At 41.0% G+C, this 57671-nt stretch carries 53 protein-coding genes, 1 tRNA gene and 1 other RNA gene (2 of these 55 cut by a window edge); 25 read left to right on the forward strand and 30 right to left on the reverse strand.

The features are described from left to right. Positions 1 to 2637 carry the 3' portion of a tetratricopeptide repeat protein gene (locus FJX03_06400; GenBank protein ID MBM3633314.1) on the forward strand. 675 nt of this gene lie to the left of the window's left edge, so the window shows 2637 of its 3312 coding nt (coding positions 676-3312); its start codon lies beyond the left edge, outside the window; the stop codon is at positions 2635 to 2637. A gap of 14 nt (positions 2638 to 2651) precedes the next feature. On the opposite strand, the gene FJX03_06405 is transcribed toward FJX03_06400, so the two are convergent. The 13 genes from FJX03_06405 to FJX03_06465 all read right to left on the reverse strand — a co-directional run bounded on the left by FJX03_06405 (position 2652) and on the right by FJX03_06465 (position 13644). Continuing rightward, positions 2652 to 3635: a hypothetical protein gene (locus FJX03_06405; GenBank protein ID MBM3633315.1), complete on the reverse strand. Its 984-nt coding sequence runs from the start codon at positions 3633 to 3635 to the stop codon at positions 2652 to 2654. Between the two features lie 176 nt (positions 3636 to 3811). After that, positions 3812 to 4753 (reverse strand): protein translocase subunit SecF, encoded by a 942-nt coding sequence (secF, locus tag FJX03_06410; GenBank protein ID MBM3633316.1) that lies wholly within the window; start codon positions 4751 to 4753, stop codon positions 3812 to 3814. Positions 4754 to 4768: 15 nt separating this feature from the next. Next, complete coding sequence (gene secD, locus FJX03_06415; GenBank protein ID MBM3633317.1) at positions 4769 to 6376, reverse strand: protein translocase subunit SecD; 1608 nt, start codon at positions 6374 to 6376, stop codon at positions 4769 to 4771. Positions 6377 to 6380: 4 nt separating this feature from the next. Next, positions 6381 to 6791: a preprotein translocase subunit YajC gene (yajC, locus tag FJX03_06420; GenBank protein ID MBM3633318.1), complete on the reverse strand. Its 411-nt coding sequence runs from the start codon at positions 6789 to 6791 to the stop codon at positions 6381 to 6383. A 41-nt stretch (positions 6792 to 6832) separates the two neighbouring features. Beyond that, a complete protein-coding gene (locus FJX03_06425) occupies positions 6833 to 7807 on the reverse strand; it encodes a M23 family metallopeptidase (protein MBM3633319.1) in 975 nt (324 codons plus the stop codon). Beyond that, positions 7804 to 8562, reverse strand: a complete 759-nt coding sequence (surE, locus tag FJX03_06430; protein MBM3633320.1) for a 5'/3'-nucleotidase SurE — start codon at positions 8560 to 8562, stop codon at positions 7804 to 7806. The genes FJX03_06425 and surE overlap by 4 nt, the downstream gene beginning before the upstream one ends. Positions 8563 to 8564: 2 nt before the next feature. Beyond that, positions 8565 to 9863, reverse strand: coding sequence for a serine--tRNA ligase (gene serS / locus FJX03_06435; protein MBM3633321.1), 1299 nt, complete (start codon positions 9861 to 9863; stop codon positions 8565 to 8567). Between the two features lie 35 nt (positions 9864 to 9898). Beyond that, a complete protein-coding gene (gene tatC / locus FJX03_06440; GenBank protein MBM3633322.1) occupies positions 9899 to 10660 on the reverse strand; it encodes a twin-arginine translocase subunit TatC in 762 nt (253 codons plus the stop codon). Next, positions 10657 to 10920 (reverse strand): hypothetical protein, encoded by a 264-nt coding sequence (locus FJX03_06445; GenBank protein MBM3633323.1) that lies wholly within the window; start codon positions 10918 to 10920, stop codon positions 10657 to 10659. The genes tatC and FJX03_06445 overlap by 4 nt, the downstream gene beginning before the upstream one ends. Before the next feature lie 12 nt (positions 10921 to 10932). Then, positions 10933 to 11130, reverse strand: coding sequence for a twin-arginine translocase TatA/TatE family subunit (locus FJX03_06450; protein ID MBM3633324.1), 198 nt, complete (start codon positions 11128 to 11130; stop codon positions 10933 to 10935). A gap of 197 nt (positions 11131 to 11327) precedes the next feature. After that, positions 11328 to 11864, reverse strand: coding sequence for a hypothetical protein (locus tag FJX03_06455; GenBank protein ID MBM3633325.1), 537 nt, complete (start codon positions 11862 to 11864; stop codon positions 11328 to 11330). A 13-nt stretch (positions 11865 to 11877) separates the two neighbouring features. After that, a complete protein-coding gene (locus FJX03_06460; protein MBM3633326.1) occupies positions 11878 to 12972 on the reverse strand; it encodes a murein transglycosylase in 1095 nt (364 codons plus the stop codon). Positions 12973 to 12975: 3 nt separating this feature from the next. Next, the gene (locus tag FJX03_06465) at positions 12976 to 13644 is read right to left on the reverse strand and encodes a Tim44 domain-containing protein (GenBank protein ID MBM3633327.1); all 669 of its coding nucleotides are present in this window, start codon (positions 13642 to 13644) and stop codon (positions 12976 to 12978) included. 149 nt (positions 13645 to 13793) lie between these two features. On the opposite strand from FJX03_06465, the gene secB reads away from it, so the two are divergent. Next, the gene (gene secB, locus FJX03_06470; GenBank protein ID MBM3633328.1) at positions 13794 to 14303 is read left to right on the forward strand and encodes a protein-export chaperone SecB; all 510 of its coding nucleotides are present in this window, start codon (positions 13794 to 13796) and stop codon (positions 14301 to 14303) included. Between the two features lie 87 nt (positions 14304 to 14390). Here the strand turns inward: secB and FJX03_06475 are convergent, their stop codons facing one another. Then, positions 14391 to 15938 carry a hypothetical protein gene (locus FJX03_06475; protein MBM3633329.1) on the reverse strand — a complete coding sequence of 516 codons (1548 nt, stop codon included), beginning with the start codon at positions 15936 to 15938 and terminating at the stop codon, positions 14391 to 14393. Between the two features lie 657 nt (positions 15939 to 16595). On the opposite strand from FJX03_06475, the gene FJX03_06480 reads away from it, so the two are divergent. Continuing rightward, positions 16596 to 18116, forward strand: coding sequence for a hypothetical protein (locus FJX03_06480; GenBank protein ID MBM3633330.1), 1521 nt, complete (start codon positions 16596 to 16598; stop codon positions 18114 to 18116). Here FJX03_06480 and FJX03_06485 read toward each other — a convergent pair. The 5 genes from FJX03_06485 to FJX03_06505 form a co-directional block, all read right to left on the reverse strand. Further along, positions 18109 to 18726: an SMI1/KNR4 family protein gene (locus FJX03_06485; protein MBM3633331.1), complete on the reverse strand. Its 618-nt coding sequence runs from the start codon at positions 18724 to 18726 to the stop codon at positions 18109 to 18111. The two genes, FJX03_06480 and FJX03_06485, sit on opposite strands and share 8 nt — an antisense overlap. A 65-nt stretch (positions 18727 to 18791) precedes the next feature. Continuing rightward, complete coding sequence (locus FJX03_06490; GenBank protein ID MBM3633332.1) at positions 18792 to 21905, reverse strand: efflux RND transporter permease subunit; 3114 nt, start codon at positions 21903 to 21905, stop codon at positions 18792 to 18794. Further along, positions 21902 to 22993 (reverse strand): efflux RND transporter periplasmic adaptor subunit, encoded by a 1092-nt coding sequence (locus tag FJX03_06495; GenBank protein ID MBM3633333.1) that lies wholly within the window; start codon positions 22991 to 22993, stop codon positions 21902 to 21904. The genes FJX03_06490 and FJX03_06495 overlap by 4 nt, the downstream gene beginning before the upstream one ends. Positions 22994 to 23328: 335 nt before the next feature. Beyond that, positions 23329 to 23841 carry a hypothetical protein gene (locus tag FJX03_06500; GenBank protein MBM3633334.1) on the reverse strand — a complete coding sequence of 171 codons (513 nt, stop codon included), beginning with the start codon at positions 23839 to 23841 and terminating at the stop codon, positions 23329 to 23331. A gap of 14 nt (positions 23842 to 23855) precedes the next feature. Then, a complete protein-coding gene (locus FJX03_06505) occupies positions 23856 to 25574 on the reverse strand; it encodes a hypothetical protein (GenBank protein MBM3633335.1) in 1719 nt (572 codons plus the stop codon). A 302-nt stretch (positions 25575 to 25876) separates the two neighbouring features. On the opposite strand from FJX03_06505, the gene FJX03_06510 reads away from it, so the two are divergent. Then, complete coding sequence (locus tag FJX03_06510) at positions 25877 to 26587, forward strand: hypothetical protein (protein MBM3633336.1); 711 nt, start codon at positions 25877 to 25879, stop codon at positions 26585 to 26587. A 71-nt stretch (positions 26588 to 26658) separates the two neighbouring features. On the opposite strand, the gene hslU is transcribed toward FJX03_06510, so the two are convergent. Then, positions 26659 to 27969 carry an ATP-dependent protease ATPase subunit HslU gene (gene hslU / locus FJX03_06515; protein ID MBM3633337.1) on the reverse strand — a complete coding sequence of 437 codons (1311 nt, stop codon included), beginning with the start codon at positions 27967 to 27969 and terminating at the stop codon, positions 26659 to 26661. Positions 27970 to 27973: 4 nt separating this feature from the next. After that, a complete protein-coding gene (gene hslV / locus FJX03_06520; GenBank protein ID MBM3633338.1) occupies positions 27974 to 28540 on the reverse strand; it encodes an ATP-dependent protease subunit HslV in 567 nt (188 codons plus the stop codon). A 102-nt stretch (positions 28541 to 28642) separates the two neighbouring features. Between hslV and FJX03_06525 the strand changes: the two genes are divergently transcribed. Further along, on the forward strand, positions 28643 to 28996 hold the full coding sequence (locus FJX03_06525) for a histidine triad nucleotide-binding protein (GenBank protein MBM3633339.1): 354 nt from the start codon (positions 28643 to 28645) through the stop codon (positions 28994 to 28996). A 77-nt stretch (positions 28997 to 29073) separates the two neighbouring features. Here the strand turns inward: FJX03_06525 and FJX03_06530 are convergent, their stop codons facing one another. Further along, positions 29074 to 31155, reverse strand: a complete 2082-nt coding sequence (locus FJX03_06530; GenBank protein MBM3633340.1) for a sodium-translocating pyrophosphatase — start codon at positions 31153 to 31155, stop codon at positions 29074 to 29076. 240 nt (positions 31156 to 31395) lie between these two features. On the opposite strand from FJX03_06530, the gene FJX03_06535 reads away from it, so the two are divergent. The 4 genes from FJX03_06535 to FJX03_06550 are packed head-to-tail and all read left to right on the forward strand — an operon-like array spanning position 31396 to position 34459. Further along, complete coding sequence (locus FJX03_06535; GenBank protein MBM3633341.1) at positions 31396 to 32145, forward strand: YebC/PmpR family DNA-binding transcriptional regulator; 750 nt, start codon at positions 31396 to 31398, stop codon at positions 32143 to 32145. 1 nt (position 32146) lies between these two features. Further along, on the forward strand, positions 32147 to 32656 hold the full coding sequence (gene ruvC / locus FJX03_06540; GenBank protein ID MBM3633342.1) for a crossover junction endodeoxyribonuclease RuvC: 510 nt from the start codon (positions 32147 to 32149) through the stop codon (positions 32654 to 32656). Positions 32657 to 32707: 51 nt separating this feature from the next. Continuing rightward, on the forward strand, positions 32708 to 33748 hold the full coding sequence (locus FJX03_06545) for a Glu/Leu/Phe/Val dehydrogenase (protein ID MBM3633343.1): 1041 nt from the start codon (positions 32708 to 32710) through the stop codon (positions 33746 to 33748). A gap of 45 nt (positions 33749 to 33793) precedes the next feature. Further along, the gene (locus tag FJX03_06550; GenBank protein ID MBM3633344.1) at positions 33794 to 34459 is read left to right on the forward strand and encodes an NAAT family transporter; all 666 of its coding nucleotides are present in this window, start codon (positions 33794 to 33796) and stop codon (positions 34457 to 34459) included. A 68-nt stretch (positions 34460 to 34527) separates the two neighbouring features. On the opposite strand, the gene pnp is transcribed toward FJX03_06550, so the two are convergent. The 4 genes from pnp to rodA form a co-directional block, all read right to left on the reverse strand. Then, positions 34528 to 36630: a polyribonucleotide nucleotidyltransferase gene (gene pnp / locus FJX03_06555; protein ID MBM3633345.1), complete on the reverse strand. Its 2103-nt coding sequence runs from the start codon at positions 36628 to 36630 to the stop codon at positions 34528 to 34530. Positions 36631 to 36778: 148 nt separating this feature from the next. After that, on the reverse strand, positions 36779 to 37048 hold the full coding sequence (rpsO, locus tag FJX03_06560) for a 30S ribosomal protein S15 (GenBank protein MBM3633346.1): 270 nt from the start codon (positions 37046 to 37048) through the stop codon (positions 36779 to 36781). 141 nt (positions 37049 to 37189) lie between these two features. Then, the gene (gene truB, locus FJX03_06565) at positions 37190 to 38104 is read right to left on the reverse strand and encodes a tRNA pseudouridine(55) synthase TruB (GenBank protein MBM3633347.1); all 915 of its coding nucleotides are present in this window, start codon (positions 38102 to 38104) and stop codon (positions 37190 to 37192) included. After that, entirely contained in the window at positions 38101 to 39240 is a 1140-nt protein-coding gene (rodA, locus tag FJX03_06570; protein MBM3633348.1) for a rod shape-determining protein RodA, read from the reverse strand. Before rodA ends, truB begins: the two co-directional genes overlap by 4 nt. Positions 39241 to 39479: 239 nt before the next feature. Between rodA and tssB the strand changes: the two genes are divergently transcribed. The 5 genes from tssB (at position 39480) to tssE (ending at position 43629) form a co-directional block, all read left to right on the forward strand. Continuing rightward, positions 39480 to 40007: a type VI secretion system contractile sheath small subunit gene (gene tssB / locus FJX03_06575; protein ID MBM3633349.1), complete on the forward strand. Its 528-nt coding sequence runs from the start codon at positions 39480 to 39482 to the stop codon at positions 40005 to 40007. Positions 40008 to 40023: 16 nt separating this feature from the next. Then, positions 40024 to 41493 carry a type VI secretion system contractile sheath large subunit gene (gene tssC / locus FJX03_06580; protein MBM3633350.1) on the forward strand — a complete coding sequence of 490 codons (1470 nt, stop codon included), beginning with the start codon at positions 40024 to 40026 and terminating at the stop codon, positions 41491 to 41493. Between the two features lie 35 nt (positions 41494 to 41528). Continuing rightward, positions 41529 to 42128: a hypothetical protein gene (locus FJX03_06585; GenBank protein ID MBM3633351.1), complete on the forward strand. Its 600-nt coding sequence runs from the start codon at positions 41529 to 41531 to the stop codon at positions 42126 to 42128. A gap of 318 nt (positions 42129 to 42446) precedes the next feature. Then, positions 42447 to 43046 carry a hypothetical protein gene (locus FJX03_06590; protein MBM3633352.1) on the forward strand — a complete coding sequence of 200 codons (600 nt, stop codon included), beginning with the start codon at positions 42447 to 42449 and terminating at the stop codon, positions 43044 to 43046. 82 nt (positions 43047 to 43128) lie between these two features. Then, positions 43129 to 43629 (forward strand): type VI secretion system baseplate subunit TssE, encoded by a 501-nt coding sequence (gene tssE, locus FJX03_06595; GenBank protein MBM3633353.1) that lies wholly within the window; start codon positions 43129 to 43131, stop codon positions 43627 to 43629. A 33-nt stretch (positions 43630 to 43662) separates the two neighbouring features. Here tssE and nrdR read toward each other — a convergent pair whose 3' ends face one another. From nrdR to FJX03_06610, 3 genes are all read right to left on the reverse strand, one after another. After that, complete coding sequence (gene nrdR / locus FJX03_06600; GenBank protein MBM3633354.1) at positions 43663 to 44112, reverse strand: transcriptional repressor NrdR; 450 nt, start codon at positions 44110 to 44112, stop codon at positions 43663 to 43665. A 4-nt stretch (positions 44113 to 44116) separates the two neighbouring features. Beyond that, the gene (locus FJX03_06605) at positions 44117 to 45379 is read right to left on the reverse strand and encodes a serine hydroxymethyltransferase (GenBank protein MBM3633355.1); all 1263 of its coding nucleotides are present in this window, start codon (positions 45377 to 45379) and stop codon (positions 44117 to 44119) included. 108 nt (positions 45380 to 45487) lie between these two features. Beyond that, positions 45488 to 46276 carry a uracil-DNA glycosylase gene (locus FJX03_06610; protein ID MBM3633356.1) on the reverse strand — a complete coding sequence of 263 codons (789 nt, stop codon included), beginning with the start codon at positions 46274 to 46276 and terminating at the stop codon, positions 45488 to 45490. 63 nt (positions 46277 to 46339) lie between these two features. Here FJX03_06610 and FJX03_06615 point away from each other — a divergent pair, with 63 nt between their 5' ends. The 3 genes from FJX03_06615 (at position 46340) to FJX03_06625 (ending at position 49575) form a co-directional block, all read left to right on the forward strand. Further along, positions 46340 to 47935, forward strand: a complete 1596-nt coding sequence (locus FJX03_06615) for an electron transfer flavoprotein-ubiquinone oxidoreductase (protein MBM3633357.1) — start codon at positions 46340 to 46342, stop codon at positions 47933 to 47935. Positions 47936 to 47975: 40 nt separating this feature from the next. Then, complete coding sequence (locus tag FJX03_06620) at positions 47976 to 48872, forward strand: 4-(cytidine 5'-diphospho)-2-C-methyl-D-erythritol kinase (protein ID MBM3633358.1); 897 nt, start codon at positions 47976 to 47978, stop codon at positions 48870 to 48872. A 121-nt stretch (positions 48873 to 48993) separates the two neighbouring features. Continuing rightward, the gene (locus FJX03_06625; protein ID MBM3633359.1) at positions 48994 to 49575 is read left to right on the forward strand and encodes a lysozyme; all 582 of its coding nucleotides are present in this window, start codon (positions 48994 to 48996) and stop codon (positions 49573 to 49575) included. A gap of 83 nt (positions 49576 to 49658) precedes the next feature. Here the strand turns inward: FJX03_06625 and rnpB are convergent. Next, positions 49659 to 50061, reverse strand: an RNA gene (gene rnpB, locus FJX03_06630) — RNase P RNA component class A. A gap of 134 nt (positions 50062 to 50195) precedes the next feature. Between rnpB and FJX03_06635 the strand changes: the two genes are divergently transcribed. The 8 genes from FJX03_06635 to FJX03_06670 all read left to right on the forward strand — a co-directional run. After that, positions 50196 to 51188: an asparaginase gene (locus FJX03_06635; protein MBM3633360.1), complete on the forward strand. Its 993-nt coding sequence runs from the start codon at positions 50196 to 50198 to the stop codon at positions 51186 to 51188. 15 nt (positions 51189 to 51203) lie between these two features. Further along, positions 51204 to 51632, forward strand: coding sequence for a hypothetical protein (locus tag FJX03_06640; protein ID MBM3633361.1), 429 nt, complete (start codon positions 51204 to 51206; stop codon positions 51630 to 51632). A 55-nt stretch (positions 51633 to 51687) separates the two neighbouring features. Then, the gene (locus FJX03_06645) at positions 51688 to 52656 is read left to right on the forward strand and encodes a flippase-like domain-containing protein (protein ID MBM3633362.1); all 969 of its coding nucleotides are present in this window, start codon (positions 51688 to 51690) and stop codon (positions 52654 to 52656) included. A gap of 102 nt (positions 52657 to 52758) precedes the next feature. Next, positions 52759 to 53562, forward strand: a complete 804-nt coding sequence (locus FJX03_06650) for an RMD1 family protein (protein MBM3633363.1) — start codon at positions 52759 to 52761, stop codon at positions 53560 to 53562. Between the two features lie 184 nt (positions 53563 to 53746). After that, a tRNA-Lys gene (locus FJX03_06655) sits at positions 53747 to 53822 on the forward strand. A 332-nt stretch (positions 53823 to 54154) separates the two neighbouring features. Further along, positions 54155 to 54997 (forward strand): hypothetical protein, encoded by an 843-nt coding sequence (locus FJX03_06660; GenBank protein MBM3633364.1) that lies wholly within the window; start codon positions 54155 to 54157, stop codon positions 54995 to 54997. A gap of 197 nt (positions 54998 to 55194) precedes the next feature. Next, positions 55195 to 55437, forward strand: a complete 243-nt coding sequence (locus tag FJX03_06665; GenBank protein MBM3633365.1) for a helix-turn-helix domain-containing protein — start codon at positions 55195 to 55197, stop codon at positions 55435 to 55437. Continuing rightward, on the forward strand, positions 55434 to 57671 hold the 5' portion of the coding sequence (locus FJX03_06670) for a DUF3987 domain-containing protein (protein MBM3633366.1). It continues 237 nt past the right edge of the window; only the first 2238 of its 2475 coding nucleotides appear in the window; it begins with the start codon at positions 55434 to 55436; its stop codon lies off the right edge, out of view. The genes FJX03_06665 and FJX03_06670 overlap by 4 nt, the downstream gene beginning before the upstream one ends.

Raw genomic sequence — 57671 nt, forward strand, 5'->3', positions numbered from 1 at the left:
CTGAAAACAAAATCAATATTCTTTGAGTCCCGAAATACGTACTACTTGTACTTTTTCAATTTACTTAAAAAACTTATTTCCCAAGTTGATCTCTCCCTCATTGTTTCAAAGTTTGACTGTAGGCAGGAATTACACTCAGAAATTGCTGAAAAAGAGACGATAATCAAAGATAACTCTTTCAAAAGTCAGCGTTCCTTTCTTTCAATCGCAAAAAAAGAAATTACAAAGTTAATATCAATCTCGACAATAGTGCTGGTCTCTTTGGGCGTGGGATTATATGTCACCAACTACGACATAGGGATTGGGCTGGCAAAAGCAGAAAGCAAAATCAACCGCTCCATTCGTTCAGATCTGATAGTGCCTTCAGAAAATACATATTTGGCTCGCCCGCAAATCATGAAAAAAATTGAAGAAGGTCTTAAAGGTAATGATGGCATACAAGTTGTTGCTATTGTGGGCATTGGTGGTGCTGGTAAGTCAACAATTGCTCGACGGTTTGCGCTTCAGCAAAAAAATAAAGTTGTTTGGGAAATTAGCGCATCTACCAGAGAAAGCTTAATGGCGTCTTTTGAGAGTCTTGCTTATACTTTATGTACATCAGAGCAAGAACGTAAGGTACTCCAAGCCCTACAGAATATAAAAAATAACGTTGAGAAGGATGAAAAAATCATCTCCTTTGTTAAAGAGAAATTGAAGGCATCTTCAAATTGGTTTCTCATTTATGATAATGTAGAAAGATTTACCGATATTCAAAAATTTTTCCCGTATGATAGCAATGTTTGGGGCAATGGAAAAATTATTGTTACCACCAGTAATGGCAATACAAAAAACAATAATTTAATCAATAACTTCATCTATATTGGCGAGTTATCCCCCAAAGAAAAACTTAACTTATTTATTAAGATTATGTGTACGGAAAAAAACCAAAAATTTACCCCCGCTCAAGAGGAAGAAGCTAACAAGTTTTTAAATGAAATTCCTCCCTTTCCTTTGGATGTCTCCATTGCAGGATACTACTTAAAATCGACAAACATTTCTTATGAAAAGTATTTGAAAAGATTGAACGAAGATAATAAGGATTTTCAAAATATTCAAGCGGATGTGGTTAAAGAAGCGAGTGGCTATACCAAAACACGCAATAATATAATTACATTGTCTGCCATCCAACTTATAGATACTCATAAGGATTTTCGAGATCTTTTGGTATATAGTAGTTTGCTTGATTATAGGAACATTCCTAATGCCCTGCTTTCAACGTTGAAAGGTGATACAGTCGTTGACAACTTTATTTACAATCTAAAAAAATACTCTTTGATTACAACTGAATCTTTTGATAATTCCCATTCAACCTTTTCCTTACACAAAAATGCGCAAGAAATAATTTTAGCGTACCTATCAAAATCACTAGAATTAACACCGCAAAGTTCTCTCATACAGACCATAAGTAATAATTTGGAAACCTATATGGTCAAAGCAATTGATAAAGAAGACTTTTCCAGAATGAAGCTTCTTGTGCCGCATTGTGAGGCTTTTTTGAATCGGGACGATTTGCTAAATCCGGAGACTAAAAGTTCAATTGGAGGTGCTTTAGGATGCATATACTATTATTTACGGCACAACGTCAAAGCCAAAAAGCTGTTGGAAAGAAACCTTGAAAATCTCACTCAGATTTATGGTGAGAATCATGAAAAAAAGGCTCTTCTTTTAATTTATTTAGGAAATTTCTATCGTTCAGTGGGTGACTATAGTAAAGCCAAAGCTTTGCTAACACAAAGTCTTGATATTTATTCTAAACATCCTAATTATCTTCGCAGTGCACGCGTTTTAGGATATTTAGGCTCAGTTTATCGCGATTTGGGGGATTATAAAGTTTCGAAGGATCTCTTGGAACAGAGTTTAAATATTTATAAAAAGCATGCTCCTGAAGAAATTGGGCATGCTTGGATTCTTGCTAAGCTGGGAAGTGTTTATACTATTCTTGGCGATTATGAAAAAGCAAAGGTATTATTGGAAGATAGCTTGAATATTTACAAAATACAGTCGGATGACTACGTCGGGGTTTCTTGGGTTTTGGGTTATTTAGGAAATTTGTATGTGTTGCTGGGAGATTATGAAAAAGCTGAAAGTCTTTTAAAACAAAGTCAATTAATTTATCGAAAATATTTTGCTGAGGATCATGTCTTTGTAGGGGCGGATTTAGCTTCCTTGGGGAAAGTTTACATTCAAACAGGCGATTACCAAAAAGCCAAAAAGCTCTTGAAAAAAAGTCTAGCCATTTTCGAAATGAATTTTGGTAAAAAGCATGTAGATACGGCTCACGTTATGCGCCTTTTAGGAGAGGCCTACTGTTTGGAAGGGGATATGGATGTTGCTGAAGATTGGCTAAACAAAGCGTTACTCATATACCAGCAAAGAGACTATCCCGAAGGATACATATGTTTGGAAAATTTAGCTGATCTTTATTTGAAAAAAGCAAACCAAGCCAACAGTGAGTCTGATCATAAACAAGAACAAATTTTTAAAAATCAGAGCGTCGAGTATTTAAATCAAGCCTTGAGAATTGTCAAAAATTCTTTTCAGGAAAATTCACCTCACATACAACGTATCAATACGAAATTGAAAACGTTGACCACTTAGTTAAACTTTTCCGGTCATAATTTTCGCGAATATAAAAAGGATCGAGATTTCATAAAAAGAACCGGGCGACCACCAGAATTGAAATAATCACCAGAAAGCGCCTTTTTTTGTGTGCAAAACTTTCCCATAATTTTTGGGTAGTAAAGTAATCTTAGGGTGAAATTTCCCATATTTTCCCATAGTTTGAATTTGTGGGTTGTGTACCAATTCCTACAGTAATTCAGGACAGAATCGTGTTTGTTGTGGCTTTCACACGTTAAAATCATTTCGAGAATGTAAAACGGCGTTAAAGCAATGTAATCTGCCCAAACAGTCAAGGCCCCCCAAAATAAGCATCGCAAAATCGATAAGTTTGTATCTCGCTGCAAGAGAGTGATTGGCAATCCAAAAGATATTAAGGGGCGGCGATAGGGATACAAAAAATATATAAAGAAAAAAATACTTGCTCCTGAGGCTACATAATGGCTCCAAAATGGTGATATAATACCTAATGCTAATATACTGCCGACGTCCGTTACAAGGCATATTGTCGCAATTGTTTTCAGATAAGCGGGTGTGCTGAATCCAAATATATGAAGAATTCCATAGAACATGAAAATGGAAATTGTTGAAAAACTGAGGCTGAAGAGCCAGCTTACAGAATATTCAAGGTCTAGACATAAGTGGGCAACGATTGCGAGCTCAGCAAAATACACGGCATAGCAAACAATGGTAAAGAGGTTAGTATTGATCCACAATTTTGAAGACGTATTTGGTTTGGGAATCATGCTCACAATTGTGCTGAAGTATAATAATCCTGTGAAAGAGAACAGCTGATCGCATAAGTCATTGATGTCTAGGAATAAGCACCCGAGCCAGGTGCCCAACAGGGGGAAAACAAACCACCCACTGACTGTTTCAAGATGGGGAAACAACGGCACTAACCACCGAAAACTTAGGCATATACCCGGCGTTTTCATGGGATCTTGCGCTAAAACTTGTAAAAGAATTTGGTTCATTAGCCAACTCTTTTGCGTTGCAACTCACCCTCATTCTATTACATATTAAATTCTGTTTGTATACATAAATATGTGGCTGAAAAAAAAGGAATATTTTGGGTTACTTCCTTCCCACTATTATTGCCTTTCTTTTCTTTTGGTATCGCTTTAAAACAATCAATTGAACGGTCAAAAGTTTAATTTGCGCGGACAATAGAGTCTTGTAAAGAAACGTCTTCCCCTCGCTTTAAGTGTAGATAAAGAAGAAGAGGCGCTGCTAAGCAAATAGAAGAGAATGATCCAATGATAATTCCGATAATGATGGGTAGGGTAAAAGTTGAAATGACCTTGCCGCCCCAAAAATATAGGGCTAAAAGGGCAAGCAGTGTGGTGGAAGCTGTCAGAAGGGTACGAGTAAGAGTCTCGTTAAGACTTTTATTGACGAGTTCTCCCAAATTCATCTTTTTGTATTTACGGATATTTTCTCTAATACGATCAAAAATGACGATGGTATCATTGATTGAGTAGCCGGCCGTAATCAATATGGCGATAACAGCATTCTCATTAAATTCTAAAGGAAAGACTGAGAAAAGGCCTAAAATAGCGATACAGTCGTGCATTAATGCCATGATTGCACAAGCTGCAAATTGCCATTCAAACCGCACAGCAATATAAAGGAGCATAGCAAGGAGAGCAAAACCAATGGCATATAAAGCATTTCGGATGAGTTCACCTCCAACTTTGGGACCAATGGTTTCTACACGTCGATAATCAACCCCCGCACCCAGTACACTTTTTATTTTTCCTAAGGTTTCTGCTTGAACAGTAGAATCTTCCTTGCCCTTTTCATCATGCCTTTCTAAACGAATGAGTAAGGTATTATCTTTCCCAAAGTCTTGCAAGGAAACTTCGCCCAATCCCAGTTTCTCAATTTTTGTTCGTAGCTCAGGAACATTTGGTTTTTCAGGCAGACGGACTTCAAGAATATACCCACCGCGAAAATCGATGCCATAATTGAGTCCCTTAAAACCAAAGCTTAAGACGGATATGATAATAACGGCCAAAGAGAGTGTGAAGGTAACGTAACGAAATCCAACAAAGTCTATCTTTGTATTATATGGTATGAGACGAATTGACATAGTAGTAAGGCCTCTTTAAATGGGCAGTGAAGTGACAGTTCCGCGTCGACGCAGCCAAGTCACGATAATAAGACGAGTAAGGGACAGAGACGTGAAAAGCGAGATCACGATTCCCAAAGCCAAAGTCACGGCAAATCCACGGATAGGTCCTGTTCCAAATTCAAATAGAACAGCCGCCCCAATAAGTGTGGTGAGATTTGAGTCTACAATGGTTGTTATCGCGCGTGTATATCCAGCTTCAACGGCGGCAACAGGACGCAACCCATTGCGTAGCTCTTCTTTAATACGTTCATAAATGAGTACGTTTGCATCAACTGCCATACCAATGGTGAGGGCGATACCTGCAATTCCTGGCAGAGTTAATGTCGCTTGTAATAAGGACAGTGCTGCAAACAAGAAGATTAAGTTAAACCCTAAGGCAATATCAGCGTACAAACCAAATAGGGAGTAATTGGCAATCATAAAGATCGCAACAAAAATGAAGGCTAATACTGTTGCCAATTGACCGTCTCGAATCGAGTCTGCTCCCATACTTGGACCAACGGTACGCTCCTCAATAACATTTAAGGGGGCAGGCAGAGCGCCTGCTCTTAAAAGTAGAGACAGTTCGTGAGTTTCTTGTGTGGTAAAGTTTCCGCTGATAATGCCTTCGCCATTGGGAATCAGGCTACGGAACACGGGAGCACTAATGACCTTGTCATCCAGTACTATAGCGAACCGTCTGCCGATATTGTTGCCTGATAGGTCTGCAAATTTTCGGGCTCCTATCGCATTAAATTTTAAACTAACAGCAGGCGTTCCCCCATCACGTTCAAAAGTAGCTTGAGCATCGATTAAATTATCTCCACTGATACCGACTTGCTTTTTTATCACGATGAAACTTGCTCTCGCCGACTTATCTTCTAGTTTTAATATTTCTGATCCTGGGGACACATTGGCTCTCGGTTGGCCGCTGGGTGATATATCTATAGGACCAGCTTCCTCATCAACCATGCGGAATGTCATCTTGGCTGTACGCCCAATCAAACGCTTTACTTCAGCAGGATCTTCAACGCCGGGAAGTTGAACTATGATGCGGTCATTTCCCTGGCGTTGTAGCAAGGGTTCTTTCGTGCCGGTTTCGTCTATGCGTCGGCGGACAACTTCAATCGATTGTTCTACAACAGCTTTGTTGCGCTGTTGAATTGATTCTGGAGAGAGTGTGAGAGATCCTTGCCCATCGGGCGTAATAACAATAGTGGCTTGGGGATCAAGTTTTTTAAGAAGTTTAAGGACCTTATCTTGTTGAGTAGGGTCGCCTTTTACATCTCGTAACGAGAATACAACACTCGATTGTGGCAAATTTATGGCAAGCCCCGCATAGCCTATTTTCTCTTTTCGCAAAGTGGCCCGAACTTCGTCAAGGGTATTAAGCAGTTGCTCTTTCAAAACAGATTTAAGGTCAACTTCTAATTGAAGATGCGAACCGCCTCGCAACTCTAATCCAAGGTTGATAGTTTTTTGGAAAACTTCGGGAAGTTTTTGAAAAAGAGTTGGCGGTAATATATTTGGGAGAGCAAACAAAAACCCTACCAAACAAACCGAAAGAATAGAAAAAATCTTCCATCGGGAGATATATATCATGCTTTTACTTTCCTGTAGCTCGATTAGCAGGAGCTTTGCGTGTCATTTTCGACTTTGTGGTACTTGTTCTTTTGACAATGGCATTGTTAAAGTTATCTTTAGACGATATGGAATCAATAGATTCGTTAAGGTTTATGGGGTCTGTTTTCGCCAAAACTTCTGTAATATGTCCTTTGACATGTCGAACGCGAATATCATCCGCTATTTCGAGTTGCACTTCTTTATCACTGACAATTTTAGAAACGGTCCCAATTAAACCCCCACTTGTGACCACTCGGTCGCCACGACGCAAGTTAGCAATCATGTTTTGGTGCATTTTCACCTTTTGTTGTTGAGGGCGCAGCATGATAAAGTATACAACAACAATCATAGCCGCAAAAGGCAATATGCCCATCATATCAAAGCTAGTTCCCATAACGTATTTCTCCTAAAAAATTTGAACATATTATTACACTATTAACCTAAGAAGTTATTGGGATCAACAATTTTGGTCCCTTCACGCATTTGAAAATAAAGTTGAGGATTAGCAGCCTTGCCGGATTGGCCAACGGTTCCTATCTTTTGACCGGCAGATACGACATCGCCTTTGCGAACAATGATTTTTTCCAAGTGAGCATAAACGGTCATTTTTCCATCATTATGTTTAACAAGGACGACGTTTCCGTAACCTCGCAAATGGTTTCCAACACTACCGACAACACCATTATTTGCGGCAACAACAGGTGATCCTTTTGGAGCGGCAATTGTAATTCCATCATGTTGAGGCACGCCTCCTTTTCCAGACTTACTATAATTTTTTATAATATTTCCCTTGGCAGGTTGAATGTATTTGCCAGCTGCAGGAGGGGGTTTTGGCATGCTGGAGGGTTGGTCAACATTGCGATGCTTCCCACGCCCCTCAGCTTCGTCAATTTTGTCTTCATCATATTTTTGGTTTTGTTGAGAGTCTTGATTTTCATCTGATCGGAGGCTCTCTCCCTCATCATCCACTTCAGGATTTTCTCTACCATCAGAAGATATTTCGCCAGAATTTAAAGCCTGGCTAGCAAGACCAGTTACAGGGGCTAATTGTTTAACTTGAACGCCATCTTCTTCTGGAATATGACCGACTTCTTCAGAAATGGGACCATCTGAATCATCTACAAATTCTTCAGTGGATCTTCTGGCTTTATGAGGGCGTACAAGCAAACGCTGCCCTTTAACGATTCGGTAAGGAGATTCTAAACCATTTGTGCGAATAAGTTCGCGTTTATCCATTCCATATTTTTTGGCAATAGAGGCAATGCTATCCCCTTTCTTAACCACATGGTATGGGCTGGCAGATTTATCATAATGAACAGAAGCAGGAGGGCCATTACGTGAGGTACATCCACTTAAAATACCTAAGGCTAAAATGACAAGAGCCACGAGAGTTGTTTTTTGCTTTTTCATGATTGTGTAAACACCCTTTCTAACTGTTTCATTGTTTCCCGATGCGTAAAATCTAAAGAAAGCGGGGTTACAGAAATCAAACCATTTGAATTCGCCTTGAGGTCTGTTCCCTCATCTCCACTTCCATCATAGTGAATAGCACCAATCCAGTAATACTGTCGACCCCGGGGATCAACATGCTCTTCCAAATTTCCGACAAGGCGTCGTTGACCCTGCTTGGTTATCGCAATTCCTTTGACGGAAGAGGCAATAAGATCTGGGAAATTAATATTTACAAAGATATTGTCTTGAAATTTAATTTTAAGCAAGCGTCGGATAATATCTGGCGCGTAGTGTTCTGCCGTCGCCCATTTTGTTGGATGTGCGTGAGACGTCACAATGCTTAACGCTATGGCAGGAATTCCTAAAAGTGCTGCTTCCATAGCAGCAGCGACTGTTCCTGAATACGTAATATCTTCGGCCATATTGCTACCATGGTTAATTCCAGATAGCACAAGAGTGGGCGGATGATCTTTTAAAATATGCTTTTTAGCAATCATTACACAATCTGTGGGTGTTCCACTAATGGCAAACCGCCGCGGGGATATCTCTCGGATGCGTAGTGGGTCTCGCAAAGTTAAAGAGTGACTGGCACCGCTTTGATCGAGTTCGGGAGCGACGATCCACACATCATCTGAGAGTTCACGCGCAATCTTTTCTAGAGTCTTTAATCCGGGAGCATGAATACCATCATCATTGCTTAACAAAATACGCATAATTAAATTTGCCCTTCTTTTTCTATGACTTCTATGCCATGCATATAAGACTTTAGGGCATTTGGAATACGAATACTTCCATCGGGTTGTTGATAATTTTCCATGATGGCGACAAGGGTCCGACCTACGGCTAATCCTGAGCCATTAAGGGTGTGGACAAATTGTAAAGTTGGTTTCTGATCGGTAGTCGTTGCTTGAGGACGATATCGGCTATTCAGGCGGCGTGCCTGGAAATCGCTACAGCGAGAGCAGCTTGAAATCTCTCGATAAGTATTTTGACTGGGAAGCCAGACATTTAAGTCATAGGTTTTTTCGGCTTGAAAGCCTAAATCACCGGCGCAAAGTTCCACAACTTGATAAGGGAGTTCAAGGCGTTGCAGAATAGTTTCTGCAGCGGAAGTCATGCGTTCATGTTCGGCGACAGCCTGTTCAGGTGTGGTAATGCTTACCAATTCTACTTTGCCAAATTGATGCTGACGAATCATGCCACGAGTGTCTTTCCCGGCTGCGCCAGCTTCTGCGCGGAAACAAGGCGTATAGGCTGTAAAGCGCAAAGGTAGGGAATCTTCTGAGAGTGTTTCTTCCGCAACAAGGCTCGTCAAGGCGACTTCTGCGGTGGGGATGAGCCATAGACCATGGGTTGTCTCAAACATATCTTCGCGAGATTTGGGAAGTTGGCTAGTTCCGTAAACTGTTTTTTCAAGAACCATAAGGGGGGGATAGACTTCTCGATAGCCGAATTCGCTTGTGTGAATGTCTATCATAAAGGCGCTTAGGGCACGCTCTAACCGTGCCAAATGGCTATATAGGACAACAAATCGGGAACCAGAAATTTTTGTTGCTCGCTCAAAATCCATCAATCCCAACATTTCTCCAAGATCAAAATGAGATTTGGGGGTAAAGTCGAAGCTTGGTATGGTTCCAACGGTTCGAATAACTTTATTTTCAGATTCGTCTTTTCCGTCAGGCACGTCTTGTGCAGGTAAATTAGGGAGAGTTTCAAGGAGATTTCGGAGATTCTGTTCGTAGGATTCGACCTCTTTTTCCCATCGAGTGATTTCTGTTTTTAGGCGGTCTGATTCGGCAGATAATAGGGCTGTATCTTGCCCTTTACTTTTGGCTTCCCCAAACTTTTTGGCAAGAGTATTACGATTTGTTTGGCAAGTTTGAAGTTCTGTTAGGGCAGCGCGATGGTGCGTATCTAGATTCAAAATCTCTTCAGCAATAAGCGGCTTTCCTCGGCGTTGGAGGGCGTGGTCCAGTAATTCTGGCTGTGTGCGTATTAATTTTAGATCTAGCATACCTAATTATAACTCTTTATAAATTATCAGCAACCTTACGGATGCTTAAGCTCAACCCACTTTACCATGAGAATTGATAAACCATACAGGATAATGAGCGGGATGGCTAATCCTACCATGCTCAACATATCGGGGGGCGTGATGAGAGCAGCAACAATGAAAATTCCAACGACCGCAAAACGCCATTTGGTTATAAGGCCTTGCGAAGTCACCATACCCACATTTGCCAATAATGTCAATAAAACAGGCAATTCAAAGCTAATACCAAAGGCAAAAATAAGACGCATAACAAATGATAGGTATTCATTGACTTTCGCTTCGAGTTCAATGGGAAGTTGACCCGTAGATCCTGGTGTCTCAAAACTTAAGAAAAAAGTGTATGCAGCCGGAAAAATGACATAATAAGCAAAAGCAGCACCAATCAAGAAAAGCAAAGGAGTTGCTAAAAGTAAGGGGACGAAGACTTTACGCTCTTTGCGATAGAGGCCGGGCGCAATAAACATCCAAACTTGTGAAGCGACCACAGGGAATGACAAAAATGCAGCCGAAAATGCGGCTACTTTGATATAGGTAAGAAAGGCTTCTGTCAGGCCTGTATAGATCAATCGACGATGGCCTTTTTCCTGTAATAAAGTTGCAAGCGGTTGGACGAGAAATTGAAAAATTTGCTCGGAGTATGCATAACAAAAAGCAAAAGCGACGAAAAACCCTATAGAAGCGTAAATTAGTCGTTGCCGCAATTCTAAAAGGTGTTCAATGAGGGGCTGGGGATTATCAGAAATGACGTCTTGATTCATGACTTTTTATTCTCAAGAGAAGCTGAATCTTTTTCTTTCGGATCATTATTTTGAACGATTGGTTGCGAAGTCATGGGGGTGGGGGCATCATCATGATGGATATGCAGTTCCAGTTGATCAGAGAGACTTTTTCCAAAAGCTCGAGCTTTACCAATCCAGCGACCAATATTTCTTAAAACAGCTGGTAGCTCTTTCGGCCCAATTAAAATTAGGGCAATTAAGGCAATAAATAAAAATTCAGACCATGCAATATCAATCATGTTTTATCACATTTATGCACTATGGTCTTTATCACGGAAACTGTTTGTGTGTGAATCGATGATATCCGTCTCCTCACCATCTTTCATTCCATTTTTAAACGCTTTGACACCCTTAGCAATATCCCCCATCACTCGGGGTAGTTTGCCCGCTCCAAATATAACCAAAACTATTCCGAATAACAAAGCCATATGCCCCAAACTCATTCCCATGGAATTCTCCTTAAACTCAAGTTATTGGATTTTTATCTATTAAGTATACACTGTCTTCATTATTTAAAGAATAAATGCCAAAATTTCAACTACTAAAGACTATTAGCGGCAAAGAGAGACAATTTTTCACCCTTAAAATTGTGGATATAATAATCGTTTTATGTCTTTGTTTGCTCTTTTATCTTGATTGTTGGCCTTTATTTGAGCCGCTTTAATCTCACGTACAATGCCCCGTTCCCTCCATCTTGTGTTGTGGCCGTTGTATAGGCGGATATAACAGTGTGCAAAACTGGGTCTTCAAGCCATTGGGGGACTTGATCTCGTAAAGTCTTTTTAAGAAGGGGGAGACCTGACTCATCGTGCTCTTGATTTTGTCGACCTTTGCCAGTGATAACCAAAACCCAAAGATCGCGTCTTTTCTGGCAAGCTATCAAAAATTTAGCTAATTTCAGGCGGGCTTGCTCAAGGGTGAGTCCATGAAGGTCAATACGAGCATCAATCTTGACGTTTCGGACGCGTTGGATGCGATGGGAAAGGGGAGATAAATGTTCTCGATGTGTACGCGAGGTTTGCGAAAATGCTAAGGGTTCTGGTTTTTTACGAAGAGGGAGGTAAGGGGTGACGGGAGCAGGAGCTTTACGTTTTTTATTTTTGGGTAAGGGATGAATCTTTTGGGAAATTCGATCCCATAAGGATTTTTCCTCTTCTGTAAGATCTCTCTTTTTTCGACTCATCGTTATTATGCCTTCATTTGGGCAACAACAAATAGTATTCTCCGTGAGATTTCATACGGCCAGCACAATCATCTGCAGTGGGGCCAGATCCCCAAAATAAATCTCCTCGAATGCTTCCTTTGATGGCCCCACCGGTATCTTGAGCAACTACGAGGGATTGAATGCGAGGTGTTCCTGAGTTGGGATGGTCGATGTTAATCCACAAAGGAGTACCAAGAGAAATATGTTCTTTGTCAATCGCCAGACTTCGCAAAGGTGTCAGAGGAACACCATGGCTGCCAATAGGACCTTCCCCATGGCGTATCTTGAAGAATACATAAGATTTATTGAGCGACATAATTGATTCCGCTTGGCGAGGATGTTGGCGCAACCATTTACGAATCGATTGACGTGAAACATCCCCAGGGGAAAGAACTCCTTTTTGAATGAGGGCCTTTCCGATAACATAATAGGCACACCCATTTTGACCTGCATATCCCAGGCGCATAAGGCTACCATCTTCAAGGCGGACGCGTCCAGAGCCTTGTATTTGAAGAAAGAAGGCATCAATGGGGTCATCCACCCATACCAATTCTAATCCTTTGCCTTTAAGGGCGCCGGCGACAATTCGGCTGCGGGGAACACCCTTATAGCGCACTTTAGAGCCCGGAAGACGATAAAGGGGGGTTTGATAGCGCCCATGACGATGCTTTGAACCTCGCAGTTCGGGTTCGTCATATCCTGTAAATAATCCTGTTGTTCCTTCGGCAGATGAGGCTTGGTAGGGCTTAAGATAATGTTGAATGACACGGCGAATTTCGGCCTCCGTTTGAGGAGTTTTTGTTACAATCTGTGTACAAAAATGACGCCAGTCGCCGACTTGCCCGCCGCCACACCGGCGTGTAGCCATTGGTTTTGATGGGTCTTTCTTTAATAGTGTTTCACAAGATCGCTTGAGCGCCGGCACAGCTTTTAAGATTTTATCTTTGTCCCAGCCGGGCAAGTCTTTATAAGATACGGGTATTAATTCGAGAGGAGACGAGACAGCAGTGGGTTGTGTTTGGCATCCCCCTAAAAGAATGGAAAGGGCAAAAAGAAAACTTGAGCACAAGCTTCGCACTTGAGCCATGTCCTAATTACCTTCTATTCGTGTGGCAACCAAAACCCAATTAGGATTTTCTGACCCAATAGGTCGGCTGAAGGTCCAAATATCATTCATATTTAAGCTTAAGTGGGCAGGATTATCCAAAATTTTGCCTTCGGCATCTTTTGTGACGGTAACTTGTTCACTGACAAATTTGAGCGTAATTTGCTGTTGTTTTCCTTTGATTTCAATATTCAATACCTCAGGATCTTTCATGCCAACAATTTTTGTTTCAACGGTATGTTCTGCTTCTTCTCTATCTTTTAAAGCACTTGAGAAAGATTTAAAAACCGCTGGACTGAGAAGGGGCTTTAATGTTGTCCTATCTCCCTTGGCAAAGGCTTCCACAATCATCTCAAATGCTGTAACAGCTCCATTTAAAAAGGACTCTAGGTCAAAAGAAGGATCTACAGTTCGAATTTTCTTTAATTCGTCGTCGTTGACCATATTTTGCGCCGCCGACTCTATAGAATCTTCAAGAGGCGTTGATTTTTTTTGAGATCGTACCGGCAAAGCAATAATATTGCTGGGATCACTTCCCGCTTGAGGAGGCGGTGCCTCAAACCCTGTACGTTTACCTAATATGGACCAAAGGCGAAAAACCATATAGCCGGTTAAAAAAGCAAAAAAAAGTATTTCCATCATTCGTATTGCCATATCTCCCTTAAAGCTTTTGCTGCATTTTAGCAATTATATCCATCGTCAAGACTTTTGTAACTTCTTATATGCTATTCTAGTCTAGACGAGGTTGTCATCAAATTGCTACAACTTGAAGATAATACAATATTATGAAGGAGGAAACATAAATGTCTACTGAATCTCAAGGGGAAAATGCACCGGCAATGACTTTGCCCATTACTATTCACGCTCAATATATTAAAGATTTATCTTTTGAAAATCCGAGTCCAATCGCTTCTTTTACAAATGAAAATAATGCTCAACCGAATATATCAGTGGGCATCCAAGCAAAAGCGGATAATTTGGGCGGACGTAACTTTGAAGTTATCTTAGAAATTCGTATTGATGCTACAAGAGATAAGGCTCCTCTCTTCGTAACGGAATTAACGTATGCTGGAATCATTACTTTAGGAGATTCTGTGTCAGAAGATGCAGCAGGCCCCCTTTTGATGATTGATTCGCCACGGTTATTATTCCCTTTTGCCCGCAACATTTTAGCTGACGTAACCCGCGATGGAGGATTTCCACCCTTAATGTTGGCTCCGGTTGATTTTGCAGCTCTTTATGAGCAGCAAAAAACGCAAGCTGCTCAAGAAACAAAACCAGTAAAAAATGGCAAAGATGATTCAAAAAAATAGTTTTATTAGGAAAATTAAAAAAGAGGGGCAAACGCCCCTCTTTTTTATTTGCATTGATTGCTATTTTTTATTTTCAATTTTAATTTATTACATTTTGTCTTTTGGTTTTGTTTGTTGAGACATTATGGCTTTCTTCGTGGCAGACCGTTTAGATACCTTTTTAACTCGAGGAGAAGAAGTATGGATCGATCCTTCTTCGCTGACTAGGGACGATAGGTCGTCTTTTTCATTGACACGGTAACGCTTTCTTAGCGTCTGGGGTTGGGCACTCTTTTTTGGAGATAAGGTAATATCTCGCGATGCCGGTTTGGTTAAGCGAGATTTTATTCTTTTAACCCTACCAGAAGATTCCTCACTTCCAAGCTCGCTATCCTCCGCAGCATTACTCTTTTTGTGAAGGGGATGAGACTTCCTTGGGCGTTTGGCGGGAGGGGTATTTTCCTTAAATTTATTGGAGAAATTAATGGCTTTAGGACTTTCCAAGGGTGGTGTTGGGGCAGGTGCAGAGCCATAATCACTGTCATCATCATTTGAGGTATGAGTAGAACTGCGAACGTCAGCTTCATCATCATCGGGAGTTCCAAAGTCAAGGACACGCGTTATACTTGCAACATCTTTTCGAGCAGCAAGAATTTCAGCGTCAGGCTGGGCAAGAAGAGTTCCAATTCCAGCAAGTTTTAAAGTATCCGTAAACGCATGATGATCTTCCCCTTGATGCGCATGCGGGATGGCGCTGCTAGTGTAAGCTTGCGCGGCATCTATTCCGATAGAGGCGGCCCCGAATTTATCATCAATACCATGTTTTTTGGCAATTTCCTTTTGACTAAACTTTTGTCCCGTAAAAATAGATTTACGAGTCTTGGGTTTAGGGGATCCAAGTCCTTGACTCTTGGCAAGTTGACGCTTTTCCTCTTTTCTTATTTCCTTATTTTCTTTGGCGTCTCGGTTCGCTTTGCGCCGTTTTGCTTCTTCTTTGCGAACTTCCCGCCGGGTTTTTGAAATAGTCGTAACTTTTTTATGAGGAGTGGAAGTAACTTTTACGCCCTGGCTACGTGCATAATCATGCTTAACCATGGTAAGTGCATCTACATAAGTAATTTCATAGAGAGTTCCATAGGGCGGTTGATAACTAAAATGCTCTTTAAGTTTTCGGGCATCAAAAGGTCCATAAGTCACAAGAGTTGCCCCTTTAATGAAATCATATATATCAGGTGCTGCTTGAGAAAATGTTGGTTGTAGCTTTGGATTTATGGGGTCAATTTTTTTAACATGTGGATGAGTAACCTTCGTCTCAGGGTTGAAATAATAGTGAAGTACTTTTCCCGTCGCTTCTCCTTTTTGCGTTTCTATGAATGTGGCTTCCGTGATAGGCCCTCCAATTTTAGGATCAGCTTCTAAATCGCAAAAAATAACCCGTCGTCCATCAAAGAACCATTCTCGATGGGCTTGCAGCCAACTATGAAAAAGGCGAGGCTTTAGCTTGCTTAAGGGAGATGAGTTCGGACTTAAAGGTTGCAAATATCGAGCTTGTGGTGTTTGCGGTTGGGCGGGGGACATCACATCAACACCCATAACATGAGATATTAAGAGTGAGCACACAATAGCTTGTGTGCAAAGTTTTTTAACCTTGTGCATTTTTTTATTCCTATTTTAACGCAATTTTTAATTATTATTTTTTTGTAATTTTTTAAATTACTTTTTCTTTGATTACACTTGGTATTGCATTCAATATTTTATAAGTCAAATTTTTTTATTTTAAATTTATTAAAGTAAATTTATTGAATTTTTTGAGTTAAAAAATTAAGAATATGTTTGTTATTTTTAATCAAAATTCAATTGTTTTTACTGAATTTTTTTGAATAAATTATCAAAATTTTATAGGCAGTTATGGATATTTATGGATCATTTTTAATTTTTTTGTGATAATATGATATTATTCTTTAAAAATTGTAAAATTTTGGGAATAAAAAGCTAGTTAATTTATCTTTTTTAATATTAAAAATTGAAAAATTTATAAATAAAATTTTTTTGAAAAAAATTATTAAATAAAGCTAATTGTTAAACAAAATAAAATATAATTATTTGTATTTTATCATTTTAATAAACAACTAATTGATTTTGGCTAGGTGCAAAATTTTCTATTTCATACAAAAAAAGCATTTTAATATAAAAACAAAAAATAAAATTTAATTTAAATATAATTTATCCGAATAAAATACTTGAAATGTATGAATGGAGTGTATACATATGTATTGCGAATCATTAACCCAGAATAGAAAATAATGTAATTTTATGAATACTTATATTAAAAACAAAATTATTAAATATTTATTATTAATCGCTGTTTCCATTGTTATGGGGCAACACTTAGAAGCCTGTGAAGGTTTTGACACTAGTAAGGGTGTTAGAGATGTAGGGTGTAAGTCGTCTACACCAAAAATAATCAAAAGAACTCGAACCGTAAATACTGACATCGATGATCAAAATGAAGAATGGGGTCCCCTGACTTCTGCTTCAGTAGAAGATTCTAAAACGAAAAAACCAAAAAAAAATTTAACAACAGATCGTGTATTAGGACCCGAGAATCCAAGTCTTCAAAATATTAATAATTCTCGCACCAATGGTAGGGAAGTTTCGCTATCTGCTAATAGAGAGTTTCCCCATGAATTTTCAGAACAAACTCTTCAAGCTTTGACACAAATGGGGTTAAGTGAAAAAGATCAAGTTTTGGCAGCTATATTAAATAGTAGCCTATATAAGGAAATGCGAGACGATAAAGGCGCTATTAATTTTAGCGTATTATCTCCAGCAAAAATAAGTGCTTTTGAAAGACTCGGAGGCGCACTCCCCCAACTGGAAGATGCCGTTCAAAAATTGAAAGAGAGTCGACCATCTCCTATTCGTAATCCAGAATTTTCAAAAGCTTCCCTTTACAGTCCTGTAGCAAGCATTGTTCTTTCTCGTCAGATGGTTAAGGATGCCAAATCGAAGGGCACTGTGCGTAGATTGGGTTTTACAGCCCATACAGAGCCGAAGGCTGAAATAACTCCCCAAGAACGTTTAGAACAAAATCGTGCAGAAAACGAAAAATTTTTAAAATTGGAATTAGCTCGTGGCAAAACAAAAGAATGTTTAGAAGCTGAAGTAAAACGGGAAATTGATATTTTTAAAAAATATTTGTCATATATTGAGAGGCGGAAAAAACAATTGGGGGGAGATGACTCTTTTTTAGAGGAGGATGAAGATACAAATAGTGAAACAAATGCGATAAGTATTGCACGAGGTCTGTTTGACAATAATGACGACGACGATCTTAATCCAGTAGAAACTGACGAACCTGAGTTGAGTTTAGATACCAGCGTGTCAAGGCAAACTCCTACAGGAAAAATTACAAAATTAGAGCTTGAAACTAAATTTTTAGAATTTACGGCTGATCAGCTAACTCATCTCCATGTAAATGGATATGATCTCTATTTTTCAAAAGACATGATTGATCTTGAGCGTGTTGAAAAAGGTGGTTATACCAATGAAATGCTGATGAAAGAATTAGGTAAGACACCCATAGGCCCAGACGGAAAACCTATGAATTATCATCATTTAACTCACTATGATTATTTGACCCATAAAACGAAATCAATCATTATATTGCTCACAGGAACTCATCACAAAGAATATTCCCAGTTTTGGCATTTTAGCCGTAAAACTTATAGACTTCCTAAAAATAGTTTAAAACGGGAACTTTTTAACCCTGCGCGGGAAAACTTTAACAAAGCAATTGTGGCGCTTTTGGCTTCCGACACCTCTTCTAATTAATCTTAAAGGTATTGACAAGCCACTGTAAAAAGTTTGGGTAAATATTGGGTTCTATTTTAAGCCCCCTATGGGAATTTGAGAAATAACCTATTTTATGGGCACCCTCACTTAGGTCATGCTTTTCTATACAAACAAAAGCGCCATTAATTTCGCAAAACGGAATCCATTCCGCAGAGATACCTTGAGTTTTTCCATCTTCAATAAAGGCAAGTAAACTACTGTTGTAAGTTCCATCATTGTTTTCATTATGGGCTGTGGGCAGTGTATCAATATTTCCAAAAATTAAGTTTCCCAATTTTAAGTGGTATAATTTAAGAGCTTGGGGAAGAGTAGATCCGAGGGTTTTTTCAAGCTGGTCAAGATCATTTGCAGAAGGGGGGTTTGCATATTCCTTATGTATAAGGAAACGACACTTCACTTTAATTGTCTCAAAAGCACTAAGCAATTCCGCTTCATTGTTTGCATTCTGTTCTGTTGAATGAACCAGGGAGAGAAGAGAAAAATTAAAAATTAATATCAGAAGAAAACGTGAAAATTTCATTCGAATCTTATCCTTGAGAAAATATATTATTATTATAAAAAACATGAAATGATGCTGATGGTCCTCCATACTTATTTTTATGTCAAGGGGGGTTAATATTTTTTTTACAATATCAACTAAATCTTAAACAAAATTTATTTTCGGATGCGGCGTATGGCCCGCCACATGAGAGCAGCCGGTGTTACCAAGAGAGTGAGGCTTGAGGCAAATAAAACGCCGTAGACAATACAAACAGATAAGAGGCGCCACCATTGAGTAGAGGGTGCTCCTTGGGTAATTTCAAAATTGACGAAGTCTATATTAATGCCAAGCATTAAGGGTAGTAGACCAAGAATGGTGGCAAGCTTTGTCAAAATAACGGGACGGACCCGTTGAATACATGTTCGAATAATGACCTCGCGATACTGGGCTAAGGTGGGGTTTTTAATTTGGGCGATCAATAAATCATAGGTATCTATGAGAAGGATATTATTGGAAACGATAATGCCAGCAAGGGCAATGACCCCAATACCGCCCATCACAATGCCAAAGGCCATATCGTGTACCAGAAGGCCAATAAATATGCCGACACTGGACAATACAACGGCACTTAAAACGAGTCCCATGCTAAAGAAGCTATTAAATTGAGTGATAAGGATAATAGCAATGATGAAGATGGCAACCACAAAAGCTTGCATCAAAAAAATCATCGATTCTTGTCGGTCTTTTTCTTCTCCCTTGAACTTAAGGGCGACGGAAGGATCAAGTTTTAAATTGGGGATAGCTGTTCGTATTTTTTCAATTTGATCGGCGACTAAGAAGCCGGGCACAATATCTGCCTTTAAGCTCAAAACTTGACGACCATCAACACGATCAAGTTTACTGACACGTTGTTGGGGGCTGCGGGTCACAAAGTTGCTGATAGGCATCAATCCAGCTGATGTTTGAATTTTTAAGGTATCCAACTCATCCAATAGGCGATATTCCGGATAATAGCGTACAACAACATCGACTTCATCCCGTGCATCCTCAGGACGGAAAGTGGCAACTGTAATGCCGTTCGTAATGAGTTTTATAGCATTGCCCACTTGGCGTATATTGGCATTAAATTTTGCGGCTTGAGCGCGATCAATGGTTAGCTGCCATTCAATCCCCGGAATAGGCAGGTTATCAGATATATTCATAATACCTGGCATTTCTTGCATATGTTTTCGCAATAAGAGAAGAGATGGCTTCAGATGTTCGGCAATAGGACCGCTGATCTCGATATCAATAGGTTTCTGGGCGGGGGGACCATCTTTTTGTTTTTGGACTTCGACCCGAATTCCAGGAATATCTTTTGTATTTTGAGCAATTTTTTCAAGTATTTTGTCAGCGGGAAGTCTCTTTCTCCAGTCAATAAATTCAATAGTAATTGTGCCGATAACATCTTCTGCAACCTCGGCTCCATTACTACTGCCCCCAACCATGGAGCCTGTCCGAACATAAACGGATTTTAATTCCTTCATGGGTAAAATTTTTGCCTCAACAAGTCGAACCAGGTCGTCTTTATCTGTTATGGATAAATTGCCGCGTCCTTGAATTTGAATAGCCGCAATTTCCGGTTCAATGTTCGGGAAAAACTCAACCCCACGTCCCCAATATGAATGGGCAACTTTCACGAGGATTAAAATGCAAATGGCACCGCCAATTGTCCGTTTGGGATGATCCAGGGCAATTTTTAAAACTTTTAAATACTTAGCCATAAGACTTGAAAGATTATCAAAACTATCCGTGTGGTTTTGATGGAGATTATTGGGGGGTACTTTTAAAAATTGACCAATGGCGGGAATAAAAATTAAGGCCATCAAAATAGAGGCACTTAAGACGGCAATTAAGGTAATGGGCATAAATTTCATAAATTGTCCGGGCACACCGGGCCAGAAGAGAAGAGGCATGAAAACAGCTATAATCGTAACGATCGATGTAATTACAGGCCAAGTCATTCTTTGAGCGGCATGGAGATAAGCTTCTCGGGGAGGCATGCCTTCGGCAATTTTGAGATCCGCATATTCAACAACAATAATGGCACCATCAACAAGCATTCCTACAGCAAAAATAAGGCTGAATAGGACCACAATGTTAACCGTTAAGCCCATAAGAGAAATGATCATGATGCCCATTAAGAAGGAACCGGGAACAGCCACACCAACCAGGAGAGCCGATCGCCAGCCCAAACTCATGACAATAATTCCCATGACCAAAATAATAGCTAGAATGATGCTATTTTGAAGGTCATTTAACATATCGCGAATTTTGTGAGATTGGTCGTTAGCATAGGAGATGGTCACATGATCAGGCCATTTTTTTTGTTCTTTTGCGACAATTTTCTTCACATCTTCGATGGTTTGAAGAAGATTTTCCCCTGTTCGTTTTGAAATTTCTAAAGATACGGCTGATTTTCCCATATCCCGAACAATGGTTTCCCGGTCTTTGAAGGTGCGTTTGACTTCGGCTACATCTTCCAAACGAATGACAGCATCTTCATTTGTAGCAATGGGAAGTTGCTGGATATCTTGAATATTTTCTAAAATGCCTGGAACTTTAATGGCGAAGCGGCCCTTAGTCATTTCAATGTTGCCGGCAGGAATTAATTGATTGTTGAGCGTAAAGTTTTGGATCACTTGGTCAAAGGCTAACCCATAGCCTTCAACCTGGGTTGGATCTATGAGAATTTCAACGGCTTCTTTCTGGTCACCCATAATTTCAGCTTTGCGAACACTGGGCAATCCGCCTTCAATGGCGTCTCTTAAATCACGGGCCATGCGAAACAATGTTCGTTGAGGAATTTGTCCCGAGAGTTTTACAATGAGAACAGGAAACAGGCTGAGATTAATTTCATTAATGAGGGGCTCTTTTGTTTCTTGCGGTAACTTTGGTTTTGCCAAATCCACACGATCTCGCACATCGTAGCGGGCTTTGTCGGAGTTAAATCCGGCTGCAAACTCAAGGATTATGTTCCCCCCACCTTCATAGGCGGTAGACCTCATGTCCTTAACGCCTTCAATATTATGAAGTTCTTGTTCAAGGGGACGAAGGAGCAAACGTTCAGCATCTTGAGGGGATATGCCTTCATGAATAAGGGAAACGTAAATGATGGGTATTTTAACGTCTGGGGTTGATTCTTTAGGAATTTGATAATAAGCAATCATTCCCCACAAAGTGAAGAGTGCTAATAAAGAAAGTACTGTGCGTGCGCGAGATAACGCGGCAGCGATCAGAGCATTCATGATGTTTTTTCCGGTATTTTAAGCGGTTCTCGATTGGCAGTAACTTCTTGACCATCTAGAACAAAGTCTGCCCCTGTAGTGATTAAGGCGATTTGATCAGGTAAGCCTGTAACAAGCAGACCATCTGGTTTGGCCTCAACAACTTGAATGGGATAAAAAACAACTTTCTTGTTTTCAACAGTTTTCACTCCGACTGTGCCATCATCTTGCAGGCTTATCGTAGCGGGTGAGATAGTATATCCAATTGTTTTGTGCGTTGGAAAATTAATGCGAGCCGTAAGACCGGCTGGAATAATCATTTCTGGGTTGTCGGTCTGCATTTCCACGCGATAGGTGCGGGTTTTTGGGTCAGCTGCTTTGGCAATATAAATAACGCGTGCGGATAGCTTTTTTTCATCCAGAGAGGGAAGAGTCACTTCCGTTTCTCCACCAACTTTAATCCGAGAAATATCTTTTTCCGAAATATCGCAAATGATATTTAACGGATTGAGTTCGATAACGGTTGCAAGTTTGTCCCCACTATTAACAACATCCCCAATTTCCACAAAAGTATCTTCAAGTATACCGTTGAACGGTGCCTTTATTCGTGTGTCAGCTATTTCTTGAACAATATTTGCCAGGGCACTTTTTGCACTTTCATATTCAGCGGTGCTGGCGGCAAGAGCATTATGAGATGCAACCGCTTTTGCTTCTAATTTTGTGTTTGCTTTAAATTCTAGCGTCCGTTGATGAAGTTTTGCGCGAGCTTCTTCTAAACGAGCGGGTCGATCTTCAGGGTCCAAGAGAAGGATGTCTTGATTAGAATTAACTTTTTGCCCTTTGAGGGCAAAAAGAGATTGTACACGTCCCCCCGTTTTTGCTTTGAGGATAACCTGACGAGCTTCTGCTGTGTGACCATTCAAATGAATGCTTGTAATGACTGGTTTTGCTGTCATATCCGTTATGGTTACTTTGGGGAGACTTGCAATAATTGGTTTGGGCGGCTTTTCAAAAAAACTCATCCGCACAAAAAACAGAATTGCCAAAATTCCAAAAATAACTATGAAGGGGTTTCGTTTCGTATATTGGCGAAATTGTAAGAGGTTCACCTTAATCTATCCTTTAAGAATGAAGAGATCATATTCTTGAAAACAAGAGACAAATCAAAAATTAATATTTTTGTTCATAATGTCGTATCTTTTAGAATAATTGATCATAAATTGGGGCGGCACCTAGGTCAAGAGCTAACTCTGAGAGTTGACGACAACTTCTTACAGGGGGGGTAAACGTTAGAAACTCTGATTTCTGATTGAGAGCTTACTTAGGTGATATCAAGGATAAATTACAACAATATCTACACCTCAAATAATTAATCGTTCTTTAAAAGCCTCGCCAATCTAATGACTTCTAAATGTTATTAAATTCTCGCCCCTAACAAGTAGAGTTAGTGTGCTCCTACTGAATCCTTATCAGAATTAGATAACGGCTCTTTATCAAAATTCAAAAAAGCTAAAACATTTTTTCGACGAACTTCTGCGGAAATGTTTGGTGCTTTAGTTCGCTTTTGACGAGAATAATAAAAATCTTGAACATAGTCGCTTGTTTTTAGAAATAACATGTGTATGGCGCTTTGTTCTAGGGGAGTGCCTTTGTCATATATATTTTTACATAAAGAAGCAAAAGTTAAAAAATCACCACTATCCTGTAAGGCTTGAGTTCTTTCACTCATTAGTGCATTAAACTCGACTGGTGACTTATACATTTCTCTAACAGTCGTCTCATCATAGATAAAAGTTAAAGTTCCTCGAATCATTTCTTCTGAAACAGCTTGCCTGTTATATATTTTACCAGCTATATTACTCGCTTTAGAATCAAGGTCACCTTGATCACATCCCAGTAATTGAGAGGTTGCTGATGTATATAGAACAAATAGTATTATAAAAAATTTATTAAGCATCTTTGCCTCCTCATTTAATACTTAGCCACTGCTAAAGTCAAACCAAGAGAAAAATCTTGCAAGTCTCTCGGTTTTCCAAAATCTCTTAGATATCTAAATAATGATAACGCTTGGGTTTTAAAATCTTTTTTAGGGTTCGTAAGAAAATTACCCAGAATGTCGGTACTTAATCCAGCTCTCTTAAGAAAGGGGGGTTGTACATTTCTTATGCCCCGAAACTCAACTATAGCCTCTCCAAATTTGGGTACAAAACCGTCTTTTAATGCTCCCATAGAATTCTCCAAGTCTAAAAACCAGGGTGGGGATAAAGCATCATACTTTGTAGGCTGGTTTGTAACGCCTGGCTTTTCTAGAGATATATTATACCTTTTTTCAGGTTTTTCAACTGAATTAATGGCAGATCTGCAATATGCCGCGCTTAACTGGGCAACGGGTTGATTATTATCTGTCATAACTTCTGCTCTAAAATTTCTGAGCATGGTAGTGCTCATTACACCTTGAGAAAGTAATAAATTAAGTGTGGGCGCATTGGCATTAGCAAATTCTGTGGTAAATAGGGGTAAAAAATCTATCAGAGATGTTACAAGTCCTGTTTCAGTATGAAAATGCTGCTCTGCATAGTTTGCCTTTGGGAAATTTGCAATGTCTTCCATAAAGCTCGAGTTATTACTCATAACCCCCATGAATGCATTGGTGTAATGTATTTTTAATTTCAGATTTTCAAACATTGCAGAAAAAGGTCGACGAGACATGAGATTTACTTTTAACTTTGGATCGACTTGATAATTATCTTGTAAATGATTCAAAGTCTCTTTAAGCAATTTGTCATCAGAATCCGCTTTTCCAGCCATTCCAGCAAGTGTGTGTGCGTGCAAAAAGACTAAGCCGCTTAGCTTTTTTTCGGAATAGCCTCGTACTATTGAAAAAAATTGTTCATAATCTCCATCTTCTTGAGCAGAACGTAGAGTGTCAAGACAAGGTAGACTTCCACAAAATGAGAACATATAACGAGGATCATTAAACCCAAATAGCATAAAAGACAATGGAATGGTATATTCTAACGGGTGTTGAATGGTGGCTTGAGGGGTAAATGCTGGCACCCAACCTGGTGAACACTCTAAATTTTTATTTCTTATTAAATCATATGCGGGCAAATAAATTATTGAAAAGCCATGTTTTTCTAATAAAGGTGTCATATCTTGCGCCCATTTATTAAAACTGATAGAACGCTGTTCTAACAACATACTTTCAAGAACATTAAATGATAATAATATACTGTCCATACATTTTTCTAAATCCGTCTCTTCAGAATCTGCAAAAGGGACAGTGACAAATTCAATATCACTTGTATCAATGACAAGATGCCATAATCGTTTCTTTGTCATTCGGTCTTCAATATAGAAAAAAGGCTTTTTTTGAAAAGTATTATTTGCTAACGCCCATTTGCAAAGTCCCTTAATTTCCTGAAATTCAAATCCCAGTTGAAAGGGCATTCTTCTAGCTTGATCATCAAAAAAATTGATGGCTTCAGATGGATATGTGGCAGTAATATTTGGCATACTACTTTTCGATTTTTCGGCATCATCATCAATTTCTTCAATTCTTGGCGTTGAGGAAGAAGTTGACGCTTTGGTAATGGCCTCTTTTTCTGCGGTCCAGCCATCGTAAGGTAATGAAGCCAGAAATAGTATATGCAAGACGAAGATACGCATGCCGCTAAGCTTTAAACTCATTTAATTTTCCTAAGTGATTTGTATAATATTATTTTTTATTTTTGGAAATAGAACATGCATAATATAATTTTAATAATTAATAAAGTCAATAAATTTTAAATATAAGATATCATATTTATCTCCTTTAAAGGTGGTTTAAATTAGAACAGATAGGTGAATTAAATAGGTAAGATTAACTATTTATTAGTATTAATAATAATATAATCTTCATCAAAGACTTTTATTGATGCATAATTATATTGTTTTAATAGTTTTGTCTTTTGATATATTTAATTGTTAATTTAATTATAAAGGAGTAAATTATGAAATTTAGTCAATTTAAATTTTTAGCCATGGCTATGAGCTGTATGGTTATAGCATTTTGTTCGGGTACTTACTCAGCGGATGATAAAATTGAGCGGAAGGAATCTAGTCAAATTACAGCTCTACGTACATCACATCTAACAGGCGAAAAAGCATCAATCAATGATTCTCTTGTATCTCAAGACGGTGCAAAGCCTGCCACATATTCCACTTATTTAGGAAATGCATATTATGCCGGAAAAGTGGTAGCGAGCAGCTTATATAATCTGATTGACTTTTCGGTAAATAATCCTGGAAAGGCCCTCACCATTGCTTTAGCAGCTTCAACACCTTTTGCGGCAGCTAACACAAATCTTCAGGTAGAATCTATATGCTCTTTGTGGAATCAAAATAATTGTGATAAATGTGCCTGCTATTGTAGCACATTTAATTTACGGGAAGGCATGGGCCTAAACGGTGTACCATATGATGCTTCCCCTCAAATGGGCAATGTATATAATTGGTTTGTAGTTGAACCCATCGGTTTTTTTCCTGGCTCAGGTGCTTGTGAGACTGCATGTAGCGAGCGAAATAATGTTATAAAAGGTTGTTATGAGTTTAAAGAATGTACGCAATTCAAGAAAACGGATCAATATAAGGAATTCCGTGCGCAAATAGATTGCAAAAAAAACACAAATTCTCACCACAAGACTGATGTAAAATCTGACTAATCGTTAATTTTCTGAACATACCACGGGGAAGACCCCCCGTGGTATGTTAATTAAGACTATAAGATAGTAAGCTATAAAATAAATTTTGACAAATCTGGGTTGCTGGCGAGGTCAGACACTTTATCACGCACTTCTTTTTGAGAAATTTTAATGGTCTTTCCTGCCATTTCTGGGGCGGTAAAGCTAATGTCTTCCATCAATTTTTCAAGAATCGTATGCAGACGACGGGCGCCTATATTTTCGACAGATTGATTCACATCAGCGGCGAGCGTCGCAATTTCATTTATCGCATCTTCCGTAAACTTTAAAGTAACAGACTCTGTCGTCATCATGGCCATTGATTGACGGATGAGGTTCGCTTCGGGTTCAGTTAAAATTCGAATAAAGTCGTCCTTGGTTAAAGCTTTGAGTTCAACGCGAATGGGTAAGCGACCCTGAAGTTCGGGAAGCAAATCAGACGGTTTGGCTAAATGAAACGCGCCAGAGGTGATAAATAAAATATGATCCGTCTTTATGGTGCCGTGTTTGGTTGAGACGCTGGTGCCTTCTATAAGTGGTAAAAGATCTCGTTGGACGCCTTCACGGCTTACATCTGCCCCGTGATGGTCTTGGCGAGCACATATTTTGTCAATTTCATCTATAAAAACTATGCCATTTTGTTCAACCATATCAATGGCTTCGCGTACGACTTTGTCCGAATCGAGGAGTTTGTCGCTTTCTTCTTGAATCAAGACTGTATAAGCTTCCTCAACGGTCATCTTACGGGCTTTGGTGCGACTTCCAAAAGCTTTACCCAGCATATCGCCCAAATTCATCATTCCCATTTGGGCGCCTGGCATACCCGGCACATCAATGGTTGGCATATTTAAATTGCTATTATCTGCAACTTGGAGTTCGATTTCCTTTTGGTCAAGTTCTCCTTCATGGAGAAGGTGACGAAATTTTTGTCGAGTTTCTGGCGTAGCACTTGTTCCCACCAGGGCATCAAGCACCCGTTCTTCCGCATGCAATTCTGCCTTTCCCTTAACTTCGGCGCGCAAACGCTCTCGTGTCATTTGAATCGCAATTTCAATAAGGTCTCGGATGATTTGTTCAACATCACGTCCCACATACCCAATTTCTGTAAACTTCGTGGCTTCCACTTTAATGAAAGGGGCTTGAGCCAGTTTTGCCAAACGACGAGCAATTTCGGTCTTGCCCACGCCTGTTGGACCGATCATAAGAATATTTTTAGGTAAAACTTCTTCTTTTAGTTCTTTGGGCAGCTGTTGGCGACGCCAGCGATTTCTTAGAGCAATGGCTACGGCTCGCTTTGCATCATCTTGCCCGACAATAAAGCGGTCCAATTCACTTGTAATTTCTCGAGGTGTTAAGGAAGTCATCGCTTTACAGGCTTTCTAATAAAATATTTTTATTTGTATATATACAAATGTCGGCAGCAATTTCAATGGATCTGCGAGCAATTTCCTCAGCATCAAGATCTTTAACACTGATGAGTGCCCGGGCAGCGGCTAAGGCAAATGATCCACCGGAACCTATGCCGATGAGACCGTCTTCGGGTTCTAGGACATCACCATTACCGGTTAGCACTAAGGATACAGAGGCATCGGCGACAGCCATCATGGCTTCAAGGCGGCGCAAATAACGATCTGTCCGCCAATCTTTTGCCATTTCAACGCAAGCACGTGCCAGTTGACTAGGATATTTCTCGAGTTTAGCCTCAAGGCGTTCGAAAAGAGCAAATGCATCTGCAGTTGCGCCGGCAAAACCGGCAATGACTTTGTTATCACCAATGCGACGAACTTTTCGAGCCTGAGATTTGATGATTGTGGCCCCCAAAGTAACTTGACCATCGCCAGCAATGACAACTTTCCCCTCTTTTCTGACACATACAATAGTTGTGCCATGCCATGAATCAGCATTGGTATTTGTAGAAATTAGTGAAGTTTTCATGATGTAACTCACATTGTAAAAATATAATTTATCATGTTACACGAAAAGTTCTCAAAGGCGCAAGAATTTGCTACGATGAATTTATTAACTATGGAGAGACAGATGGCTTATGATCGGAATAATATTTTTGCAAAAATTTTGAGGGGAGAGATCCCGAGTGAGCGTGTTTATGAAGATGAATTTGTTTTAGCGATCAAAGACATTAATCCCAAGGCTCCTGTTCACGTATTGATTCTTCCCAAAGGCCCCTATACGTCTTTACTCGACTTTTCTATTCGAGCTTCGACGGAAGAAATTTCTATATTTTTTCAAACAGTTGCTAAAATTGCGGAACTTCTGGGTCTTCAAGATCAAGGCTTTCGCGTTGTTTCTAATACAGGAGATCATGGAGGACAAGAAGTTCAACATTTTCATATTCACCTTTTGGGTGGGGCTGTTTTAGGAAAACTAGGCTGATAAATTTTGAAAATTTGGCTTGTATAAAAAAAGCCGCTGTCCCTTATGAGGGCAGCGGCTTTTTAAGTCTATTGTCTCTAGTGTGCTAGAATAGCCAACAATAAAAGAGACACGATATTAATAATCTTGATCATAGGGTTTATGGCAGGACCCGCTGTATCCTTGTAAGGATCGCCAACAGTGTCACCTGTAATGGCGGCCATATGGGCATCAGATCCCTTGCCCCCGTGATTTCCATCTTCAATATATTTCTTAGCATTATCCCAAGCTCCTCCTCCAGAGGTCATAGAAATGGCTAGGAACAAGCCCGTAATGATGGTTCCAATAAGCATAGCTCCCAATGCGGAAAAAGCTGAGGTTTGTCCGGCTATCGCATTAATAACGAAGTACAAAATTACGGGTGCTAACACAGGCAACAGTGAGGGGACAATCATTTCCCTGATAGCAGCTTTAGTTAACATATCAACTGCTGCACTGTAGTCCGGTTTGGCTTTGCCTTGCATAATACCTTTAATTTCTGCAAATTGACGACGCACTTCCACAACAACAGCAGCACCTGCGCGGCCAACAGCCTTCATGCCCATGGCGCCAAAGAGAAAGGGAAGCAATCCACCAATGAATAAGCCGACCAAAACATAAGGATCTTGAAGACTAAATTGAACATTTAGATGTTGAAAGTAATGTTTCAAATCTTCGGTATAAGCCGCAAACAAAACTAAGGAAGCTAAACCAGCAGAACCGATTGCATATCCTTTCGTGACTGCTTTTGTCGTATTGCCAACAGCATCCAGAGCATCCGTGACTTTGCGAACAGTTTTTGGCAAATTCGCCATCTCCGCAATTCCACCTGCATTATCGGTGACAGGACCATAAGCATCAAGGGCAACAACCATTCCGGCAAGGGCCAGCATAGTTGTAGCGGCAATCGCAATTCCAAAAAGACCTGCATTCATGTGAGCGGCAATAATACCCCCACAAATGACCAATACGGGTAATGCTGTTGATTCCATGGAAACGGCAAGACCTTGAATAATGTTCGTTGCATGACCGGTTGTAGATGCTTGGGCCACACTGCGGACAGGGCGGTAGTCAGTAGAGGTATAAAACTCAGTAATCCAGACTAACAAACCTGTTACACTTAATCCTGTCAAAGCACAATAAAGAAGGTTCATCGGCGTAAAGGACAAACCATCTGCCGTTAAAGGTTGATACAAACTGCTAAAAGTTTGTGTAGTAATGGCAACAATGAGACCACCAGAAATAATTGTTGCAGCAATGAATCCTTTATAGAGGGCATTCATGATGTTATTAGATCTGCCCAATCGAACAAAAAACGTACCGGCGATTGAGGCGAGAATACAAACGCCACTAATCAGCAAGGGGTATATCATGAGTGTTTTTTGGTCAGCGCCTGTAAAGAAAATGGCGGCGAGGAGCATGGAAGCCACAATTGTTACGGCGTAGGTTTCGAACAAGTCTGCAGCCATACCAGCACAGTCTCCAACGTTGTCACCAACGTTATCAGCAATAACCGCGGGGTTTCGAGGATCATCTTCGGGAATACCAGCCTCAATTTTCCCAACCAAATCTGCACCAACGTCTGCGCCTTTGGTAAAAATCCCACCCCCCAAACGAGCGAAAATAGATATAAGAGATGCGCCAAAGCTCAATGCAACGAGAGATTCAAGGAGTAAGCGTTGACTAATATTGATGGAGAGCAAGTAATAGTAATACAAAGAAACGCCCAAAAGTCCGAGACCAACCACCAACATTCCGGTAATTGCTCCAGATTTAAAAGCTATGTTAAGTGCGGGAGCTAAACCTGTACGAGCAGCTTCTGCGGTGCGGACGTTGGCTCTCACAGAAACATTCATACCAATATAGCCAGCAAGTCCGGATAGAACAGCGCCAATAAGAAAACCTACAGCGACAAGGGGCGCTAATAGGTAAGCCAACAAGGCTGCAATAATAATTCCTACCATAGCTATCGTGCTGTATTGCCGGTTTAGATAGGCCTTGGCACCTTCTTGAATGGCATTTGATATTTCTTGCATTTCTTTGGTGCCAGCGCTGGCTGCAAATACACTTCGTGCTGCCAACAGGGCATAAATTAATGCCAAAGCGGCACAGCTAAAAATAAGGGGAAAAGCATTTTCCATGGTCTTAAATTATCCTTCTCTTCAATTCGTTTTGCTAGAGGGTAATGTCCTCAATTGCCAGCAGAATGCCAGATATCGCTTTCTTGTGCAACTGTCTCGATTAAGGGAGCGGAAAAAAGGGGGAGGAGAATAAAGACCGATGTTTGTCAAGTTCCCTATTATAACAAATCACTTGCGAAAGTTAAGCATCATCTGTCAAAAATAGAAGGTAAGGATTTGTCAAAATAAGGAAGTATGCATATGGCTGGTCACTCTCAGTTTAAAAATATTATGTATCGCAAAGGCGCTCAAGATGCAAAGCGAGCCAAAATGTTCGCCAAAATTGCTCGAGAAATTTTTGTTTCTGTACGGGGAGGGTTAGCAGATCCAAGCTCAAACCCACGCTTGCGAGCAGCCCTCTCGACAGCCCGTGCAGCGAATATGCCCAAAGATAATATTGACCGTGCCATTAAAAAAGCCTTGGGAGGTGATGATAATTCCCACTATGAAGAAGTCAGATATGAAGGTTTTGGTCCCGGTGGTACAGCCCTTATTGTCGAAGGATTGACCGACAATCGCAATCGCACAGTGTCTGATGTTCGAACCGCTTTTACAAAATACGGGGGCAGTCTGGGGGAAAATGGGAGTGTCAGTTTTATGTTTGAGCGTATTGGCTTGGTGCGATATCCGCTTTCTGTGGGAAGCTATGATAATGTGTTTGAAGCTGTCATTGAAGCAGGAGCTGAAAATTTAGAGACCGAAGATAATGCCTTTGAAATTACTTCAACTGTGGAGTCTTTTGGAATGGTTCGGGATTATTTGGTGCAAAAATATGGTGATCCGTTGGAAGCCAAAGTCATTTGGCGCCCCACAACGATGGCGTCATGTGATGAAGATGCGGCTCAATCCTTGCTTAAACTCATCGATGTTTTAGAAGATAATGATGATGTTCAAAATGTTTATTCTAATGGCGAAATGAGCGAAGACGTTTTGAAAAAGTTGTCAGCTTAAGATGACGAAAGCGGTACGCATTTTGGGTCTGGATCCCGGATTGCGCAATACTGGATGGGGAATTATAGACAGTTTGGGGAACCGGTTAACGCACGTAGCTCATGGGGTTGTTCATTCTGATGCTAAAGATGATCTCGCCCACCGTTTATCTCAACTCTATCAGGCTCTTTTAAAAGTGATTGAGCTTTATCATCCCCATGAAGCTGCTGTTGAAGAAACTTTTGTCAATAAAAACCCTAGTTCAACCCTAAAACTGGGAATGGCTCGTGGTATTGTTTTATTAGCCCCAGCGCAGGCAGGATTGGTTGTGGGAGAATACGCTGCTAACCGGGTCAAAAAATCCATCGTGGGCGTGGGCCATGCGGATAAAAATCAAGTCGCCCTTATGGTTAAAAGATTGCTGCCATCGTGTGGTCATGTAACTGCCGATGCCGCTGACGCATTGGCTGTTGCTATTTGTCATGCTCATTATCGGGGTTCGTCATTTCTTTCCGCTTTCATAAAATCTTAACAAGCTCTCTGTATCCTTAAAATACTATTTGAAAAAAATTAAGGATAGAGAATGTCAGTTTTTGATGCCCATGATTTTGATGGTCACGAGCAAGTCACGTTTTGTTATGACGAAGCTTCGGGTTTAAAAGCCATAATTGCCATACATAACACGAATCTCGGGCCAGCTCTGGGCGGGTGCCGTTACTGGGCATATGCTTCAGAAGAAGAGGCTATCAAAGATGTTTTGCGATTATCGAGAGGAATGACTTATAAAGCCGCGCTTGCCAACCTTAAATTGGGAGGGGGAAAAGCCGTTATTATTGGAGATCCGAAGACAGAGAAAACACCGGAAAAATTACGGGCATTTGGTCGGTTTGTTGAGCGACTTGGAGGACTATATATTACGGCGGAGGATGTGGGAACTTCTCCCAAAGATATGAGCATTATCGCTGAAAACACACGGTTTGTTGTCGGTAGAGATGATAAAGAAGGCGGAAGTGGTGATCCATCTATCATGACAGCTCTGGGTGTTTTTGCCGGAATTCAAGCTTGCGCTTTTTACAAGTTGGGCAAAGAGGATTTGGCGGGCGTTCGTGTGGGTGTGGAGGGTCTGGGGCATGTGGGTATTGACTTGGTAAGAAGACTAGCCGAGGCAGGTGCTCATTTGGTCGTTACAGACATTAATAAAGTTCTCGTTCATAAAGCAATACATGAGTATGGCGCAAAAGCAGTCAAACCTGATGACATATTTGGTGCTGATGTTGATGTTTTCGTTCCTTGTGCTTTAGGGGGAATTTTAAATGATCAAACAATCCCTCAACTTAAGTGTAGAATTGTTGCTGGATCCGCAAATAATCAATTGGCAGAGCCATACCATGCAAAAGCTCTTGAAGAGCGTGGCATTCTTTATGCTCCTGATTATTTAATCAATGCAGGCGGGCTAATCAACGTGACCTATGAAGGTCCAAATTATAATGCTGACACCGTTAAGGACCATGTCGAAGGTATCTATTATACATTGTTAGAAATTTTTGAAACAGCAAAAGCGTATAATATGACAACGAGTGATGCCAGTGATCGCTTAGCACGTGATATTTTCAATAAAAAGTAATCTTGTATTACACACAAAGAGTGCTTAGATTTTAAAAGTAACTCAATGGTGCTTTTTTGTGAGATCACCCCTATGTCCCAATTCCTATGGCAAGCTTTCGTTACGTTATTTGTTATTATTGATCCCTTTGCCGTTGTTCCTATGTTTGTCGCTTTAACAAGGAATGAGTCTGCAATCAGCAAACGTCGAACGGCTTCAAAATCCACCATAATTGCCACTATTTTACTTCTCTCCTTTGCTTTTGTGGGCGATAAGCTATTGGATGCTATGAGTATTTCAGAGCCAGCTTTTCGCATCGCAGGGGGGTTTTTGTTGTTACTCGCAGCCATTGATATGGTTGTTGCGCGGACTTCCGGTATACGGTCAACGACGGGAGATGAAGCGGAAGAAGCGGCTCATCGCGACGATATTTCGGTTTTTCCTTTGGCTATACCTCTGATCGCGGGGCCAGGGGCATTAACCTCAATTGTTGTTTTAATGCGTCAAGCTGAAGTCATCGGATTTAAAGCTGAAATGGGGGTTGTCTTCATTTTAATGGGGGTATTATTGTTTACTTACTTTAGTCTACTGGTTGGTGACAAGGTGATGAAAATTCTTGGAGTGACAGGGACCAATGTCTTAACAAGAGTCTTTGGTATTATCTTAGCGGCTCTGGCTGTTCAAAATATCATTAATGGGATAACCATGGTGGTGAAAGATATGCTGGTATAACTATTCAAGGCCTTACTTTGCAAAAGGCCAACTTCCCCCGTGAGAGGGAGAAGTTGGTTCTAGATTTCTTAAGCCTCAGGGGCGCCTTCTTCTTGGGGAATTGATTTCATCGTCAGCTTAACTTTGCCTCGATCATCAAATCCCAGTACCTTAACGCGAACAGTATCCCCCTCTTTGACAATGTCGCTAACTTTTGCGACACGTTCTGGAGAGAGTTCACTAATATGGACCAAACCATCCCGGTTACCCATAAAATTAACGAAAGCCCCGAAATCCATGATCTTCACAACTTTACCGGTATAAATTTCACCAACTTCCGGATCACAAGCAATGCCTTTAATTGTTGCCAATGCTGCATCAATGGCTTTGGCGTCGACTGCAGAAATACTAACGGTGCCATCATCTTCAATGTCAATTTTTGCGCCAGTCGTTTCACAAATCTCACGAATGATTTTACCGCCAGGGCCAATAATGTCTCGAATCTTATCTTTAGGAATTGTAATTGTAACCATGCGAGGGGCATGGTCGCTTACAGATTCACGTGAAGATTCAATTTCTTTGCTCATTTCTTTGAGGATATGAAGACGACCGTCACGGGCTTGATTAAGAGCCACATGCATGATCTCCATGGTAATACTCGTGATTTTAATATCCATCTGAAGAGCTGTTATACCATTTGTTGTCCCGGCAACTTTGAAGTCCATATCGCCGAGATGGTCTTCATCACCCAAGATATCAGAGAGGACTGCAAATTTTTCACCCTCTTTAATAAGTCCCATAGCAATTCCAGCTACAGGGCGTGTGAGAGGAACACCTGCATCCATCATAGATAAGGATGTGCCACAAACGGTGGCCATAGATGAAGAACCATTAGATTCTGTAATTTCAGAAACGGTTCGAATGGTGTAGGGGAATTGTTCTTTTGAAGGGAGTAAAGGGCGAATAGCTCTCCATGCCAGTTTCCCGTGACCTATTTCCCGTCGTCCGGGAGAGGACATGCGGCCAACTTCACCAACCGAGAAGGGGGGGAAATTGTAATGAAGAAGGAAACGTTCCCGATATTCGCCTTCAAGGGCGTCAATGATTTGTTCGTCTTGCCCTGTTCCTAAAGTTGTAACAACAAGGGCTTGAGTTTCCCCTCGTGTAAATAAGGCGCTTCCGTGCGTGCGGGGTAACATACCTGTTTCACAAACGATGGGACGAATTGTACTTAAATCCCGACCATCCACGCGTATCTTATCATCCAAAATCATGGTGCGCAAAATATCGGCTTCTAATGCTTTCAATCCATGACTTAAAGCGGTCTCGTTTTCAATTTCAGGAAGAAGTTTTTCCTTAGTTACTGCCTTACTCGCCGCAATGGCAGTATATCGTTCTTGTTTTGTGGTAATGGCATAAGCTTTACGTAAATCTTTTTCAGCGGTTTTTTTAACTTTCGTGTAAATAGCTTGTGCATCATAAGGAAGAAGAGGTAATTCCCAATTTTCTTTGCCAGCATCTTTCTTGAGTTTTGTAATGGCATCAATGATGGGTTGAAAAGCTTTGTGGCCAAATTCAACCGCACCAAGCATAATATCCTCAGATAATTCTTGTGCCTCAGATTCAACCATCAACACGCCACTTTTTGTTCCAGCAAGAACGAGGTCCAATTGACTATTCATCAATTGAGAAGGAGTGGGATTGAGAATGTACTGGCCATCAGAATAGCCAACACGTGCCGCACCGACAGGTCCTTGAAAAGGAACGCCCGAAATGGCAAGAGCGGCGGAAGCGCCTACTAATGCAACGATGTCAGGATCGTTTTCTAAGTCATGACTTAATACGGTACAAATAACTTGAACTTCATTTCGAAAACCTTCAGGGAAGAGAGGGCGAATTGGCCGATCAATTAAACGAGAAGTGAGAACTTCTTTCTCCGAAGGTCGAGCTTCTCTTTTAAAGAATCCGCCCGGAATACGACCCACAGCATAAACTTTTTCTTGGTAATGGACGGTTAGGGGAAAAAAATCTACGGAAGGGTTGGGCTCTTTTTGTGCCACAACTGTACATAAAACAGTTGTTTCTCCATAAGTTGCCAATACAGAACCGCTAGCTTGACGCGCGACTTTGCCGGTTTCAAGGATGAGAGTGCGGTCAGCCCACTTAACTTCTTGGCGTGAAATTTTAAACATATTTGACATTAATATACCTTTTCATTTTGGGAAAATATTATTTCTATGAAGAGCAAAGCCCCAAAATTTTGCTCCCTAACATTTTTTTACATAATTTTAGTGCCCCAGGTAGGATTATGTATTGCTTTGAGATATCACCAAAAATATCTTATCGGCGAATATCAAGGCGCTTAATCAAGGTTTGATACCGTTCTTCGTTTTTGCTTTTCAGGTAATCTAAAAGTCGGCGACGTTGCCCAACCATAAGAATCAAACCTCTCCGGGAGTGAAAATCTTTTGCGTGTGTTTCCATGTGGCCAGACAAATTTCGTATACGTTCAGTCAAAATAGCAACTTGAACTTCTGGCGAACCAGTATCTCCTGGTTTTGTTGCAAATTCTTTAATTAATTCTTGTTTTCGTGACGCGGCTATCGACATCGGATTTTTATCCCTTCTATAATTAATAGTTTTTCAATATATTTGCTTAAGGTTAATTACCAAGCCTACTTTTTGTGTGTTTTTGCCTTGTCAGGAAACGCACCCTCGAACATCCTTTAAAGGTATGTTTGGGAATGAGATCTACTTAAAAACACGTTTTGGGTAGATATAACCATCATTAACTTCAGCGATGGCTATAACTTGATCCACTAACCACAATACAACCAAAGACACAAAACCCTTATTTTGATTCATGGGAATGGGTTGCCCTTGATTTATTTTTCTCGCTTCTTCTACCGTTATGGCAACTGCCGGGATGTCGTCCAGAACAGACCCAATAGGTAGGAATTGGCGATGCAATGTTAATTTATGACTGAATTCGCGCAAATTTTCCAGTGAAATCGCATCTTTTTCATGAAATTTTCCAACTTCTAAGCGTCTTAAACGAGAAACATACCCCACACTTCCCAGAACTTCTGCGATATCCCGAGCAAGAGAACGTACGTAAGTCCCCGGGCCGCAAGTGATGCAAAATGTCGCTGTGTCAGGTGAATCAATTGATTCAAGAACAAAATCAAAGATGGTGATAGGGCGTGTTTTAAGTATCATCGCCTCTTTCAAATGGGCCACTATTGATTCATCTCCGGAACGGGCCATGTCGTAAGCGCGCTTCCCTTCAATTTTAAGGGCGGAGAACAGAGGCGGGCGTTGATGGATGAGGCCGATAAATTGTGGCAATACAGCTTGAATTTCTTTCAAGGATGGGCGGTGATCATGGGTCTTAATAACAGCACCTTCAGCATCGTCTGTTATGCGCAGTTCCCCCCAAGTGACCTGGAATGAATACTTTTTTATATGTGCGACCACATAGGGAATTGTTTTTGTGGCCTCCCCCAATGCAATTGGGAGAACGCCAGTGGCAAGAGGGTCTAGTGTTCCTGCGTGTCCTGCCTTGGAAGCGCCCGAAATGCGACGAACTAAATTTGTGGCTTGTGTAGAGCTCATTCCGTAAGGCTTATCCAGCGTAATCCATCCATTAACGGCCTGGGCAGTCATGATAAATTTCGTCCAATGCGCACATTATGGTGAATAGCTACGGAAAAAATCAATCCCTGACCAATTAACAAAGTTAGCAAAGCTGTCCCGCCGTAGGAGATAAGCGGTAAGGGGACCCCCACCACGGGAAGCATTCCCATGACCATGGCCATGTTAATAAATACATATAAGAAGATAGTTGTTGTAATGCCTATTGCAACGAAGCACCCAAAGGAATTTCGACTCGCTATGGAGACATGAAAACCATAAGAGAGGAGCAGGGCATATAGGCTCAATAGCAAAATACCACCCATTAAACCAAATTCTTCACTGAACATAGTGAAGATAAAATCAGTTTGTTTTTCTGGCAAGAAATTGAGGTGGCTTTGAGTGCCTTGGAGAAAACCCTTGCCTGTGATTCCACCAGACCCAAGGGCAATTTTAGATTGAGTAATATGGTATCCCGCGTTGGCCGTGTCCATTTTTGGATCAAAAAATGTAAGAATACGCTTTTTTTGATAATCATACAGAAGTGTCCATATTATAGGACTTGTTGCCAGCACACCTCCTCCGATAGCCGCAAATTTCCACCATTGAACGCCCGCTGCAAAAAAAATGGTAGCTCCACATAAAATCAAAATTACAGCCGTTCCTAGGTCCGGTTGACGCATAGCAAGAAAAGTGGGCATTAGAACGAGCACTAAGGGGACGACTAAAGTGGAGAATTGACGAATTTCAACAAGGGGACGCTTATGAAAATATCGAGCCAATGCAAGTACAAGGGCAATTTTCATCAACTCAGTCGGTTGAAGTTGAATTACGTATAAATCTATCCAACGAATAGCACCTTTTCCCAGAAAACCCATAATTTCCACCGCAACAAGCAGGAGAAGAGACAAAAAGTATAAGGGGTAAGCATATGCCATCCATGTCCGACTATCTATTACGGCAACGCACATCATAATGAGGGTTCCGATTGAAAATCGCATTATTTGCTTCCAGGCCCAGGGATGCATGTTTCCATTGGCAGCGGAGTAAAGCATGAGAAAACCAATGCTTGCGATAAGAAAAAGCAGTCCAAGCACCCACGGGTTAATTTGGCGGATAAGAGAAAGTTTGTTGACGAGTAATCTCATACAGTTGTCATAGCATTTCATAACATTCAATTTTGTGCACTTTACTCAATTTTATAGATTGGATGCAATAGTCAAACAAATGAGACTTTAAGAGAGTATTTTTATACCTTAAGTATTCCTTAAATATGGTCAGTAAATTTTAAAATTCAAAAAATAGATAAACTTTTACAAAATTAATAAAATTTTAAAACTTTTCCGATATTAATTAAAGTATAGCGCGGGAATTCTCCCAGTGTGGGGGAACAGAAGGAGGCGAAATTATGGTTGAAAGCTTACAACATAAACTTGATCGGGTAAGACCGCCTCGAGTTCAAATTACCTATGATGTTGAAATTGGTAATGCCATTGAAATGAAGGAATTGCCTTTTGTGATGGGAATTCTTGCCGATTTATCAGGAATGCCAGCTGAAGCCCTTCCTAAGGTTAAGGATCGTAAATTCGTAGAAATTGATCGAGATAATATTAATGAGATTATGGCATCCATTAATCCTCGCTTAGTCTTGCGTGTTAATAACACCTTGGCGAATGACGGTACTCAAATGAGTACGGAATTATTCTTTAAAAATCTTGCAGATTTTGAACCCGTCAACGTCGTGAAACAAGTTCCAGCGTTGGAAAGATTATATGAAGCTCGAACGCGACTAAAGGACTTACTTACTAAGTTAGATGGTAACGATACCTTGGGTGAACTTTTGCTCGAAGTGATTAGCAATACGGAAAAGCGGGATGCTTTAAAACAAGAGTTGGGTATTAATGATGCCCCAGCTCCTGAAGCGCCTAAAGCCTAAATAAGGAGATACGAATATGGCTGACGATACAAACACACCGGCTCCCGCAGATGAATCCGCTCTTGACGTATTAATGTCAAAAGGGAAATTGGCACGGGACGACTCTCAAAAACCATTTGCACGAGATTTGGTGACAGAATTTGTCAATCAAGTTTTAGAGCAAGGTACTGTCGTGAGTAACGATACGGTTGCGTTTATTAATCAACGTATTCTGGAAATTGATGATCTCATTGCAAATCAATTAAATGAAATTATGCATGACCCCGCCTTTCAAAAATTAGAAGGATCCTGGCGGGGGCTTAGCTATTTGGTGATGAATACAGAAACGGCTGTACATTTGAAACTCCGTTTAATGAACATTACCAAAAAAGAATTGCTTGATGATCTGGAAAAAGCGGTTGAGTTTGACCAAAGCCAAATGTTTAAAAAAATCTATGAAGAAGAATATGGAACGTTTGGTGGCCATCCCTATTCCTGCTTGGTGGGAGATTATGAATTTACCCGACATCCACAAGACATGGAACTGCTTCAAAAAGTTTCTCAAGTTGCGGCCGCAGCTCATGCCCCATTCTTAACAGCTGCAGATCCCAAATTATTCGACCTTGATAGCTTTGAACATCTAGGTGTTCCCCGTGATCTTTCAAAGATTTTTGAAAGTCTCGAAATGATTAAATGGAATTCTTTCCGGGAAACAGAAGATTCTCGCTATGTTGCCATGTTATTGCCGCGCGTTTTGATGCGCTTGCCTTATGGTGCCAATACACTTCCCGCAGAGGGATTAAACTTTGAGGAAGATGTTGCAGGCGCAGATACATCTAAATTTTGTTGGACAAATCCTGCCTATATATTGGGACAACGGATTACCAATGCTTTCTCTTTGTATAAATGGACAGCGGCCATTCGAGGTGTAGAAGGTGGCGGTATTGTTGAAGGATTACCCGCCTATACGTTTAAAACAACCGATGGAGATATTGCCTTAAAATGTCCCACGGAAACATCAATAACCGATCGTCGTGAAAAAGAATTAAGTGATCTTGGTTTCATATCTTTATGTCATTGTAAGGGAACAGATTACGCCGCATTCTTTGGCGGTCAGACAGCCCAAAAGCCAAAGATCTATAATCTTGAAGATGCAAATGCTAACTCCAACCTATCGGCAAGATTGCCTTACATTTTGGCAGCTTCTCGTTTTGCTCACTACATTAAGGTCATTATGCGCGATAAAATTGGCAGCTTTTTGACTCGTGGTAACGTGGAAGATTATTTGAACACTTGGATTGCAAGCTATGTGGTGATGAATGATAACGCATCACAACCCGTGAAAGCAAAATTCCCCTTAAGAGAAGCTCGGATTGACGTATACGAAGTCCCAGGAAAACCAGGGTCTTATCGATCCGTTATCTATTTGCGACCGCATTTCCAAATGGAAGAACTCACAGCTTCTATCCGTATGGTTGCAACCTTACCGCCACCTGCAGCGCAATAAAGCTGGGTGCTTATTATTAGACAGGAGATTTAGAGATGGCTGAATTACACGATAAAGCCCAAAAAACAACGCCGACGCTGCAACAGCTTTCCCAAGCTGGTAACCCACCTTTGGGCACGGTCACGAGTAGTTTTTTCATTTCGATGGATCAAGTTTTTAACACATCGAATGTCGGATCCGGTGCAAGTGCGAATGCAAGCAATCTGGCAAATACGGTACAACTCTTGTGGTATAGCAGCGTTGAAGAGCGGCCTTCACAAGGTAACAGTACCAGTGACTTTAACGCGAGCGCGACTCTTGTTCATAGTCTGCTTGAAATGCATATTATGACTGACTCTGCCATGCCCACTTTGCGTCAAAATATGAGGCAAAATGTACCCATTGCTCAAATTAAGATTACGCGCGTGGGACATTTGGGTGATGGACAAGATAATGTGGAAATGTATTCATCAACATTTACAAATTGTTTTCTGGAAGCCATTGAAGAATTTCCCGACAGATTGATCGTTAAAGCTCGTGTTAATACGCGCTCGGATACGGCTGCTGCTACAGACTTTACAGCAACACAGGCTACTGCCTCTGGAAGCACAGCTTCTGGTTGGGATTATACACAAAACGCACCCATTGCCTCATAAATTTGAAAAGGGGGCCGTTTTTTTCTTCCTTAAAAAAGCGACCCCCTATCTTTATTAACCTCCCTTTCATGACAATAAATTTTTAAAAAATAATACCGAGCTCAGCAACTTTTGCGTATGAAAATTCAAAGCTTTGAGCCAATGTTTATACCTACTTCCCCCTATAAATATAATTATTAGTAAATTTTCTATTAATTTTTATTAAATTAATGTTATATTTTTCTTATTGTGGTGTGCATACTGAGTTGTACGCGATTTAAAGCGTCTTTATAAGGCTATTTAAATTATGCTGTATCGGGGAATACGGGGGAATTAGGGTTGGCAGATATACTAAGCGACAAAATGCAAAAGGCACCCAATACGACTCAGCAAATTCCCCAAACTGGAAATCCACCCATCGGGACCGTTACAAGCAGTTACTTTGTTTCTATGGATAAAGTCTTTGCGGTGTCAAATGTGGGCGCGGGTGATAGTAAAGGCAAGAAGCATGTTGAAGATGCTGTTCAGTTGTTGTGGTTTACGAGCGTTGAAGAGCGTCCTTCGCAAGGGAATATGACAACAGATTATCAATCCAGTGCCACTTTGGTTCACTCGTTACTTGAAATGCATGTTCAAACCGATTCAGCCATGCCAACTTTACGGCAAAATATGCGCAATAACACACCCATAAAAAAAATAAAAATTACCCGGGTTGGGCACTTGGGGGCAGATAAAGATAATACAGAATTATATTCAACCACTTTCACGAATTGTTTTCTTGAATTCATTGAAGAATTTCCAGACAAGTTGATTGTCAAAGCACGGGTTAATACCCGCTCTGATACGGCGGCTGCTACGAAATATGATGCAACACAAGGCACAACATCAGGAAGTACAGCTTCGGGTTGGGATTATGCACAAAATACCGCAATGGCCTAGTAATCTTTGCATTATGTATGTTTGGTATCTATGCGATTTTAAGAACACTCTTAAAAAGAGGACATTATAGAAAGTTGAGGATATGGGTAATGCTTTAAAAAATGCACGGGCAGAACCCAAAAAAATAGCTGGTGCACCTGTTCCCTTATTTGATCGGCTCATTGATGAAGACCCAGAATCTGAAAAGGAAGTTCCCTCAAAGCGATATTATAATCGCTTTGAACTCATTCAATCCATAGAACGCGAAGTTGAACGTATTTTAAATACGCGCGCGACAGTTAAGCGGGATGAATATGAGGATTTCTCAGAAAACCCGCTGAATTATGGCTTGCCAGAGATGTTTGGGTTGGGTGATTTTTCGCAATTTGATGCCACGAAGGTAGATGAATGGCCTCGTATAGAAGATTTGTGTGCCCAGGCGATTTTACGCTATGAGCCTCGAATTAAGAATGTCACGGCTAATGTGACAGGGTTTGATAAGAAAACACAAAGCTTAAGCATGACTATTCAGGCAGATTTTGCCATAAAAGAATTTCAGGGAGAGCTGACATTCCCAACGGTGTTTCTGATGGATCAACGCTGATACCACTCATAAAAGTTAATATATATTCTTCGTTTACAAAGAATTATTTTTAATAAAGGCAACGAAATCTTTAACGTCATTAAAATCTTTATAAATACTCGCAAAACGAACATAGGCTACAGCATCCAAGTTTAGAAGGGCATCCATGGCCATCTCACCTATGTCAGTTGTTAAAATATCTGTTTCGCCCGATGTTTCCAATTGACGAACAATACTCGAAATGACACGCTCCGTTCTTTCAGGATCTATAGCGCGCTTGTGAAGGGCACTTTCAATAGAACGGGCAAGTTTATCTCTATCAAAGGGAACACGCATACCGCTTTTTTTAATAACCATCAGATCCCGTAATTGGACGCGTTCAAATGTCGTGAAGCGTGAACCGCATTCTGGGCAAAATCGACGCCGCCGGATAGTGGCATTATCTTCTGTCGTGCGAGAATCTTTTACGCCGGTGTCGGGGTGACTACAAAAAGGGCAGCGCATGCTTTCATGAAACCTTCAAATGAGGATAGATCGGAAATTGGCGACATAAGGATATAGCTTGTTGCTTAATTTTCTGTGTGGTTTTTTCATCGGGGGTGTGGATCACTTCAGCAATCATATCAGCAATTTGATTAAATTCAGCAACGCCAAAGCCACGCGTTGTACAGGCTGGACTGCCCAAACGAATACCGGAAGTAATCATAGGCGAGGTATCATCAAAAGGAATGCCATTTTTATTGCAGGTAATATTAGCAAGGCCCAGGGCTGCTTCAGCAGCTTTACCTGTTATATTCTTCTTTCTCAAATCAACCAAAATAAGGTGTGAGTCAGTCCCCCCTGACACAAGAGAAAATCCCAATTCAATAAGACGTTGCCCCATGCTTTTCATATTGGTTACGATATTGGCGGCATAGGTTTTAAATTCTGGTTTTAAAGCTTCGCCAAAGGCGACAGCTTTAGCGGCAATAACATGCATTAAAGGGCCTCCCTGAAGACCTGGAAACACAGCGGAATTAATTTTTTTGGCTAGGTTCTCGTCGTTGGTTAAGATAATACCGCCTCTGGGTCCCCGTAAGGTTTTGTGAGTTGTTGAGGTAACAATATGTGCATGGGGAATCGGGCTTGGAAATAAACCTCCTGCTACAAGACCGGCAAAATGTGCCATATCCACCATGAAGAAAGCCCCTACGGATTCAGCGATTTGACGCATGCGCGCAAAATCAATGAAACGAGGGTAAGCAGAGCCTCCCGCAATAATCATTTGGGGGCGTTCAGCCTCGGCAATTTTAAGGATAGCGTCATAGTCGATAAGGTGAGTTTCGGGGTGTACATTATAACTGACAGATCGAAACCATTTTCCAGAAATATTGACAGAAGAGCCATGGGTTAAGTGTCCCCCAGAGGCTAAAGACATACCTAAAATTGTATCGCCTGGTTTTAAAAGAGCTAAGAAAACGGCCTGATTCGCTTGACTACCTGAGTGGGGTTGCACATTAGCAAACGAACAATTAAATAATTTTTTAACGCGTTCGATAGCCAATTGTTCGGCTATATCGACATATTCACATCCCCCATAATATCGACGGGCTGGATATCCTTCGGCGTACTTGTTTGTCATTATTGAGCCCTGGGCTGCCAATACAGCTGATGAAACAATATTTTCAGAGGCAATCAATTCAATTTGATCTTGTTGACGGTGAAGTTCTAAACGAATAGCTTCTGCAATTTCTGGGTCAATTTGATTTAAAGATTCATTATTAGGGAGCATATGTTAACACACCGTTATATTAAGAGCTGTATTTTCTCCCTACCATATCGAAAAAAACAATCTTTAGCAAAAAAATTGCAACGGCTTAAGCAAATTCGGAATTCTCACTTAATGGGTATTTATGGATTTTAAAGCATTTTTAATCATCAATAGATCTTGCCAAGACTGTGCTTTTTGTCCGGGAGACCGCAAAAGAAAGGAAGGATGATAGGTAGCCATTGCCTTCAGAGGTGCTTTTAATTCAGGGGAATGATAGGATTGCCAGGTGCCTCGCAGTCGCATAATTCCGTCATTCGTATTGAAAAGAGTTTTCATGGCAACCCCTCCCACAAGAACCAAGATTTCTGGTTGAATAAAGGCAATATGCTTTTCAACGAAGGGTTTGCAAGCTGCAATTTCTTGAGGGGTTGGTTGACGATTTCCTGGAGGACGCCAGGGAACAATGTTGGTTATGTAGACGGATTCTCGATTCAAGCCGATGGTCGCAAGCATTCTGTCCAGAAGCTGACCACTCACACCGACAAAAGGAACACCTTGCCGATCCTCATCAGCGCCGGGAGCTTCGCCAATGAGCATCACTTTTGCTTTTGGGTTTCCATCAGCAAAAACAAGATTTGTTGCTGTTTTCTTTAGGGCACACCCCTCAAAACCTTCAAGGGCACGTCGCAAATCTTCAAGGGTTTGACAGTATGCTAAATTCACCGGCGTCCCAGGTATTGATGGCATTGAGGCAGAAGGGGTTAGGACAGAACTCACCGAAATTTGAGGGGAAGGTGTTTTCGGGGGAATTGTCCGAATAGCTGCAGCATGGTTAGCTGGGGTATCATCAACAGCTATAGTGATGCCTAATTCTTGGTACCAACGTAAAGTTTCAATAAGTTTCTGATTTATCATCATACTTACTTTGGGTAAAGTAAAATTAGATGACAAACAAGTCCTTTTTTGAAACGGAAACATGATATGGATGAAATGCACTATGACGTTGTCATTGTCGGAGCAGGTCCTTCAGGTCTTTCCGCAGCTATTCGACTCAAACAACTTGATACTTCTCTTCGGGTTTGTATTTTGGAAAAAGGGTCTGAAGTGGGGGCCCATATTATCTCAGGCTGTGTTTTTGATCCCCGTGCCTTAGAAGAACTCATTCCGGATTGGCGTCAGAAAGAAGCCCCTCTAACCATTGCGGTTCGAGAAGATCGCTTTTCCTTCCTTACGCGTCGTTATCAGTTCCGCTTGCCTGTTCCTCTTCAAATGAAAAATGCAAATAATTATATGATCTCCCTCAGTCAATTCTGTCGGTGGTTAGCTCGTCAGGCGGAGGCTATGGGTGTAGAGATTTATCCCGGATTTGCTGCTACTGACCCTTTATTTAATCATCAAGGAGACCTTTGGGGAGTGAAAATAGGGGATCAAGGTGTAGGACGTGATGGACAGCCCACCCACTCTTATCAGCCAGGCCTTGCTATTTATGGAAAGCAAATTCTCATTGGAGAAGGATGTCGAGGAAGTTTGGCCGAGCTTTTAATGCATCATTTTCATTTGAGAGAGGAGTCTTGCCCGCCAACATACGGATTGGGTTTAAAAGAAATATGGGAAGTGAAGCCAGAATTGCACAAAGAGGGTCGGGTCATTCATAGTATTGGATGGCCCTTGGATTTTCAAACTTATGGGGGAAGTTTCCTCTACCATTTGGCCAATAATCAAGTGGCGGTGGGATTTGTGGTAGGCCTAGATTACCAAAATCCTTATTTGTCGCCATTTGAAGAATTTCAGCGATTTAAAATCCATCCGGCTATTCGACCTTTGTTTGAAGGAGGAAAGCGCTTAAGTTTTGGGGCAAGAGCCTTAAATGAAGGGGGATGGCAATCCCTCCCAAAACTCACCTTTCCTGGCGGAGCGATCATGGGATGCAGTGCAGGTTTTTTGAATGTGCCTAAGATTAAAGGTACACATACCGCCATGAAATCAGGAATGCTCTGTGCTGAAGGTGTATTTGAAAAGCTACAGGGAAGAGTTAACGATTATGAACATCGATTCCACCAAAGTTGGGCAGCTAAAGAGTTGCATCAAGTGCGTAATATTCGTCCCGGATTTCGTTGGGGAATGATTCTGGGGCTTATAAATGCGGCACTGGAAACATACATACTGCGTGGTCGATCACCTTGGACCTGGCGAAATCGTAGTGATCATAAAAGTCTACGCTTGGCGAAAAATTCAAAAAAAATAATTTATCCTAAGCCGGACGGTAGAATAACTTTTGATCGACTCAGCTCTGTTTTTTTGTGCAATATACATCATAGCGAAAATCAACCCAATCATCTCAAGCTTAAAATTCCTGAATTAGCAATTTCTCATAATTTAAAACTTTATGATAGCCCTGAGCAACGCTATTGTCCTGCCAGTGTCTATGAGATTGTAGAAACTGAGGAAAGCCCGCAACTTCATATTAACAGCGCCAATTGCATTCATTGTAAGACTTGTGATATCAAAGACCCATTCCAAAATATTCAATGGGTACCTCCAGAAGGTGGAAATGGGCCTAATTATACGGATATGTAGGCACAATAGTTTTTCTTGAAAGAATTTTTAGGAATTGTCCATGAATATTACGCGTCTTGCTCCTGCCAAAATCAATCTTATGCTTCATGTGGTCGGACGTCAGGTGGATGGGTATCATCATTTACAAACTCTCGTAATTTTTGCTGATTATGGTGATGAAATTAGAGTGGGAAAGGCCGAATCATCAAGCTTAACGATTGATGGTCCTTTTGCGCCTCATGTTCCTTTGTCTGCGGATAACATAGTAATTTTAGCTGCACGTTGGGTCAAAGAGCGCTTCCCCATTGTTGACCAAGTCCATATCCACTTAACCAAGAATTTGCCGATTGCTTCTGGTATGGGGGGTGGGTCGAGCGATGCTGCCGCTACCATTGCCGCACTGCTTTCTTGTCACGAAATTTCATTAACAAGTGCCCAAGAAGATGCTCTTATATTGGCATCCGGGGAATTGGGAGCAGATGTTCCTATGTGTTTGGCTCATCAATTTGGCAGAGGGCCCCTGTTATGGATTGATAGCTCTGGGCGCGAATCGCTTCCTCTCCCCATAAATGGAGATATAAAAGGGGTGATGGTTCTGGTCAATCCTGGTGTTCCTATTTCGACTCCTGCCATTTTTAAAAAAATTCAGCCTCCCTATACAGCGTCTCAAGATTTTAAAAATCTCTTAGAGAATCATTTTCAAGGTAATGTCGTGGAGTATTTAAAAGCTCAAAAAAATGATTTAATGGAATCCGCAACAACCCAAGAAGCAAAAATTGGCAAACTGCTTCAAGCTCTTCAAAAAGCTCCGGGATGTTTGATTGCAAGAATGTCGGGCAGTGGAGCAACTTGTTTTGCTATGTTCGAAGATGAAGAATTTGCGAAATCAGCATTGATTCGAAAAATGCCTAAAGCTTGGGGGGTGACTTGTAACTTTTGGGGGTCCGTTGAAAAATAATCACTGCCAAATGCCCCAGAAATCAATGATGACAAAAAAAATTGGGTTTGTGATCATTCTAGCCATCGCTTTTATTCCAAATATTATCGCTACCGAAATAGAAAAATTTGATCCGAAAAAGATGAAAGTTTCTCTTGCTGGAATTAAATTAATTGCAAGATTTGAAGGGTTTCAAGATAGCATTTATGAGTGCCCAGCAGGAAAACCTACAATTGGTTTCGGCCATGTTGTGGAAACATCTGAGACAAATAAATATTTGAAGAAATTATCACTCAAAGAGGGACTAACGCTTTTAAATTCAGATATTGTTGATAGATATGAACCTGATATTCAAAGACTAGTTACCATTCCTTTGGAACAAGGCCAATTCGATGCTCTCACTTCTTTTGATTACAACTTAGGGGCAAAAAATTTAGGTAATTCAACACTTTTACAACATCTCAATGCGGCGGACATTCATCAAGCCTCTCTTCAATTCCCTTTATGGCGCAAAGCCGCTGGTCAATATCTTCCCGGTTTGTTCAAAAGAAGGTTAGCGGAAATGTTTATATTTAGAGGGGACGATAAAATTCCTGAGGATTTGGGGACTATTCCGACCAGCCTTCCGGGCGAAACTTTGTTGATGGTTTATCAAAACTTGGCGCCGGCCGTGCAACGCGAAGCGCAGGATATTTACCTAGAATATAAAGCAAATAGTCGTTAGCTGTCCCTCTTATGAGGGCATTAGACAAACAAAAGTCCCTCAGAGGACAAATTCTTAACAATGGCGATTAACAGAAATTTAGAAAAACCAGATGGCCTATAAGCCGGGTTCTGTCCATAAGGTTTGCACCTTACTGGATGACTATTCATCTGGGACGGCTGTTACCAGCCGCCTCGAGCGATCAACCCGGATGACATGCACAAACACATTGGAGGAGTTTCCTCCTCCCTCATCCCTATTAGATCTTGCTCCGGGTGGGGTTTACCCTGCCACTTCTGTTACCAGAAGTGCGGTGCGCTCTTACCGCCCCATTTCACCCTTACCTCAAGCTTTCGCTCAGGCGGTATAATTTCTGTGGCACTTTCCCTAAAGCCAGCCTTTATTAACTGACCCCGGCGGACGTTATCCGCCACCCTGTTTGTGTGGAGCCCGGACTTTCCTCCCATTTGTAGTTGCCTACAAATCAGCAGTCATCCAGCCATCTGGTACCTGACAAGATAGGTTTCCTTTGACGTTTTGTCAATGAAGCGATATTGTCGGTGAACCAAATCAAAAAAAGCTGCTCGTTTAGACGGACACATCAACAATACTTAAATTTTGTGAGTTAGGAAGAAGGCAATATGTCAAGCAATCCCATTTTGGTGCAAATTATCCGCGGAGATATGATAGAAAGTTTTTTTCGCGGTGCCTACGTTATCATGGATTCAGCTGGTCAAATTATTGATTCTGTTGGAGATATTGATCGCCCTATTTATCCGCGCTCCGCTTTAAAACCAATTCAGGCTATTGGTCTGTTAGAATGTGGGGCGGGAGAGGCATACAAGCTATCACTTCCTGAAATTGCTCTGTCGTGTGCTTCGCATAATGGGGAAGAGCGTCATATACACATTGTCAACGAATGGCTTGAACGCTTGGGTTTTGATTGCAATATTTTGGAATGTGGCATTCACGCATCCATGAATCAGGAAACGATGTTGGCATTTGTGCGTGCGGGCAATAAATTAACACCTGCCCATAATGCTTGCTCTGGTAAACATACAGGATTTGTGACGCAAGCGCTTCACATGAAAGTACCTGTTGCGGGTTATACGCACTTAGATCATCCTGTTCAACAGCACACAAATCGCATGATTGAAGAGATGATCGGTATCAGTGTTACTGAAGCTCCCAAAGGGATTGATGGTTGTCAGGTCCCGGTAATTGGAATGCCGTTAAAAAATTTGGCTCACGGGATGGCGAAAATGAGTAACCCAATAGGGTTAAGGCCTGCTCTATCGAAGAGTATTCAAAGGATTGTTACGGCTATACAGACCCATCCAGATTTGATTGCAGGTACGGGACGATTCTGCAGTGCAATTACACTAGGTACTGAAGGGAAAATTTTGGCAAAGATGGGAGCAGATGGTGTTTTCTCTGTCATTTTACCAGAAAAAGGATGGGGAATTGCTTTGAAAATAGACGACGGTAATCTGGTTGCCGCTGAGGTGGCTATCTTGGGTATTTTGACAAAGCATAATCTTGTCGCCCCTCATTCCACTTGGGATCGTTGGGCGCACCCCACTATTAAAACATGGAATAAACAGATTGTAGGGGAAATTTCTTTCGTCGGCTAATTTGGGATTAAACATATGGTTATGACGTATGTTCTTTTGGGAGTCAGCTCAGTCTATATCGTGGTTAAAGATGTCCGTTTCCAGCACATTCCCCTAAAAGGCTTAGCCTTATTCTTTGGGGCGAGTCTTCTGAAACAGTTTTGGGAACCGGAACTTGAAGGAATTGGGGTTGCGGTGAGCTTGGTGATTATTTTGCTGAGTTGTTATGGGCTGTTTTCCATTTTTAAATGCAAACCGACCATGGGTACTGGTGATTTACTGTTAGGTCCCAGTTGTGGTCTATGGCTGCAATTTTTAGAACTTCCTGCTTTTTTAGTTATGACGGGTCTTTTGGGATTAATTTTAGGCGTTTATTGGCGATACCGCTGGAAAATGATAACCTTTCCTTTTGCTCCAGCCCTGCTATTCGGATTAGGTATTTCGCTCATAATGCGTTGTTTTTGATAAGGGAATGGGCTATGAGTTGTGAAATCATTAATGTTGAAGAGACTCTAATAAAATGATGCAAAAAAAAACATCATCCTTTTCGGTACCATGGGGCATTGTTTTAAAATGCCTCGTATCGGGAAGTCTAATCTACTGGCTGCTAAATAAAATTGATATTGTTAATGTTTGGGAGATTATCAAAGAGCTGAACGGTGGAATTTTGTTAGTTGTTTTGCTTCTAATTTGGTTGACTCTTTTTGCAATCGCGAAACGTTGGCAATTGGTGACTCAGTTGGGGGGTATGGATCCGCCATTAAGTCATTTGACTGAAGCCACTTTCATTGGGGCTTGTTTTAATCAGTTTCTGCCAAGTTCAGTGGGGGGAGACTTCTTCCGCATACTGGCAATACGTCGCTATGGAGCTTCTTTAAATGAGGCTGTCACAAGTGTTTTTATGGATCGTTTATTTGGTTTTATTTCCCTTGGGATTTTGTGTTTACTCGTCATTCCTCTAGAAGGGCAAGCTTTGCTGAATTCTGATCTCAAGTGGCCCTTCTTACTGACATTGTTGCTTCTTGGAGGCACACTGGGAGGAGGATCCTTGCTTCTTTTTTTTCCTAAGCGATGGCAAGGATATTTCTTTATCCGGCCCTTTCATTCGGCCATTGAAGTGGTGCAAAGGTCTTTGAAAAAAAGGATTTTGTTTTTAAGCATGTTCATGACTTCCTTTATAGCAAGTATCTTACTCATTTTAGGATTGCAAATATTGATGTTCGCCTTTGATATTCCTTTGACTTGGAAACAGGGGGCCGCTATCTTACCGGCGGTTATTTTACTTGCATCGTTGCCCATCTCATTTGCAGGATGGGGATTGCGTGAAGGCGCAATCATGATGGCTTTAGGCGCCTATGGTGTGCCACAAGAAACTGCTCTCGCTATGTCTCTTGTCTATGGCACATTGCATCTCGCGAGCGCGTTTCCTGGCTTGATATTATGGATTTTAGACAAGCGTCGATTAAAACCATCTGTGTCGTCTGCGTAAGGAAAATACCCCTTAAACAAAATAATCCGAATGAAGGGGGGTTGTGTTGAAATGGGATTTTCGGTCATAATCCCTACCAGGATTAATGACTCAAGGTGTTACATGAGGTGTTCTTATTATTGCGTGGGCGATATCTATGATATCGACGAATTGGCTAAGTACCTAAGAGAAGAGGGGCGTGAGCCAAAATTTTACGATAACGTTGTTCATATTCGCAAAGAAAATGAAAATGAAACTTTCGGCGATGTTTTTATCTTTCCTTACGGCTGTGCTATTTTTTGGGGATTAGAAGAGGAGGAAGAACACGTTATTCTTTCTGAACTACGACCGTATGTTGGTTATCCTTTGATGTTCCCTACTCATGATCAATCGACTTTTCATTACGGCAATGCCACAGTTATTGAAGAAGAAGATGACGAGATCGTTCTGGAATCAGACGATGTTTTAATAAAACTTTCTATATCTCATGGTTTATCTCAATCGGTCAAACTAGAATGGTTTGAAGAGTCTGTCAGTCATACTATTGAGAAAACACGCCATTTGCCTGAAGAACTTGCCCGAAAAGGGAAGATCTACATGTCACGCAAAAAACTTTCAAAAAAAATTGGGGCCTTATTTGCGGAAAGAAATTCCATAAACCTCCATAGTGATATTTTAGATACCCCTGAATTCTTTTGGCGACGACCCCGCTATGAGCCCTATTATCTTATGGCTTCTGAATATATGGACATCCAAACGCGCTTAGATATTCTTAATCGTCGCTTAAATGTTATTCATGAGCTTTACGATATTTTGTCCAGTGAGTTAAATCATCGGCATTCTTCGCGACTTGAGCTGACAATTATTCTTCTCATTTTAATTGAGGTCGTTGTTGTTTTACGCAATGAGCTTATGAAGCTTTTATAAGTTTTCGTGCAGTTAAGTCTTTAAAAGGAAGATAATTCTCTTTATTAGATTAGGTAATAGAAGGTAATTCTTAAGATTTTCGTTAGGTTATTGCAATTTAAAGATTTTCTTAAGAATATTTCCCTTTTCCATTGACCCTGCGTCAAGAATCATCTTATAAAGAGGATAATCTCATGAAAACGTGGGGCCCTTAGCTCAGTTGGTAGAGCATCTGACTTTTAATCAGAGGGTCGTTGGTTCGAATCCAACAGGGCCCACCATGAATCCTGCGGTTTAGCGGGGATCGCACAATAAGGAGAGTTTCTTCGGGTATACCCCGGGTATACTTTGAATTCAAGTTATGCCTTATAAAAATAGCCATTTTTTCAAATACATCCCAAAAGTCATTTTATTGCCCAAGTTCCTCTTGGCTTATACTCGGCAGAATTTCCAACCCCTGGATATTCTTTGATCCACATCAATGCGACAGCACGACAATGCGACATTAGAAAAATTATTGTCGATGAAGCGCAGAAATCCTAGTTGAAGGAAGTTTGAAAGTGTCGCATTATCTTTTGCGACGCCATGCGACAGACTTTTAAGGATAAGGTTGATGATTTGGAATAAGCATAAGGATTTCTCATCAGAGTTTCTAACCAAGTATCATGATTATGTCCTTTATGATGTCGCGCATCGTATTAAGGCATTCCTTCTTTATCCCCCTAACTGTTCTTGTGAAGGTATTTGCCAATGTGAGTCGATACGAGACAAGATCGTTCTGTCTTTGAATATGGATTTCTTGCATCAAGCTCAAGAAAGAAGCGCCTCTTCTGACCAGCTAAATGCCATGAAGATGATTTTCAAGATTCCGGACGATAGTTATTTCAAGGCTAATTATGCACGCAGTTATCCTGTATGGCTTATCGAAGAGAGATTGAGTCAAGAAGACAGGAAGAAAAATTTTAAGATCGTTGAGCAATTGGTATGGGGACTTCTTCGGCTTGCTAAAACATATGAGCTCTCGGTGTTTAAAGAGCCACGAGCGAGTATTAATGAAGCTGTTGAGATAATTTTGGGAGATACTCCTCTGAAGACGAAGACGAAGCAATTAGATCGAGAGCCACCCCTCTGTGGGGAAAAGGGCTATGGAGTCCAATTGAATATCTATAAATCTGTCTGTCATTTTGTGGCCGCTTACGAACATATGAAAGAGGATAATCCTTCTTTTTCTTTAACTCAGCCTGAACACATTGAAGCGTTTTTAAGTCTCTCCCACTGGATCAGAAATAAACTGCTCAAACTTAAAACGCCCAACATTAAAGAGAACTCCTTGTTTCCTGATAAGGCTCTGTTGCCTCTTCCAGCCTGGGTAAACAGCGATGATGTTCATGTTTCCATCGAGCCTTTTGAGCACAAGCTTCAGAAGATAAATGATTCACTGCAAAAAGTAGCTTAAAACCACTCCGGACCTCCGCAATATTTTTGCGCAAGTGTAACGCCACTCAATCTCAAAAGTTCTTTTTGTGAATCAACATAATTCGCCATAGATGTCACCTTGGTAATTTAATAATCCAAGTTTTTTCAATGACTTCCTTATCTATAATTATATTTGGCCTTGTTCATTTTTATTAATTTAGAGAGAGGAATACGTTTATGGAGGACTGGAATCAGCATCGATTGTTAAGTCGTAAGGAAGCCGCTGAGTTTTTGGGGGTGAAGGAGATCACGCTTGCGATTTGGCAATCATCTCGGCGTTATAAGCTCCCCGTTGTGAAGGTTGGGAGGCTCGTTAAATATAGGTTCGGGGACTTGCTCGATTTTGTTGAGCGACGGACAGTGAATCAATCAACACCTGAGGGAAAGAAGGCGAGCGATTCTTCTTTTGATAACCAATGAGGGCTTTATCGATGGAAGTTGAAGCTCAAGGTCCCAAAGGTTTTCGTAAAAGTCAGTGGGAATATGCTCAAGAGTTCATCGGTGCTATGGCTCAGAAGGGTATCTATTTTCATGATGAACTTATCGCCGATGGCATAATCCATCGTTTTGCCTCAGAAGAAAGAGGGGACAAAGACTGCTGGTATGTTTTTCATGGATTAGCTGGGGCTTTTGGAGATTGGCGTAGAGACATTCATGAAAAGTGGAGCGTAGAAAGAGGAAGTTTGTCTTATGAAGAAAAGGAGAATCTCAAGCACCAAATTGAAATTGCGAAAAGGAAATTTGCTGATGAAATTCAGCAAAGACACCATGGCAGCAGCTTATCAGCTTTGAGTCAATGGAATGGCTCTTCTGTGGTTGTGGATTCACCCTATTTGCGTCACAAAAAAGTTGAGGCCTTTGGCATACGCTCATCCCATGATTCTTTGGTCATCCCCATAAAAGATATGGCAGGAAAATTATGGAGCCTTCAGTGGATCGCTCCCGATGGCACAAAACGCTTTTTGAAGGGAGGGCGTAAAAAGGGGTGTTTCCATCATATTGGCATATTTGAGCACGGTAAGCCGATTTACGTTACAGAAGGTTATGCAACAGGCGCGAGTGTCTATATGGCGACCCATCAAGCAACGGTCATTGCTTTTGATGCGGGGAATCTTGATGCCGTTATTGAGGAATTCAAGAGAGTTCATCCTATGAGCTCAATCATTATGGTGGGGGATGATGATGTTTGGAAAGAAGTGAACATTGGGCGAGAAAAAGCGGAACAGGCTGCCCTTAAACACGGGTGTATTGTTGTCTTTCCTCAGTTTAGAAGAATGACGAGCAAACCTACTGACTTTAATGACCTACATGTTTTAGAGGGCTTAGAAGAAGTCAAAGCTCAACTTGAACGTGCACAAATGACTAAGGAAAGCGAGCCTGACCCTTTGCCCAATACCAGCACCCTTCTACCTGTTCTCCCCTTTACGTTAGACATGATGCCTGAATCTCTTCAGCCCTGGATAAAGGATGTTGCTTATCGGCGTCAATGCCCCATTGATTTTGTGGCAATTCCCACCATTTTGATGCTGTCGAGTTTGATTGGCGCGAGATGTAGTGTCAAACCTCACGAGAAGGATGATTGGACGGTCGTGCCCAACCTTTGGGGCGGAATTTTAGGTGATCCGGGGACATTAAAAACGCCTGTCTGTGGGGAGGTTCTGTTTCCTCTTGGGTATTTAGAATCAAAGGCGACCGAAGATTACAATGACAAAAAGATTAAGTATGAAGCTGAGAAAACAGCTTTTCTAGAAGGTAAGGGGTGCTCAGAGCGAAAATTAAAAGATATTGTGGACCAAAAAGACGGAGCCTTAAATAAGCAAGAAGACCTTGCTTTTGTGACAGATGAATTAGCTGCCCATCTCAAAAACAGCCCTACTGAACCCGCTTACAAGCGTTACAAAGTTAGTGATACGACCGTTGAGAAAATGCAGGAAATTCTTTCGAAAAATTCCCGTGGAGTTCTGGTGTTTCGTGACGAGCTTATGGGTTTCTTGGAGAGTTGGGAGAAGAAAGGCCATGAATCCGATCGATGTTTTTATCTCGAAGCTTGGAATGGCGACAAACCCTATACCATTGATCGCATTGGGAGAGGCATGGTTCATGCGGAAAATATTTGTGTATCGATTCTGGGAACAACACAACCGGATAAAATCTCGACCTATCTGAATAAAGCGATCAAAAAGCTCGATAATGACGGGCTGCTTCAACGGTTTCAGTTGCTCGTTTATCCCGATAAAAAAGCATGGAAACTTGTCGACGAGTATCCAGACCTTGTTGCAAAAAGCCGAGTGTTTGAGATTTGTAAAACCATCGATGCCATGACATTTACGGACTATGGCGCACAAGCCCCTGAGCCTCTATATGAAGGACAATATACCATTCCCTACTTTCGACTCTCCCCAGAAGCGCAAATCCCATTTCATGAGTGGCTCAAAACTCTTCAAGAAAAACTCGATGGTAACGATCATCCGATTATTCTTCAACATTTATCAAAGTTCAGAAGCCTCATGCCCTCCTTGGCGCTCATCTTTCACGTGGTTGATAATGCAGATGGGAAAAGGGAACGAGAGATAACATTGTCCTCAATTCAAAAGGCAGCGGCATGGTGCGCATATTTAGAGTCTCACGCCCGACGCATTTACGGGATGGTTTTG

It is taken from the genome of Alphaproteobacteria bacterium (genome assembly GCA_016870095.1).
In the GTDB taxonomy this organism is placed as follows: Bacteria; Pseudomonadota; Alphaproteobacteria; order Paracaedibacterales; family VGCI01; genus VGCI01.

Bases quoted from the DNA above. Each gene is read 5' to 3' on its own strand.
- truB (MBM3633347.1), bottom strand. From the start codon at position 38,104: ATGACTGCCCAGGCCGTTAATGGATGGATTACGCTGGATAAGCCTTAC.
- FJX03_06640 (MBM3633361.1), top strand. From the start codon at position 51,204: ATGGTTATGACGTATGTTCTTTTGGGAGTCAGCTCAGTCTATATCGTG.
- FJX03_06505 (MBM3633335.1), bottom strand. From the start codon at position 25,574: ATGAGTTTAAAGCTTAGCGGCATGCGTATCTTCGTCTTGCATATACTA.
- FJX03_06490 (MBM3633332.1), bottom strand. From the start codon at position 21,905: ATGAATGCTCTGATCGCTGCCGCGTTATCTCGCGCACGCACAGTACTT.
- FJX03_06650 (MBM3633363.1), top strand. From the start codon at position 52,759: ATGAGGTGTTCTTATTATTGCGTGGGCGATATCTATGATATCGACGAA.
- surE (MBM3633320.1), bottom strand. From the start codon at position 8,562: ATGCGTATTTTGTTAAGCAATGATGATGGTATTCATGCTCCCGGATTA.
- FJX03_06455 (MBM3633325.1), bottom strand. From the start codon at position 11,864: ATGAGTCGAAAAAAGAGAGATCTTACAGAAGAGGAAAAATCCTTATGG.
- rpsO (MBM3633346.1), bottom strand. From the start codon at position 37,048: ATGTCGATAGCCGCGTCACGAAAACAAGAATTAATTAAAGAATTTGCA.
- FJX03_06475 (MBM3633329.1), bottom strand. From the start codon at position 15,938: ATGCACAAGGTTAAAAAACTTTGCACACAAGCTATTGTGTGCTCACTC.
- FJX03_06445 (MBM3633323.1), bottom strand. From the start codon at position 10,920: ATGATTGATATTGCATGGTCTGAATTTTTATTTATTGCCTTAATTGCC.
- secB (MBM3633328.1), top strand. From the start codon at position 13,794: ATGTCTACTGAATCTCAAGGGGAAAATGCACCGGCAATGACTTTGCCC.
- FJX03_06530 (MBM3633340.1), bottom strand. From the start codon at position 31,155: ATGGAAAATGCTTTTCCCCTTATTTTTAGCTGTGCCGCTTTGGCATTA.
- secF (MBM3633316.1), bottom strand. From the start codon at position 4,753: ATGTCAATTCGTCTCATACCATATAATACAAAGATAGACTTTGTTGGA.
- tssC (MBM3633350.1), top strand. From the start codon at position 40,024: ATGGCTGACGATACAAACACACCGGCTCCCGCAGATGAATCCGCTCTT.
- FJX03_06550 (MBM3633344.1), top strand. From the start codon at position 33,794: ATGGTGCTTTTTTGTGAGATCACCCCTATGTCCCAATTCCTATGGCAA.
- FJX03_06610 (MBM3633356.1), bottom strand. From the start codon at position 46,276: ATGATGATAAATCAGAAACTTATTGAAACTTTACGTTGGTACCAAGAA.
- tssE (MBM3633353.1), top strand. From the start codon at position 43,129: ATGGGTAATGCTTTAAAAAATGCACGGGCAGAACCCAAAAAAATAGCT.
- FJX03_06645 (MBM3633362.1), top strand. From the start codon at position 51,688: ATGATGCAAAAAAAAACATCATCCTTTTCGGTACCATGGGGCATTGTT.
- FJX03_06605 (MBM3633355.1), bottom strand. From the start codon at position 45,379: ATGCTCCCTAATAATGAATCTTTAAATCAAATTGACCCAGAAATTGCA.
- tssB (MBM3633349.1), top strand. From the start codon at position 39,480: ATGGTTGAAAGCTTACAACATAAACTTGATCGGGTAAGACCGCCTCGA.
- FJX03_06620 (MBM3633358.1), top strand. From the start codon at position 47,976: ATGAATATTACGCGTCTTGCTCCTGCCAAAATCAATCTTATGCTTCAT.
- FJX03_06635 (MBM3633360.1), top strand. From the start codon at position 50,196: ATGTCAAGCAATCCCATTTTGGTGCAAATTATCCGCGGAGATATGATA.
- nrdR (MBM3633354.1), bottom strand. From the start codon at position 44,112: ATGCGCTGCCCTTTTTGTAGTCACCCCGACACCGGCGTAAAAGATTCT.
- serS (MBM3633321.1), bottom strand. From the start codon at position 9,863: ATGCTAGATCTAAAATTAATACGCACACAGCCAGAATTACTGGACCAC.
- FJX03_06510 (MBM3633336.1), top strand. From the start codon at position 25,877: ATGAAATTTAGTCAATTTAAATTTTTAGCCATGGCTATGAGCTGTATG.
- FJX03_06615 (MBM3633357.1), top strand. From the start codon at position 46,340: ATGGATGAAATGCACTATGACGTTGTCATTGTCGGAGCAGGTCCTTCA.
- FJX03_06465 (MBM3633327.1), bottom strand. From the start codon at position 13,644: ATGGCAATACGAATGATGGAAATACTTTTTTTTGCTTTTTTAACCGGC.
- FJX03_06460 (MBM3633326.1), bottom strand. From the start codon at position 12,972: ATGGCTCAAGTGCGAAGCTTGTGCTCAAGTTTTCTTTTTGCCCTTTCC.
- FJX03_06545 (MBM3633343.1), top strand. From the start codon at position 32,708: ATGTCAGTTTTTGATGCCCATGATTTTGATGGTCACGAGCAAGTCACG.
- FJX03_06585 (MBM3633351.1), top strand. From the start codon at position 41,529: ATGGCTGAATTACACGATAAAGCCCAAAAAACAACGCCGACGCTGCAA.
- rodA (MBM3633348.1), bottom strand. From the start codon at position 39,240: ATGAAATGCTATGACAACTGTATGAGATTACTCGTCAACAAACTTTCT.
- FJX03_06480 (MBM3633330.1), top strand. From the start codon at position 16,596: ATGAATACTTATATTAAAAACAAAATTATTAAATATTTATTATTAATC.
- FJX03_06665 (MBM3633365.1), top strand. From the start codon at position 55,195: ATGGAGGACTGGAATCAGCATCGATTGTTAAGTCGTAAGGAAGCCGCT.
- hslV (MBM3633338.1), bottom strand. From the start codon at position 28,540: ATGAAAACTTCACTAATTTCTACAAATACCAATGCTGATTCATGGCAT.
- FJX03_06660 (MBM3633364.1), top strand. From the start codon at position 54,155: ATGATTTGGAATAAGCATAAGGATTTCTCATCAGAGTTTCTAACCAAG.
- FJX03_06425 (MBM3633319.1), bottom strand. From the start codon at position 7,807: ATGAAAAAGCAAAAAACAACTCTCGTGGCTCTTGTCATTTTAGCCTTA.
- FJX03_06500 (MBM3633334.1), bottom strand. From the start codon at position 23,841: ATGCTTAATAAATTTTTTATAATACTATTTGTTCTATATACATCAGCA.
- FJX03_06525 (MBM3633339.1), top strand. From the start codon at position 28,643: ATGGCTTATGATCGGAATAATATTTTTGCAAAAATTTTGAGGGGAGAG.
- yajC (MBM3633318.1), bottom strand. From the start codon at position 6,791: ATGGGAACTAGCTTTGATATGATGGGCATATTGCCTTTTGCGGCTATG.
- FJX03_06450 (MBM3633324.1), bottom strand. From the start codon at position 11,130: ATGGGAATGAGTTTGGGGCATATGGCTTTGTTATTCGGAATAGTTTTG.
- secD (MBM3633317.1), bottom strand. From the start codon at position 6,376: ATGATATATATCTCCCGATGGAAGATTTTTTCTATTCTTTCGGTTTGT.
- FJX03_06405 (MBM3633315.1), bottom strand. From the start codon at position 3,635: ATGAACCAAATTCTTTTACAAGTTTTAGCGCAAGATCCCATGAAAACG.
- pnp (MBM3633345.1), bottom strand. From the start codon at position 36,630: ATGTTTAAAATTTCACGCCAAGAAGTTAAGTGGGCTGACCGCACTCTC.
- hslU (MBM3633337.1), bottom strand. From the start codon at position 27,969: ATGACTTCCTTAACACCTCGAGAAATTACAAGTGAATTGGACCGCTTT.
- FJX03_06485 (MBM3633331.1), bottom strand. From the start codon at position 18,726: ATGGAGGACCATCAGCATCATTTCATGTTTTTTATAATAATAATATAT.
- FJX03_06535 (MBM3633341.1), top strand. From the start codon at position 31,396: ATGGCTGGTCACTCTCAGTTTAAAAATATTATGTATCGCAAAGGCGCT.
- FJX03_06625 (MBM3633359.1), top strand. From the start codon at position 48,994: ATGAAAGTTTCTCTTGCTGGAATTAAATTAATTGCAAGATTTGAAGGG.
- tatC (MBM3633322.1), bottom strand. From the start codon at position 10,660: ATGAATCAAGACGTCATTTCTGATAATCCCCAGCCCCTCATTGAACAC.
- ruvC (MBM3633342.1), top strand. From the start codon at position 32,147: ATGACGAAAGCGGTACGCATTTTGGGTCTGGATCCCGGATTGCGCAAT.